This is a genomic window from Alteromonas sp. MmMcT2-5, assembly GCF_022348315.1.
In the GTDB taxonomy this organism is placed as follows: Bacteria; Pseudomonadota; Gammaproteobacteria; order Enterobacterales; family Alteromonadaceae; genus Alteromonas; species Alteromonas macleodii.
Window position 1 is genome coordinate 1 of record NZ_JAKRFB010000038.1, and the last position, 42399, is coordinate 42399.

Sequence of the window (42399 nt, forward strand, 5' to 3'; positions counted from 1 at the left end):
GTAATCACAGACAAACAGGAGCGCCAGCAGGTGATCATTGATGTACTTGGCACATTATACCAAGAGATTTATTCCTGAATTTGATGCGGAATGTCGGTTTCAAAAGCCGCTGACATGCGTTCAAACTCTAATTCTCTTTGGTCGTAGGCAGGATCTTTCGAGTACTTGGCGGGACTGAGTGTTTTAGCAATATTAAGTGCCCATTTAATAAAAAATAAGACAATGGCGAGTAAGCCAACCCATTCAAGAAAATTCATAATCCCATCCTTTGTTTTTGTACTTAATTCATTATCAGGACAAGGCTATTGAGATATGAACCCTATCCTAGTAAATGCACCAAATTCAGATTTTAACAGGCTACATAAACTCTAGTTTCAGAGTTTACTGCAATTGCTTTTTAACAAAACCTACCATGCCACCTGCCAAAATATGCTTACCCATTAAAGAAAAAGCGAGAGTTAAACGTAAATAACTTAATCTTTTTCTTTAGCGCGATGAACATGATCGACAAACTTTTCGAAATCATATAAGTGAGGTATTTCTACCCACCCACCCGGTGCTATTAGTCTAATCGAAGCATGGTTATAAATTCTGCCGAAGATCGTTTTCGTTACTTCAATATTGTCTACAGTTGGAAATTCTAAAGTATCAGTAACCTTAGTGAGCAAACCTCTGGTAACGGAAATTTCAGTCTTATACAACTCGACACTTACGGTGTATGGCTCAATAATTTTATAACTATCTTTTAAAATGTATAAAACGGGTAAAATTAAGAGGCTTACCATCAAATCATTTTGGCTATCCAATAAGCCAAAAAAAATCAAAACGGTGTTTAAGAATACATAAACCAATATTATCCCGAGTAATCTCGCTAAAACCTCAAAAACAGCTTCAACACACCTATTTAACTTAGCTGTACGAAGGTAATCAACAAACGGAGAATTTTGAACTTTCAAGGACTCATCCTTTAATTAACAGTAATAAAGTACAGTGGATAAATAATATTAACCTAAATACTATGGCAGACGAAAAGTAACCCGAGGGATTACTTCCACAGGTGCGGTGGACGTTAAAACGACTTGCGTACTGGGGGATTAGACGGAGAGTGCCCCCTACCTATTGTAACCCCGTCATCCTGCAGCTTGAGATTAGTATCTAACTAAAGATGCGTGGCAGGAGGCCATAATAATTTGAATCAAAGAGGAATAAAGAGTAACTTTGAGTGAAGACTCACACTTAATCTTGACAAGGACTTCACCATGAAGAAAGTATTCTTAATTCTAGCGATTACCTCAATATCCACATTAGCCAGCGCTAATTGCACAAAAACAGGTTCAATAACTAGTTGCTATGATTCTGAGAGCGGAAACTCCTATACAACTTATGATTTTGGTACATCATCAATAACTAATGGCAGCAACGCAAATACTGGCACAACTTGGAGTCAGAACACTACTCGATTAGGCAATTCAAGTTTTTCCAATGGCACTAGCAGCACAGGTACTACGTGGAATCAAAGCACTACGCGTATGGGGGATATGTCTATTACAAACGGTAGTAGTAGTTCAGGAAAATCTTGGAACAGCACGACTTTTGGGAATGGCACGACAATCCACAACTCTAGTGACGGAATTAAGTCTAAGTCAACAACATGCGATGCCTTTGGCAACTGCTATTAATTATCTACTGAAAAGGGGGCGAACTAAAGCCCCCTTTCCTATTAAGACAGCTTTTTAAATCACTAAACACATGTTTACAAAGCAATTACCAACCAACCTGACATTATTGATAGCCACTTTGTAGCCAAAAAAGAAAAATATAATAGGTCAGAGAGCAACGATTAAACACACGGGTACAAGGAGGCATGTGAGCAATGTTTAAGAAGAACAACGTCTTTTTCGATGTTCATTTAAAAGTAAGATTCGCAAATGACAAAGTAAGGAGTATCTGCAAAGAGTTTGACAACTCTAAACAACCACCAGCAATTCAGCTAGCTAACACTTTAGATAAAACCAACGACAACATTCAGATTGCAGAAGTTACTTCATTAAGAGCCACCCCACTAAATTCACAGTTATGGTTTCACCACGGTGATAACTCGCTAGCCAAGTCTCCTGAGATGCTGATTCAAGTAGATGGTATTGATGAGCAACTTCAATTGAAAATTCATGAACAATGGATTTATGTAGAAACATTTTCTTCTGGGTTATGTTTGTTCTATGCACCAGTAAAGGCTCTAAACACAATCAGAGAACAAGGAAATTTTGGTTATTCTGGGTATGAAGACATCGAAAAAAAAGTAGGTCTCATTGAGGGATTACCATGGATAAAGGGCATCGTCGAAAATGTTTCTGGGAGTTTCGTTAACGACGAACGAAAATCAACTCGTGTAACTTATACTAACGAGGCTATTCAATTGGTGATTCAAACGATATATGACGGGGGGGAGCATCCTGTTAGATATGAAACATAGTAAGCAATAATGCAACCGTATAGAGATAGATTGAATGAAACTGGTATATACAATAGTTATGGTGTTACATGCTCATGCAGGCTCTGACAGAGTTGCTGTTATGACACCCAATATATACGGGAGTCTAGAGCAATGTAATGACGCAATTGAAATAATTGAGAATGCCGATGATAACCGCAATGCAGGTATTTTGAATATGCGTTGTGTTGCTCTACCAAAGGATGAAACGTAGTTACATGGCTACTAAGTGGCTATTAAGATTAAGTGTCTAATATCATCTGAGAGAAATTAAAAGACAACTGCGTGCAAGGGGCTGAATTTAAAGGAGAAGTTGGTCGGTGTGAGAGGATTTGAACCTCCGACCCCTGACACCCCATGACAGTGCGCTACCAGGCTGCGCTACACACCGACCGAAAGAGCCGACAAGTCTACTCAATTTCAACGACTTTGCAATGTAAAAAAACCAAATAACCGCCTAAACGATTATTTGGTAATCAAAACCCAACTAAAACGAAGCTTATTACAAGTCGTCTGCACTTACATCTTTGATTTCTGGCCATTCTTCATTCGCCTCATTTATATGAGTAGGAATGTTCTTAGCCCATGCTTTGTATACACTTTCGTCTTTATTCACATAAAGTACGCCATCAACAATTTCAAACGCTTTGCCGTTTATTTCGAATTTCTTACCAAACGTTGCGCCGTAGGCACAAAAGCCGCCGTACGCTGGTGCGTATTTGTCTGGGTTGCTTACAAACATGTCTCTATTTTTCTGCGATGAAAATCGGTAAATAGCGTCGTTGTGGACAGCCGTTATAGTCGCTTTACCCAGCACTGGCTTACCTTCAGTAAAATAAGCTACAGCGTCGTGCCCGGCTAAAATAATTCCGTTTTCGTCGGTCTCAGTATCAACGCCAGCGAATACCGCGCCACTAGCAATTAGTGAAACTGCAAATAAACTACCTTTTAAGAATACTCTCATGCTATTTCTTCTCCACATTGGTGTTTCGAGTGTTTTCACACTATCTCTGTATAAGTTCGAAGAATATGGTACGTACTTCGGTCTTATACAAACATGCTCCAAACGCTTAAATACTTGTCCAAAACACCATGAAAAATTTAGAAAGCCTTTTTGACAAACTTCAAATAACCACCAATGTATTTCACAACGGACAATATTGCGGTAACTGGCAAATTGACACTTCTGGCACCGGCTTTATTAATTTTCACGCCGTAACTCACGGTCAATGCTACTTACACCGTAACGACGACGGCCCAGTTCTGTTAGAAAAAGGCGACATGGTTTTACTGCCTGTTGATAGCCCACACCTTTTAAGCCCTACAAAAACTCACACTCACAAAAATGTTAGCGCAAGTTCTATTCCTGTTAGCGAGAAACTAGGAGCTGAAGGCCCGGTGCTACTTTGCGGTTACTTCGAGTATCAGCACCCTTTAATGAGAGTAATAACAAAAGAACTGCCAGAATTTTGGATAATTAAAAAAGCATCAAAAGAAAGTAGAGTGCTACATGAAAGTCTGCAGTTACTTATCAGCGCGTCGTTAGAAGTGTCGGACTCAACCTTCACTTCGTCGGTTCTGCTAAACAAAATCGCTGAGGTTGTATTCCTTTTGATTGTGAAGCATTTAATGAGCAAGTACTCATCAACCTTAGGGGCTCTACTGCATCCGGCCATAGCAAATAGCCTTCAAGCGCTGCATAACGCGCCTGAACAACATTGGAACGTAGAGATGCTGGCGAGTATTGCGAATATGTCTAAATCTAACTACGCAGCAAAGTTCAAAGCCTGTGCAGGCGTAACTCCAATTAAATACCTAACGCAATGGCGCCTGCGTTGTGCCTGCACAGAAATAATCCAAAGCAACAAGCCGTTAATTACCATTGCAAACCAATATGGTTACGAAACGGAAGCTTCTTTTTCAAAGGCTTTTAAAAGAGAGATTGGCGTATCTCCTTCACAAAAGCGCGTTCAAGCTAGGCCAGCGTAACGTAACACACCCCAGTGACTACCAGTGCAACTAACACGTTTAGCACCACACCCTCTCTGGCCATAGTTTTTATGTCGAACTTTTCCGTTGAGTATGCAATGGCGTTAGGCGCTGTAGCTACTGGCAGCATAAAAGCGCAACTTGCGCTAATTGCCGCGGGGATCATCAACAACTTAGGATCTACGCCCACAGCCATCCCCGCGGCCGCTAGAATTGGCATTAATAGTGTAGATGTTGCTGTGTTGGAGGTAATTTCCGTCAAGAAGGTAACGAACAAGCAAATTCCAAGTACCAAGAGAAGAACAGGAAGCGTAGAAAGTCCCGTTAGCCATGTTCCCATAAGAACACTTAAGCCCGATGACATAAATGCTTTGGCAATACAAATACCGCCAGCAAACAATAACAACATGCCCCACGGAATATCGTTTGCGGTTTTCCAATCAAGCAGTTTGTCGTTGTTTCCTTTTTCGTCTACTTCACCATTATCGTTTCCGCTGTTTGTAAAGAACATAGCCGCAACACCCGCTACGGCAATAGTACTGTCACTTATTGTGCTTATGCCTATCCAAGCAGTCCAAAAAGGTCTGAAAATCCAAGCTAAAGCGACAGTGCCAAAAATAGCAAGAACACGCTTCTCGGCTTTTGTCCATGTGCCTGGGACAGGTAAATCGATGTTCCCCACTTGTTTAATACCGCGCGCTAACCATAAGGCCATAATAGGTACGCCTAGTATTACGATTGGTACGCCTGTTTTCATCCAGTCGATAAAGCTGTATTCAATACCTTGGGTTTCTTCATACACGCTCATAAAGATAATATTAGGTGGCGTCCCAATCGGTGTCCCTACCCCACCTAAGCTTGCCGAATAAGCGATACCAAGTATAAGCGCCACGCCAAATCGCGGATTGTCTACTGCGTTGATAATAGCGATAGCCATTGGCAACATCATTAGGATTGTTGCCGTATTACTAATCCACATACTGAGTACTGCGGTTGTTAACATGAAGCCCAGTACCAGCTTGAGCGGGCTGCCGCTGCCCGTTATACGCAACATGTAAATGGCGAAACGCTTGTGTAAGTTAGCACGCTCCAACCCTTTTGAAAGCATGAAAGCAGCCATTAATAGAATGATAACGTGGCTTCCGAGAGCAGAGGCAGCTTCGCTGTGAGACAACACACCAAATAGCGGAAATAGCGCGAAGGGTAAAAGTGAGGTAGCGGGAATGGGGAGCGCTTCAGTCACCCAGAGCACAGCGACAAATAGCGTAATTGCTGCGGTAAAAATGATCTCGCTGGGCTGAGCAATAGCCCACAATCCCAAGCCACATAGTACTGAAGCGATAAAGGCAAATAGAATTATACTGTTTTTACGTGTTGGCTTTCGTTGTAGAGTTTCTGAAGAAGGTTCAGAGTTTGTGTTCATTGCGCTTCCCGTTACTAATAGCTTTATTATAAGTGCTAGTTATTGCTCTTATATTTTCTATCAGTAATTAGCGGGAAACGCACTACGCTTTTGCGAAAAAAACGTGTTTTTAAGACGGTTTCTTTTATTTACTCTCGTCGTCTGACGAGATTCGGCTTGCAACTGCACCTGCTTGGCCTTTGTATTTAGCGTCCACTCGTGCGTTGTACGGTTTTTCAGCGGGCGCCGATAGCACCTCAAAGCTAAGTGCCCCTATTTTCATTTTAGGGCGAAGCGCCAGCGGTAACTTACCACTGTTGTAAAACTCAAGAACGATGTTGCCCGACCAGCCTGGATCTATTCGATGCGCGGTCACGTGAACCATTAAGCCCAAACGCGCAAGCGAAGAACGCCCGTCTAACCAACCTACGATGTTGTCAGGCAAGGTTACTGACTCGTGGGTAATGGCAAGCGCTAGCTCCCCAGGGTGTAGAAAGAAGGCTTTACCCTCTTCTAGTTCAATTTCATCGCTCATAACATGGTCGAGCGCTTCTTGAACCTGTGCTTTCGGCCCACTTAAATCGATAAACGGCGCTTGGTGATCTTCAAACACGCGAAATTTATTACCTAGGCGGATATCTACCGTTACACCACTTATTTGATCGTAGCTGGGTGTAGGGTCAATTTTAATTTTTCCATCTTGCAGATGTTGGTAGATATCGCGGTCGCACAAGCGCATGGTGTATTCCTCATTTCGTTAGGCCGCTATTATGCGTATGTCGCCGCATGCATTCAACTGCTCAAAGGCTTGTTTTATCTGCTTTTGCGCAATTTTCGTATAGTTTTATCAAATTTTAAATTTAAGCAATCGAACCTGGCTATAATTCACCTTTACTACACCTGTCTGAATTTACCTATCCGTCGGGCATTCCTGATATTTGTTACCTAGGTATTTCAAGCTAGTTACTCTTTACCAACAATGCCAATAGGGTTGCCCTTAATGTGTTTTACTGCCCCTTTGCGTGGCGCAACAGTAAGGGCCAGTTGCATAGACAGAGCGCGAGCAGCCTCGCGATAACTTTCACTCAATGCACTTTCGGGCGAGGTAATTAACAAAGGCGTGCCGGCATCGCCATGCTCGCGAATATGAATATCAAGCGGTAGCTGTCCCAAAAGCGGCAGTCCGTGGCGTTCGGCAAGCGCCTCGCCCCCGTCTTTTGCAAATACATAATCTTTAGTGCCACAGGCTCTGCATTGGTAATAGCTCATGTTTTCAATAAGCCCTAATACAGGTACGTTCACTTTTTCAAACATGCTTATGCCTTTTTGGGCGTCGGCTAGCGCTAAGTCCTGTGGCGTTGTAACTACAACAGAAGCGGTTAGTGGAACTTGTTGCGCCATTGTCAGTTGGATATCGCCGGTACCCGGTGGCATATCTACAATTAAGTAGTCCAGCACGGGCCACAAGGTTTCATCTAATAATTGTTTTAACGCCCTGCTTGCCATCGGCCCACGCCATACGGCGGCGTCTTCTTGAGGCACTAGGTAACCAATGGAGTTCGCCACTATTCCATGTGACATAAGGGGCTGCATGTGCTTATTATCTTCGCTTTCAGGATGTGCATCGGGATTACCTAACATAATGGGAATTGATGGCCCATAAATATCGGCATCTAAAATCCCAACTTTCGCGCCTTCCTGCATAAGTGCAAACGCTAAATTAATGCTGGTTGTCGATTTACCTACGCCCCCCTTGCCTGAAGCCACTGCTATGATGTTTTTAATGTTGGTGACCGGCGCTACTTCTGTTTCTCCACTTGCTACGTTATGTTTAAACGTAAGCTGGTCATCGTCAAGCTTCCCTTTAAGTTGGTTAAGCACTTCTTGTTTAAGCGGGTCTAGCTGTGTAGCAATACAGAACGGCAAGGTAACTGTTACACCGGCATCTTCATTTTCTGGCTGGCTAAAAGCACACCATGGCAAGGTATCTTCAACATCTAACGAAAAATACTTGGCCAAAATTACAGCAACTTTTTGAGTTGCCGGCTCTGCTTTGCGAGAAAAGAACATAAAATGCCTTACTAGTAGTAGAATTGTGTGAATTACGTAATGCAAAAAACGCGGTTTTCCGCTAGTATTTGCAGCCATTTTGAAACGCAAAGAATCAATAACGTCATTATGTCAGAAAAACGCCGAATTCTGGTAACCAGTGCGTTGCCATACGCAAATGGCTCTATTCACTTAGGTCATTTGCTAGAACACATTCAAACCGACATCTGGACTCGTTTTCAGCGCCTTCGCGGAAACGAATGTTACAGTGTTTGCGCCGACGATGCACACGGTACGCCGGTTATGCTTAAAGCCCAAGAGCTTGGCATTACACCAGAAGAAATGGTGGCAAGAACGCGTGCTGAACATCACCAAGACCTTGTTGATTTTCACGTTGATTACGACAACTACTATGTAACCCATTCGCCAGAAAACAAGGCGCTGTGTGAAGAAATTTACACCCGTTTAGATAATGCGGGCTACATCAGTAAACGCACTATTAATCAACTGTTCGACCCTGAAAAAGAAATGTTCTTGCCGGATCGTTTCGTTAAGGGTACCTGCCCTAGCTGTGGCGCAGAAGATCAAAACGGCGACAGCTGTGACGTATGTGGCGCAACGTATAGCCCAACAGAAGTAAAGAACCCGCGCAGCGTTGTATCGGGTGCTACACCAGTACTGCGTGAGTCTGAGCACTTCTTCTTTGACCTGCCAAAATTTGAAGGCATGTTAAAAGAGTGGATCCGCTCAGGTGCCCTGCAGGAAGAAATGGCGAACAAACTACAGGAGTGGTTCACTGAAGGTCTTCAACAGTGGGACATTAGCCGTGATGCGCCTTACTTCGGCTTTGAAATTCCAGGTGCGCCGAACAAGTTCTTCTACGTGTGGGTAGATGCACCTGTTGGCTACATGGCTAGTTTCAAAAACTTCTGCGATCAAAATAACTTGGAGTTCGATGACTTCTGGAAAGCAGACTCAGAGGCTGAGCTTTATCACTTTATTGGTAAAGATATTACCTACTTCCACTGCCTGTTCTGGCCTGCGATGCTAGAAGGTGCGGGATACCGTAAGCCTACTGGCGTAAATATTCACGGTTTCGTAACGGTGAACGGCGCGAAAATGTCAAAGTCGCGCGGTACGTTTATTAAAGGCCGTACTTACCTTGACCATCTGAACCCAGAATATCTGCGTTACTACTTTGCGTCTAAGTTAGGCGACGGTGTTACCGACATCGACCTTAACTTTACTGACTTCGCACAAAAAGTGAATTCAGACCTGGTAGGTAAAGTGGTTAACATTGCAAGCCGCTGTGCAAGCTTTATCACCAAGCGTTTCGACGGAAAGCTGTCTGACAATGTGATTGAGCCAGAGCTTATTGCAGAGTTCCAAAACGCGTCAGAGAGCATTGCTGCACTTTTCGAGAAGCGTAAGTACCACCAAGCCGTGCGCGAAATCATGGCCCTTGCTGACAAAGCAAACCAGTTCATTGATAACAATGCACCTTGGGTAACCATTAAAGACGAGACTAAGCAGCAGTTCACACACGATGTATGCTCGCTAGGTATTAACATGTTCCGTCTGTTGGTGATTTACTTGAAGCCTGTGCTTCCTGTACTTGCAGAAAAAGCAGAAGAATTCTTAAACGATAAGTTCGACTGGAATTCACTGCAAACCCTATTGAAAGGCCACGCCATCAACAAATTCAAGCCGATGATGCAGCGTGTAGAAATGGAGAAAATCGACGCCATGGTTGAAGATTCAAAAGAAAGCCTAGCGCCAGCAGCACCGGCAATCGACCCAGACAGCCCGCTTGCTAAAGACCCTATTAGCGACACTATCTCGTTTGATGAGTTCGCCAAGGTAGATTTACGTATTGCGCGTATCGCTAAAGCTGAACACGTAGAAAAAGCCGATAAGCTTCTGCGCTTAGAGCTAGATTTAGGCGGCGAAACCAAGCAAGTTTTTGCAGGTATTAAGTCGGCCTACTCGCCTGAAGCCCTAATTGGTAAGCACACGGTAATGGTGGCGAATCTCGCTCCTCGTAAAATGCGTTTTGGCATGAGTGAAGGCATGGTATTAGCAGCGGGCCCTGGTGGCGACGAGCTATACATTCTTGAGCCGCACGAAGGTGCAAAGCCGGGTATGCGTGTTAAGTAAGCTGTAAAGCGCCCCCTTAAAAGTAAGGTGACATTCAGCGCTATAACGCGACGGGATGTCACCTTTTTTATTGGGCGGTCAAAGCAGCGCTTAGATTTATAAAGCAAAAATCATATAACCAGAATCAAGGTGCAAGCACGTAACTTGGTATGCTAATAAGCCTTATCATCCTACACTCCTCACTCACTAATTACTTACCCACTCACTAACCTTATCTGCATAAGGCAAATCGGCTAGAAAATTCTTGTCAAAAAACAGCGCAGTTCCGTTCGGTTTGAATCAAGGCGATCTAACCCTCTTTTTTTAACGTAATCAACGTGGTTAATTAATAAAAGAGGTATTTATGGAAGATTTCTTCGGGACTAATATCGATTTATCGGAATTAACCGAAAAAGCTATTTCACTGGTGATGACTTACACCCCCAAATTATTATTGGCTATTCTTACTTTGGTGGTGGGTCTCTGGTTAGTGAATCGTTTTGTAAACCTATTAGATCATCGGCTAGGTAAAAAGGACCCCACGTTAAATAAGTTTCTGTGCGGACTTATTAGTGCGGTGCTAAAAGTAATGCTGTTGATTTCAGTTGCCTCAATGATAGGTATTGAAACCACCTCATTTATTGCCGTCGTGGGTGCTGCAGGTTTGGCCATTGGTCTGGCACTTCAAGGCAGCCTGGCGAACTTTGCTGGCGGTGTACTAATACTGATTTTTAAACCCTTTAAAGTGGGTGACACCATTGAAGCAGAGGGTCATTTAGGCTCAGTGTCAGAGATACAAATTCTCTATACTGTACTTAACACTTTTGACAATAAGCGCATTGTTATTCCCAATGGCAGCCTGTCTAATGCTACGTTAATTAACGTTAGCGTATATGATAAACGCCGTTGCGACATGACATTTGGTATAGGTTACGATGACGATATCGATAAAGCCAAGAAGGTGTTGCAGCGTCTGTTTGAAGAAGATGAGCGCTCGTTAACCGACCCTGCACCAAGAATTTGTGTAGGCGGATTAGGCGATAACTCAGTCGATTTGATGTTTAGACCGTGGGTCGCCACAGATGACTTGTGGCCTTACTATTGGGATATGCAGGAAAAAGTTAAAAAAGCTTTTGATGAAGAAGGCATTAGCATCCCATATCCACAGCGAGATGTGCACCTCTATAAAACGAGTAACGACTAACGTCTCAGTTAGGAGATAGCAGTCTATGCTATCTCCTATTCCCCTTTCAAACTTGCTTAAAAACGCGAAAGCCATCCGTTTTAGTTACAACATCTTGGTAAATATAGAAGATGGTTAGCGTCTGTCGCTGCTTTCAAGTTAAGAGCTTGGCGTGCTCTCTTTGCACATGGCATACTCATTAACAATACTAGCGCAGCGTGCGATTCATCGTAGAGGTCCTTACAGTGGCGCCCACCGCCGAAAAACGCGGCTTCAAATTGCGTTTGGGTTTTATTGCGGTCATGGGTATAACCCGCTTTTTCGCGAGTATTACGTACACCGCACTGCACCATGGCAAATAAGATGCTAAATAGTCTTGAAGCTTAACCGCCCCTTTCCATTTTTGTTGAAAAAAGAGCGTTGAAAACATCACTTGACGTTGTTCAACAATTTCAAATCCCAGCAGCTGAAGCCAATCTTTAATGCGATAGGACGTAAAAAAGCGTGCATCGTGTAGGATATTTCCGCGCTTAACAGGTAGAAATTTGGCAATGCCGGCGAGGCTTAAGGGGTTAAAGCCACTTATGATCACATAACCGTTTTGTGTAATAACGCGGTCTACTTCTCTTAATATTTCGTGAGGGTCTTGCGCAAAATCTAATTCATTAGCAAGTAGAAAGCCATCAATGCTGTTTTCGGCGAAGGGTAAGCAGTGCGACTGCCCCACTACCGTGTTTTCTCTACTTATTTTCGGTTCGCGTTTATCACCGCCTAACGATATACCCGATGCATTGTGATTGGGAAAGCCCTCTTTCGCTTCATTGTGGTGTGGCTGCTCGCTAGCTAGGTCATTAAACGGAACGTGATTGATGTGGTGTCGAATTGGGCTGGTATCGAGATTTAAATCGGCACTTAGCGAGCCTAGTTTGGCAAAGTGATACCCAAAAATTCGCTCAGCATAATCGCTACAAACTGCATTGACCGCATGTCGAATGTGCTCTCCGGCGGGGAAATCATTCCAATTTGTAGGGTAGCGTGGCGGTTTGGCTTTAAACGCCGATCTCATTAACACTGCGCGCTCTTAGGTTGCTCTGCTCTTCACAAGTCCCTATAGTAACGCATAATTCTACCTACACAAGCAGGTACTCTTATGACGGCAGAAACACTTCCTTCAGGCGTAGCCATTCATCCTATTCCCGCTTTTACCGACAATTACATTTGGTGTATTTATAACGAGAGTAGCGCTATTGTTGTCGACCCAGGTGATGCTGAGCCAGTGTTGGCCTTTATTAAAGCCAAAGGCTTAACGCTGAGCGCAGTTCTCATCACTCATCACCACAGAGACCACACAGGTGGTATTGCTAAATTAGTATCTGCAGTACCAGATTTGCCAGTTATTGGCCCAAGAGGCAATCACATAAGAGGAATAACTAAATCTGTTTCTCAAGGCGATACTGTCTCGCTACCTGTTTTTAAAATGGCGCTGCAAGTAATGGAAGTGCCAGGTCATACCCTTGATCACATTGCTTTCTTCGGGCATGGCGCATTGTTTTGCGGCGACACGTTATTTTCAGCAGGTTGCGGACGATTGTTTGAAGGTTCGCCAGAGCAAATGCATCATTCACTGAATAAGTTAAAGCGACTGCCCGACACCACGAAAGTGTTCTGTACACATGAGTATACTCAGGCTAACGTCCAGTTTGCTTTAGCCGTAGAGCCAGACAATAAAGCGCTGTGTGACTACGCACAGTGGGTGGCAGAAAAACGCGCTCAAGGTCAGCCTACACTACCAAGTAATCTCAAAGAGCAAAAAAACATAAACCCATTTTTACGGGCTCATGAACTTTCTGTGAAAACTGCTGCCGAAGCCTATTGCGAAAATAACCTGGCTGACGATGTAGCGGTATTTGCTGCAGTTCGCCGCTGGAAAGATGAGTTTTGATGCAAAAGTAAGCCGATTATCGTAACATAGTCGGTTTGCAGTGCTCCACGAGGTTTCTTCATATATGCAGTTGAAGTTTTTCCCACTGTCGCCACTGATATTGGCGCTAGGTTTAACGGGTTGTCAGTTAACCGATAATAATAACGACAATGCACAATTAGAAAGTAACGAAACCGCTTCACTAGAAGCGTGCAGTGAAATTCATAACAACGAAGAAGCCATTTCTGATTGTGAAATTGCAAGAGACGGCGTTATTGATGTTGTTCACCCCAATGATGATACGCTAGAAGAAGGCGCTGAGCTTACCGATACACCGGATATGCATACGCAGGCGGTCGTTACTGACGTATGGGAACGTGCAAGTGCGAATTTCGCCTTACCTATCCCTGACGACAAACGCATTAGCGCACAGCGTAAATGGTACCTGAAGCACCCAGAGTATATGGCTCGCGTTGTAAAACGCGCCAAGCCTTTTCTTTATTACATTACCGAAGAAATTGAAAAGCGCCACATGCCGATGGAGCTTGTGCTTTTACCAATAGTAGAAAGTGCTTTTGATCCCTTTGCTTATTCCCATGGCCGAGCGGCTGGTATGTGGCAGTTTATTCCTGGCACAGGCAAGCGCTTTGGTATGCAACAGAATTGGTGGTATGACGGACGTCGAGATGTTGTTGCGTCTACTCAAGGTGCACTTGACTATCTAACCTATCTAAACGAAATGTTCGATGGTAATTGGCTGCACGCACTTGCCGCCTATAATAGTGGCGAAGGCCGCGTTCAAAGGGCTATTAAAGCTAACAAACGCGCGGGTAAACCTACCGACTTTTGGAACTTAAATTTACCCAAAGAGACACGTGCTTACGTGCCTAAATTGCTTGCGCTGGCTGATATTCTAAAAAATAAAGATGAATATGCGTATGCGTGGCCTGAAGTTGAGAATGTAGCGGTTATCGAAGTGGTTGATATCGGCTCACAGGTCGATTTAGCGTTTGCCGCCGAACTTGCTGGTATGTCTTTAAAAGAACTACACGGGTTAAACCCAGGGTTCAACCGTTGGGCAACATCGCCAGAAGGGCCCCATAGGTTGATACTTCCTTTAGACAAAGCGGCCGCTTTTTCCCAAGCACTGGCCAAAATTGATCAAAAAGAGCGATTGAACTGGGTACGCCACTCGGTGAAGCCCGGCGACAGCTTAGGTAAAATCGCTAAGCAGTATCACACCACCGTGAAAGTTCTTAAAAAAGTGAATGAGCTAGACTCGTCCATGATCCGCGTGGGTCAAGCGATAATGGTACCAGTAGCACTTCAAGAACTGGACAGCTACACATTATCTCAGGAACAGCGTCTAGCCAGCTTGCAGAACGGCAACACGTCTAAGCAAAAAGTACGTCATACCGTACAATCTGGTGATACGCTTTGGGATATTGCCCGTAAGTACAATATAGGCACTAAACAGTTAGCTAAATGGAACGGTATGGCCCCTGGCGATATGCTTCACCCTGGCAAAACCTTAGTTATCTGGCAGGAAGGTAAAGCGCAAGACGGTGTTACCAAAAAAGTGACCTACACAGTAAGAAATGGCGATTCGTTGTCTCGTATCGCCAGCAAGTTCAATGTTAGAGTAAGCGACATAGGCAAGTGGAATTCACTTAATACTAAGCGCTATCTACAACCTGGTCAGAAGCTAAAACTTTATGTAGACGTAACAAGGTTGAACGCATCAAGCTAACCTTTAATACTTAAAGTTCAATACTGTTCATGCCTAACTGCATTTACGTTACGCTTTAAGTCAGAATACAGGATAAGGAAATGCTAAGAATTAACCGAGAAAATTTGCGAAACAGTCATGAAACGCCTTGGTTAATCTTAGATTTAGTCATGTTAGGTATACTTTTTGTGAACCTAACATGGCTCATTTTCGACGCCTTATACGCCACCGACTTTGTCTATGGTCTATTGGGCACGTATTTTCCCGCTTTTCTTAGTGCTTACGATCCCGTTCACAACAACTTTCTGTTGGTCGACTTGGTGTTTATCGCCATTTTCTTCAGCGAATTTTGCTTCCGGTGGGTTGTAGCTATTGTGCGTAAAGAACACTTACGCTGGTATTTTTTTCCGTTTTTGCATTGGTACGATATCATAGGTCTAATCCCTACTGGACCTACCCGCCTATTTCGTTTCTTGCGCATATTTTCTATTTTGCACCGCCTGCACAAATTCGAAATCATCGACTTAAATCAAACCGCGGTCTTTCGCTTTTTTGCGTTTTACTACGATGTATTTGTTGAAGAGTTAAGCGACCGGATTGTTGTAAAAGTGCTCAGCGATGCGCAAAAAGACATCTCAGCAGGTTCGCCTTTATTAGACGATATCAACGCACAGGTACTGGCCCCCCGCCGTCCTGTCATTACCCAATGGATGGCTGGCGTTATCAACCATTTAGGCCAGTCAATTCAAAGCGAAGAGCACGGCGAGGTGATACGGGAGCACGTGCGCAAGAGCGTGGGTAAAGCGGTGAGAAGTAATGCACAAGTTTCTTCCCTGCATTACCTACCTGTTATCGGCAAAACCATTGAAAATACGTTGGAAGAGTCAGTCACCGATATCGTGACCACATCGCTAGTTAATCTGTTAAGCGACTTAGACGCAGAGCGCATCGACCATTTCATTTCAGTCGGCATGCACGACTATACCCCTACCGCCGATGCACTTGATAAAGAAGTACTTAACGTTGTAAACGAATGCTTAGAACTGGTGAAAGCGCACGTTGCACAGCAGCGTTGGAAGTCACATCTCACCGAAAAAGAATCAGCAATCCCCACTGGCAAGCCCGAAATTTAATTAATTTGCAAAGCGGTAGAGTCAAGGTGAACGCTAGCCAGTATTCTGTTCAGCCACTGTTCATACAAATAAGCTAATATAAAGTCCTTACAAATATAATTATAACGATTAGAAGGGCTTATGATGAAAAGTAAACGCTGCCGAATGTTCAGCCGCTCATTTAACCACGCAATACTAGTAATTTGTATAGCGGCATTTGCTTCAGGCTGTATGGTGATCTTGCCAACCTCTTCTATTTCCACCAACCAAGAACCTGAAAAAATAGTTGAGCGCATTGAATACAATGCAAACCGATGCTGGTCCACACTGCATCAGCCAATCCATAGCGATATAGTCGTAAACACGTATACAATACAAAACGGCTACAAACTCACGGCCAGTCGTAAAGAAGGGAGCACCCCGCAATATCCTTTTTTACACGTCACCGTTACCCACTCAACCTACGGCAGCGAGGTATCTGTTCGAGAAGGTGAGTTTAACTTGGGCACAGACTTAAATTTAAGTGATGATGTAAATCGATGGATATATGGCGACAATAGCTGCTAAGACTGATTAGGCGTACACACTATTTTTCAGTAGTAGACAGAATAATACTCGTCTCACTATTAAGCACGCCTTTAACGCCGCGCACTTCTTTTAAAATGCCATCTAAGTGCGCGAGACTTTCGGCAGTTATAACAATAAGTAAATCCCAATTTCCGTTTGTAGTATGAAACCGCTCAACACCATTCACCTGCCTAAGCTTACTAATAAGCTGTGTTGTACTAAGCCCTTCAAGCTCGACTGACATAAGAGCTTTTATTTTGTCTGGTTGCAGCTGCTCGTTAACACGAATAGTAAAACCGTCGATCACCCCCGAATTTACTAACCTGTCGATTCGTTTTTGCACCGTATTTCGCGATAACGAGAGGACTTCAGCTAGCACGGTTACAGGTGTTCGCGCATCGCGCTTCAATATATCGAGAAGCTCGCGATCTTTCGCATCTAAATCTACATACATGGTCGTTTCCCCAATAGATAAACAAATCGTCGAGTCATTAACGCATTATCCAAGACTAATTAGCGAAAAGCATAATGATAAAACAATTGAGCATTATGCTTAAACTAAATAACAACTTGCAACACCTTGAGCATGGTTAAGTGAATTCGCCAGAGAATAAAATACACGCTCTTTTCAGTGGAAATATTTCAGCTAAGGGCTGTAGGACGTTATATGCAAGCCAGTCACATCAAAAACTCACGATTAACTACACCAAATTCCGTTTTAATGGTACGCCCCTGTGCCTTTCGCCCCAACGAACAAACAGCCAAAGACAATAGTTTTCAGAAGCCCGTTGTATCGACGGGAAAAAATAGAGCGGAAATATCAAAAAATGCGTGTGCGGAATTTGATGAGATGGTTCGCACTTTACGTATGAACCATATAACGGTAGAGGTGTTTGAAACAGAAGGGGAAAACACGCCCGATGCCGTATTTCCAAATAATTGGTTAAGTACACATCCCAACGGTTTGCTTGTCACCTACCCTATGTACTGTGAAAACCGCCGAGCGGAGCGTCGTGACGATATTGTCAGTTATCTGCAGCAACACTATATCGTACAGCAAGCTAAAGATTTATCTTTCCTTGAAGAAGACGGAGATATTGTTGAAGGTACAGGGGCTATGGTGATCGACCATGTAAACGCGCTAGCCTATGTTTGCCTATCCCAACGAGCCAATAAGAGAGCTGTAATGTCGGCGTGTAAAGCTATTGGTTTAACGCCTATATGTTTTAGCGCCTTTGATACTGCTGGTACGGCGATTTACCACACCAACGTAATGATGTGTGTGGGCAGTGATTTTGCCATTGTTGCTACTAGCATGATAGAAGAAAGCGACAAAAATGTGGTGCTTTCAACACTTAAGGAGACAGGTAAAAACGTCATTGAAATTAGCGAAGAACAAGTGAATAGTTTTGCCGGAAACTGCCTAGAGCTTTTGAATAGCAATGGAAAACGTTTATTACTTATATCAGACACTGCTTTTAGTTCAATGAACGAAGAGCAACTAGCTTTACTACCCAGCGATCTTACTTTACTTCCCATCGCAGTGCCTACTATTGAAATGGGAGGAGGCTCCGTCCGCTGCATGGTCGCGGGTATTCACCTTGAGTGTAAAACGATTGGCGCTAAACAAACTACGACTAATAACATCAGCTTTGACACCCGCGTGAGGCTAGCAAAAGGTGATGACTTGGAAGGCTTGCTTGCGTTAGCTGAAGCTGCATCGCCAGGTATGACAACCTTCCCACCGGATAGAGCAACGCTTGATAACAAATTAAAGCGTTCAATTAGAGAAGAACAAAAACTTATGCGTCAAGAGCGTCCAGACTACCTTTTGTTTGTATTGGAGGACCTTCGAACTGGCAAGCTTATTGGTACATCTGCAATTTTTGGTGAATTAGGAAAAGAGGACAGTTTTTATAGTTACAAGCGAGAAAAAGTCGCACAGCGAAATAAATCACTAGGCGCACACTACACCCACGACATACTGCACCTAAGTCACCATTTTGAGGGGTACGCGGAAGTGGCATCACTCTACTTACTGCCTGAATACAGAAAACACTTCAACGGAAAACTACTTTCAAAAGTACGCTACCTTTTTATGGGTTTACATCAGCATGTATTTCCAAAGCAAGTCATGGCCGATCTACGAGGCTATGTAAATAAGGATGGGGAATCGCCTTTCTGGAATGCCGTCGGACGTCACTTTTTTCCTATGACATACGCTGAAGCGGATTTATATGGTGCCGTAAACGGAAATCAATTTATTGCTGATTTAATGCCCAAACTTCCACTGTATGTAAATATGTTACCCAAAGAGGCTCAGTCGGCTATTGGTAAACCACATAACGACGGCCAACCCGCTATGGCAATGCTAGAAAAAGAAGGGTTTAAATTCACGAACTACATCGATATTTTTGATGGTGCGCCAAGTATGGAAGCTGAAGTTTTAAGCCTAAAAACTGTCAAATCAACAAAGCAAGTAAGAATAAAAGTTTGCGAAGGTACTAAGCGTGTCACCGAGAGTAAAATGACGCTTGTCGCCACGTTGAGCCAGCCTTTTTATGCAATGATGGCAGAAACCGAAGAACAAGACGAAATAGCTGTTATCTCTCGCAAAACAGCACAAGCATTAAACGTTAGCTCGGGAGATACCATTTTACTTTCAGATGTTTAGCCTCGTGCGTATATCCAAAAACCGCTGTTCAATGACGAAAGCTCGGTGTGCGCTTTGAGCTTAACTAAAAAGAAAGCCCGCAAATGCGGGCCTTCATTCTGTTAAAAAGTATTGGCTGCTAATTACGCTTTGCGCCAGGTAGTACCGCTTGGGCCGTCTTCTAACACTACGCCTTTTGCGTTTAACGCATCGCGCGCGGCATCTGCCGCTGCCCAGTCTTTGGAGGCACGGGCATCGTTACGCTGTTTAATTAACGCTTCAATTTCAGCCGCTTCGTCGTCATTGCCTTCACCGCCTTTCAAGAAGGTGTCTGGATCACTTTGAAGCATACCCAAAATTGCGCCTAGGCCTTTAAGAACAGCAGCCAGTTTACCTGCTTCTTCTACATTATCTTTTTGGCGGTTAAGCTCACGTGCCACATCGAACAACACCGAAAAGGCTTCAGGTACGTTTAAATCGTCGTTCATTGCCGCTTCAAAGCGCGTTAGGTAGCCACCGTGGTTAAGGTCAGTGCTTTCGTCTACTGTTACACCACGCAGCGCAGTGTACAAACGCTCTAGGGCGGCCTTCGCTTGAGTAATATTGTCTTGAGAGTAACTTAACTGGCTACGGTAATGCGCCGACATCAAGAAGAAACGCAATGTTTCTGAGTCGTGCTCTTTAAGCACATCGCGCAAGGTAAAAAAGTTACCCAATGACTTAGACATTTTTTCGTCATTAACCTGTACCATACCCGCGTGCATCCACACGTTTACGTAAGGTGTGTCATACGCACAGCACGACTGAGCCACTTCGTTTTCGTGATGTGGGAACGTTAAATCTGAGCCACCGCCGTGAATATCAAAGTGCGCACCAAGATGCTTATGATTCATTGCAGAACATTCAATGTGCCATCCCGGACGTCCCTCGCCCCATGGCGATTGCCACGCCGGCTCACCAGGCTTGGTGGTTTTCCACAGTACGAAGTCTAGCGGGTCGTCTTTTCCTGCCGCCACTTCAACACGAGCACCCGCTTTAAGCTGATCTAAGTCTTGTTTGCTTAACTTGCCATAATCTTCGTACTTGCTTACGTCGAATAGTACATCGCCGCTTTTAGCTTGATAGGCGTAACCTTTGTCCATTAGTCGCTGGATAATTTCAATGATCTCATCCATATGTCCACTTACTGTCGGCTCGACGTCTGGCTCTAGTAAGTTAATCGCCGCAAAGTCTTCGTGCATCATGTCAATAGTGCGTGCAGTTAGCGCCTCAAAGCTTTCGCCATTTTCATTGGCGCGAGCAATAATCTTATCGTCGATATCGGTGATATTGCGCACGTACTTCACATCTAAACCAAGGTGGCGCATGTAGCGTACTAAGACATCGAAACTCAGGTAAGTACGGGCATGACCCATATGACTTAGGTCATAAACGGTAATACCACAAACATACAAACCCACTTTCCCTTCTTGAAGCGGTACAAACTTCGCTTTTTCACGGGTTCGGGTGTTGTAAAGATGTAGCATGTCTATATTTCCTATTTGTCATAATTTTTCGGCCGCAAAGTTTAGCACTGTCACGATTTAAATGGTACAAGCCTTTTGCAAGGATATGGCTGGGTTTTGCGATAACCGTCTCTTTGCGCTAACTACTCGTTTTGCGCTAAAATGCCGCCACTTTATATGTATGCTAACACACAGGACAAACCACAATGGTTACGTTAAAAACAAATTTCGGTGACATCACCCTAGAGCTTTTTGAAGATAAAGCGCCTAAAACGGTAGCTAACTTCATTTCTTACGTTGAAGACGGTTTTTTTGATAACACTATTTTTCACCGTGTAATCAACAACTTTATGATCCAAGGTGGTGGTTTTACGCCAGATATGGATCAGAAAGACACAAAAGACCCTATTGAAAACGAAGCGGACAACGGCGTAGCAAACGAAGTGGGTACAATCGCGATGGCGCGTACCCAAGATCCACACTCTGCGACGGCTCAGTTTTTTATTAATGTAAATAACAACGACTTCCTTAACCACTCTAGCAAGTCTGTCAATGGTTGGGGCTACTGTGCATTCGGTAAAGTAACTGAAGGTATGGATGTTGTTGAAAAAATTAAGGCTGTTAAAACCGGTAACAACGGCTATCACCAGGATGTTCCTGTTGAGCCTGTTATCATTGAAAAAGCGACTATTTCTTAAATAGCCGCTGACATCTATGCTTGAATAGCTGTCTCAATAACGCCTTGGCCAATATGATTTTCAAGACATACTCAAGGCCTTGAGTTAAATACAAGCCGCGTTACTTTAACGCGGCTTTTTAAACCACAATAAGAAGATTTATGTCGTTCACCTACTTCATTGCCGACTTGCACCTAAGTGCCGACCGCCCTGACATTACAGAATGCTTAATGCGCTTTTTAAAAGAAGACGCGATTAATGCTGATGCACTTTACGTTCTTGGTGACTTGTTTGAAGTTTGGATTGGCGACGACAACGTTACTCCATTTAACACTGCCATAGCATCAGCTTTCAAGGCAGTGAGTCAGCATTGCCCTATTTACTTTATTCACGGTAATCGCGATTTCGCCATACGTGAAAAGTGGCTATCAAAAGCCGGCATGACGTTATTAAACGAACAAGAAGTTGTAGACTTGTACGGCACACCTACCCTGCTTACTCATGGTGACGAACTATGCACTCGCGATGTTGCTTATCAAAAGTTTCGCAAGAAATCCCGCGGTTGGTGGTGGCCACGTTTAATGCTTGCGCTTCCGTTATGGTATCGACAGCGTGTTGCCGATAACGGTCGCAAGGAAAGTAAGGCTAAGCAGCAAAATCTTAAGCCAGATATTATGGATGTCACGCCTGAAGAAGTGGTGAAAGTCATGGAAAAATGGGGCGTGCAGCGCATGATACATGGCCACACACACAGACCCAACATTCATAGCCTTACAGCAAACGGCAAGCCTGCAACTCGTATTGTACTTGGCGATTGGTATGATCAAGGCAGTGTGTTGAAGGTCACCCCTTCAAAAGCTATGTTACAACATCACAACTTTAAGTAAGAAAATCTGACACTTACAAGTGGTCCTACCAATTTTTTATTACTGTTAAAAAAGTTTCAATGTGTGCACTTCCTTACCCCTGACTCACTATAAAACGTAAGCTTTAATAATCTTCAATCGGCCGCAAAATGCCTCGGCAATACAGTTTTGTGACATTTGTGACAGTTTAGCAATATAAATGTCAAAGAATTGTCACCTTCTCTCCATACGCTCTCTGTGATTTAACGATTCACTCTCCATGCAAGAAATGATGATGGGCAGTGATGAGATGTCTAGACAACACCACAACCAATACAAACAATACGTTTAGGAAAAAATCATGAATCGTAACTGGAAAGTGGCATGCACCGCAGTTGCTCTAGCGGTTTCTGCTAGTCTTCAAGCGGCTGTGTTACCCGAGCACCAAACTAACAGCGCTTGGTTTACTGATGCCCAAACCAAACTAACTACAAAGCTACAAACCAACAATCAGTTCAAAGCAAAGAATGTTATTTTGTTTGTGGGCGATGGTATGGGTATTTCAACGCTCACCTCGGCAAGAATTCACAAAGGCCAACTGGCAGGTAACCCTGGTGAAGAAGGTTATTTGAGTTTCGAAAGCTTTCCTCATACGGCCCTAGTTAAAACCTACAATGTAGACGCTCAAACCCCAGATTCAGCAGGCACCATGACCGCAATGATGTCGGGTCTTAAGACTGACGTGGGTGTGATTGGTGTTGACGAAGATATTGAGCGCGGTGATTGCTCAACGGTCGCAGGCAACGAAGTTATTACCGCGCTGGAGCTTGCTGAAGTAAAAGGCTTGTCTACAGGTATTATTTCTACTGCTCGCATCACCCATGCGACTCCCGCGGCAACTTACGCCAAGTCTGCTGACCGTAATTGGGAAGATATTTCTGATATGCCAGAAGCCGCTTTAACTGCTGGCTGTAGTGACATTGCTGACCAGCTCGTCAATTTTGAAACTTACTTAGAAGCTCGCTACACCGGTGTTGATGTTGACGGCATTGATGTCGCTATGGGCGGTGGTCGCCGTCATTTCTTGCCAAAAGATGCTGCATTCAATAGCCCAGATGCAGTTAGTGACGTTGAGGGAGATAGAACCGACGGACGCGACCTTACGGCAGAATGGCAGACCATGTACGAAAATGGTGTATACGTTTATGACCAAGCAGGTTTTGACGCGATAGACACTGAAAGCGTTGAGCGTGTATTCGGCCTTTTCAACGAGTCGCATATGCAATACGAAGCAGACCGCGGAAATGACATCGCTGGCGAACCATCAGTTGCAGAGATGACAGAAACGGCAATCAATATTCTTAATAACAACGAGAACGGCTTTTTCTTAATGGTAGAATCAGGCCGTATTGACCACGCTCACCATGCGGGTAACGCGGCGGGTGCACTTACTGACACTCTAGCATTTGAAGAAGCAGTAATGACTGCGGTTGAAAATACCGATCCTTCCGAAACATTAATCCTCGTTACTGCTGATCACGGACATGTGTTCACAATTGCAGGCTACCCGAAGCGCGGTAATCCTATTCTAGGCAAAGTGGTTAACGTGGGGTCAGACGAACCTGCAACAGCGTCTGATGGCACTCCTTACACCACACTCGGTTACACCAACGGTCTAGGTTTTCGCAACCTAGGTGATGAAACGAATTCTGATGCCACGTACGCACTGGAAAACGCAGCCGGCCGTGTTGATATTACCAATATCGACACAACAACGCCTGGTTATCACCAAGAAGCACTTATTCCATTGAGTTCAGAAACACACTCTGGCGAAGACATTGCGCTACATGCAACAGGGCCTGGAAGCCAGCTTGCGCAAGGCGTAATAGAGCAGAACGTTGTTTTCCACTTGATTAATCAAGCGCTTGGCCTTGTAAACGAGTAAGTAGAGATAAGAATATGAACCTTTTTAAATTAAGTATAATTGCGGTAGCAGTAGCAGGTCTTTCAGCGTGTAGCTTAGAGGGCGACGATGGTAGCGATGGCGCACCTGGTGCTAATGGCTCTGATGGTCAAAACGGTTTAACAAGCCTTACCGTGCAAACAGAGTTAGCGGTTGGCGATGCTAACTGCCCTAACTCTGGTATTCGCATCGACTCTGGCTTAGACGCGGATGCCGACGGCACGCTTGGTGATTCTGAAATCACTTCTACCAGCTATGTTTGTGTTCCTGGTGTAAACAGCGTAAGCAATAGCGAACTACTGACTAGCCTCAATAACGAGTGGTTTGTGGCTGCTAAAAACGAAGTAGAAAACAATAAAGCGGTTTGGATGAACGCAACATCGGGTGAAAGTACAGCGTCATCGAACGCGTCTTTTACTGCGACTGTAAATTCGCAAGAAGAATTGAAAGCCATGGTAGCGAACCTGCGTGGTAAAGCGAAAAACGTTATCTTGTTTGTCGGTGACGGCATGGGCGTTTCTACCGTTACAGCGGCGCGTATTCTAGATGGTCAGATGAACGGCCTAGCGGGCGAAGAAAACCAGCTTAGCTTTGACAAATTCCCATTCTCTGGGCTTTCAAAAACTTATAACGTTGATGCCCAAACACCTGATTCTGCAGGTACCATGACCGCAATGATGAGCGGCATAAAAACTGACGTTGGTGTTATTGGCGTAGACGAAGATATTGAGCGCGGTGATTGCTCTACGGTTGTGGGTAACGAATTGGTTACGGCACTTGAGCTTGCTGAAATTGCAGGAAAATCGACAGGCATCATTTCTACTGCTCGCATTACGCACGCCACGCCGGCGGCAACCTATGCAAAATCAGCGGATCGCAACTGGGAAGACATTTCAGATATGCCAGAAGATGCAATTACTGCAGGTTGTTCTGACATTGCCGAGCAGCTAGTTAATTTCGAAGCTAACTTGGAAGCGAACTTTGAAGGATTAGACGTTGATGGCCTTGAAGTTGTGATGGGTGGCGGACGCCGTCACTTCTTACCGCGTGACGAAGCATTTAACAGCCCAGACGCTGCAAGCAGTGTAGAAGGTGATCGTACAGATGGACGTGATTTAACGGCCGAGTGGCAAGCCATGTACGAAAACGGCGTTTATATCTATGATAAGTCTGGATTCGACGGACTAGATACTGAAACCACTGAAAGAATCTTTGCACTTTTTAACGAATCACACATGCAATACGAAGCCGACCGCGGCAACGACATCGCCGGTGAACCATCTATCGCTGAAATGACTAGTGCGGCCATTAAAGTGCTAGATAACAATGAAGAAGGTTTCTTCCTGATGGTTGAATCCGGTCGTATCGACCACGCTCACCACGCGGGTAATGCTTACGGTGCACTTTACGACACTATCGCTTTTGCTGAAGCTGTTGATACTGCTGACAAGCTTACTGATGACGAAGAAACTCTCATTATAGTAACCGCCGACCACGGTCACGTCTTTACCATTGCTGGTTATCCTAAGCGCGGCAACCCCATTTTGGGCAAAGTGGTAAACGTGGGTTCAGATGAAGCCGCTACAGCCGCTGACGGTACCCCATACACCACGCTTGGCTATACCAATGGTTTAGGCTTTAGAAATCTGGGAGACGTCACTAACTCAGATGCATCTTATTTAGAAGGCCCTGATACAGGTCGTAAAGATATCACTGATGTCGATACTACAACACCAGGCTATCACCAAGAAGCTTTAATCCCATTAGGGTCGGAAACACACTCAGGTGAAGATGTAGGCATTTACGCCAAAGGCCCTGGCGCTTTCCTTGTAAACGGCACTAACGAGCAAAGCGTTATATTCCACGTTATCGATTTTGCTGGAGACTTTGTATCTCAAGCAGAAAATGCAATGGAATAAATTTTAAAAAAGTAATGCAAAGGCGGCCTTTGGTCGCCTTTCCGCTTCAGTTAATAACATCATTCTCGGTAGGATAAATGAATGAAATTATTCAATGCATTTGCGCTGATTTTTTTTACAAGTGCGAGTACGTGTAGCTTAGCTCAAGTCGCTGAGTCTTCGTCGGTAGTTAATGTATCTAGTGAGCAGACGTGTAAGAAAGACAGTGGCAGCCTATTTGCTAATTATGAAATAAGCACGACAAGCCCATCAAAAACCTCACGAACTACATCCCTTCATTTGTGGCGAAACGGCAACAAGGTTGCACATGAATACCCTGCAACCAATATTACTGAGTCATGGACGCTTGTTAGAAACAAATTTATAAAACCTACTCGCTTTTTCGATGCTCATCAGCGCGCTATTGAATACCAGCCTGGTGAAACCATTCACGGAAAAAAAGAGTCGGACTTTTCATACCGCTACCAACTTATTAGCGACAAACTTATTGATGTCATGACACTAGATACAGTAGGCGGTAAAGGCTGTAATACAGTGGAATACTATTCACTAGATAACAGTCAGGGCCACTTTAAATTGGCATGGCTTCCCCATCTAAAATTAATAGAATCTTTTAGCGTTGATAAAAGTGGGTATGTAAGAGAGTGGAAACTCAAAACCGCCGATTTCAATAAGAATACGAAAGACTTCTTTACAAAAAGACAAAACTATCAAAGTACAGATTACGCTGATATTGGCGATGACCACACCGATCCTTTTTTAACCAAAATGGTTACCCAAGGCTTTATTGAAGCAGGAGCCAGTGGCTACTACGATGAGCATGGTCACAGTATCGGTGAAGGTCACTCACACTAAACCTTAAAAGCCTCTTTCTAAATGGCTGTGCCTGCAGTACGGCCATTTATTCACTAGGAAAAGGTTTTGTTACAAACTAGCCGAAAGTACATGTGTCAGACGCTGGCTTAATTTTTGTTCTGTGGTATAAAGAATAAAAGCAAGTTAGTCATCATGGATGGTGTAAATGACAGATGTTCTTCTTTCCCCTACAAACTTCTGGTTTAGCATTTCGCTTATAGCCGTTTTCTTTATTTTCATACTAGAACTTGTTAGCACTATTTTTGGTATAAGCCTGTTGGGGTTAGGCGATGATTTTGCAGAGTTTGATGGCGATGGGTTTCTTAATACCTCGTTTGCCAACTGGCTTAATATCAATAAAGTTCCCTTTCTTATTTACCTGGTAGTACTTCTTACTCTATTCGGTTTAGTTGGCTTGATGGTTAACGGCTTAACAGCGAGTGCACTCGGCTATACCTTGCCAGCTTTCCTATCCGTTCCTCTTGCATTTGTTATTGGCGCATTCGTAACAGCTAAAACCGTAAAGGTAATTTCAGGCTTGTTGCCTAGTGTAGAGTCTAGCGCGGTTAACAGCGATGACTTCATTGGGTCTGTGGCCGAAATCACGATTGGAAAAGCAAGCCGAGGCAACCCAGCTGAAGCAAAGTTTACCGACCATTATTCACAGCCTCATTTTGTGTTAGTAGAACCTTTCGAAGATGAAGAGTTGTTCGCACAGGGAGAGCGCGTCATTTTAGTTCAGAAAAAACAACACAGCTGGTTAGCAACCCGCTACCTATAACCTAAAAGAGATAAAAGTATGGATACAATTCAACCATCTAGCTTGCCGTCAATACTCTTTATTGCCGGTGCTATTGTTGTAGGGCTTATCGTTATTGGCCTTATCTTTGCCAAACTTTACACCCGCGCGACGAAAGAAACAGCGTTCGTAAGAACCGGTTTAGGCGGTGAAAAAGTCATTAAGGACGGTGGCGCTATCGTGCTTCCTGTCGTTCACGAAATAATTCCAGTAAATATGAACACCCTTCGTATAGAAGTGGAAAAAATTCAAAAAGACGCGCTTATTACCAAAGATCGCATGCGTGTTGATGTTAAGGCAGACTTCTATTTACGCGTGGCCCCCAATGCCAATGGCATATCAATGGCTGCACAAACGCTAGGAACGCGCACCACTCGCGCTGAAGAAGTTAAAAAGCTAATGGAGTCTAAGTTTGTTGACGTACTACGTGCGGTAGCTGCTGAAATGAGCATGACCGAAATGCATGAGCAGCGTGCTGACTTTGTACAAAAAGTTCAGCAAAGCGTGGCTAACGACCTTGAAAAGAACGGTCTTGAGTTAGAATCGGTGAGCTTGACTGGTTTTGACCAAACCGACCTACAGTTTTTCAATGAAAACAACGCTTTCGATGCCGAGGGGCGTGCACGCTTAACGAAGATCATTGAAGAAAAACGCAAAGAAACCAACGATATTCAACAAGAAAACCGCATTTTCATTGAACAGCGTAATTTGGCTGCTGAGAAACAATCGCTAGAAGTGAAACGAGATGAAGAAGAAGCTCGCTTAGCCCAAGAGCAAATTCTTGCCTTTAAACGTCAGGAACAAAAAGCAGAAATTGCTAAGCAGCGCGAAATGAAAGAACGGGAAGAGCGCGAAGCAGAGATTGCTAAAAACCGTGCTATCGAGGCTGCGGAAATTGAAAAATCACGGGAAATTGAAACCCAAGAAATTGCTAAGCGTCAGGCATTAGAGCAAGCGCGCATTCGTCAGCAGCAAGAAGTTGAGGTTTCTGAGCAAATTAAACAAATTGCCGTTGCGACAAAATCTGAGGAAGAGTCGGCCGCGCGTGCTAAAGCTGCTGAAGCGGAAAAAGCTAAAGTGGAAAAAGTGGAAGCAGTAACCACAGCGAAAATGGTGGCAGAAGCTGAGCGTAAGAAACAAATTGAAGTTATAGACGCGCGTAAAGAGGCAGAGCGTGAGGCTGTGGGCATTACCGTAGAAGCACAAGCTAAGAAAGAAGCAGCTGAAAACTCTGCTGCCGCCATCCTTACGGAAGCTAAGGCTGCTGCCGATGCAAAAATGCTTCAGGCTGAAGCTGATGAGAAAGTGCTTGCTGTTGAAGCACAAGGTAAACAAGCGCTTTATGAGGCTGAAAATACGCTTAAGACCGAGCAAATTGAGCTGCAAAAAGCCCTTGCCATGCTCAAAATATTGCCTGAGCTTGTGGCACACGCCGTTAAACCACTTGAAAACATAGAAGGTATTAAAATTCTTCAAGGCTACGGCCAAGGGAGTGGCGTGAAAGGCGATCACACCGTTGCTACTGCTGGTAGTGGTTTAGCTGAACAAGTAACGCAAGCCGCACTAAGCTATCGTGCTAACGCCCCACTGGTAGACTCTATGTTGCGTGAAGTGGGCTTGGTCGATGCGGAAAAAGGCACATTAGATGATTTGGTAACAGGCAACAGCGACATACTGACCAAGGCCAATGCAGTAAAACCTAAACCTATTGTGGCAGCACCAGAAAACCTAAATGGTAATAAAGCGTCGGAAGAGCTTCCGGCTGATTAGTGCTCATTGAGCTAGTATTTAGCTAGCTAATGCGACACAACACCCAAAGCCCTGTAATTCAACAGGGCTTTTTGTTTTCACGTAATTTATCAACTAATACTTTTAACCGAAGTGGCAAGATTTTGCTTCCCGGGATACAGCGCCTACGGTATGGCTAAAGGAGCCATAGAGGTAATGAGTCGTTACCTGGCTGCAGAGTTAGGAGCCCGTAAAATTAGAGTAAACACCCTGGCTCCAGGTGCCATTGAGACTGACTTTAGCGGTGGCTATGTTCGCGATAATAGCGAAGTCAATAATGCTATAGCCTCTCAGACCGCTTTGGGCCGCGTTGGCCAACCCGAAGATATAGGTGGTGTTATTGCAGCGCTATTAAGTAACGATAGTTATTGGATTAACGGCCAAAGGGTTGAGGCATCTGGTGGTATGAAGTTGTAACACCATTAGCATGATGGCGTTGATGTCAGCTTTCACTTATTAACGAAGTTAGGTTAAACGCCTTTGTAACCTTTCAAGCTGCAAAGGCGTATCATAAGGAGTAACATACACAGGCAAAGTTGTATTCTCTGCGCTTAAACATTAGGTTTGGACGTGAGGATATTGTTAAGCCTTGAAAATATTATCTGAGATTTAGATATTTTTAAGGAAGAAAGTCGAGGATAAGTGCTATGAAGTCGCTACCCGAAGAACCAGAGAAACCATTAAGAGACGATTGTTGCGGCGGAGGTTCGTGTTGCCCATGTATTTGGGACGTATACTACGAGAAGCTTGCTAAGTGGAAAGAAGCAAAGCGAGAATTTGACGAGTTAGCGAATAATGAGTCATCAGACACAAGATCTCCAGACTAACGATTCGAACTCGTATTTAGAGTACCGTGTTCGCTATTTCCTACTATTGAACAGCCCTTGAACGAGCTACCCTGTCTTAGAACTTGCCTAATTGAAACCGCCGCATGAGCGTTTGACAGTTCCATTTTTTAAACTTCTCATTTACAAATTTCTATTCTACTGCTATTTTATCTTAATCGATTAAGATTTTGATTTTCTGTGAGTCTCAACCAAATTTGGTCAGTCAATAACAGAAGATTAAGAATTAAGCTAAACCCGTAACATGGTTAATTTTGAATCTGCCAGACTGGTAGTGCTTAATTCGTAGTAATGTGTGCTCGCGATACGTAAGAGAAGTACGAGCAAGCGCATGCTGAATTTTGGAGAGTTATCATGTCTATACGCAATGGCGTTCAACTAATCACCTATGCAGACCGACTAGGCGATGGCAACATCGAGAGTCTAACAAGCATACTTCAGGGCCCGTTAGGTGGCCTGTTTACGGGTGTTCACATCCTTCCTTTTTACTACCCTTACGATGGTGAAGACGCGGGTTTCGATCCTATCGATCATACCTTGGTCGATGAGCGCTTGGGCGATTGGGACAACGTTAAAAAGCTTGGCGAATCGGTAGATATCATGGCCGACCTCATTGTTAACCATATGTCGGGGCAAAGTGAAGCGTTCAAAGACGTGCTGAAAAACGGGCGCGAATCGAGTTATTGGCCGCTGTTCTTAACCAAGGAAGATATTTTTAAGGGCAACGATCAAACGCAAATTGACGAACGAATAGCACAAGTGTTCCGCCCTCGACCCACACCGTTTTTCAGCGATTACGAGGTGGGCACAGAGACTGGTAACCCTGAAACCGTGCCGTTCTGGACAACTTTTACCTCTAATCAAATTGATATTGATGTGGAGTCACAGTTAGGCAAAGACTACCTATCTTCTATTCTTCAGTCGTTTACTGAAAGTAATGTTGATCTTATTCGCTTAGATGCGGCGGGCTATGCAATTAAACGCGCGGGTTCGAACTGCTTTATGCTTGAAGAAACCTTCGAATTTATCGAAGAATTATCAAACCGCGCACGTGGTATGGGCATGCAGTGTTTGGTCGAAATACACAGTCACTATCAAACTCAAATTGATATTGCTGCGCGTTGCGACAGTGTTTACGACTTCGCTTTACCTCCACTTGTACTACACACCTTGTTCTCTAAAAATGCAGAGGCATTGGCATACTGGCTTTCAATTTCGCCACGTAACTGCTTTACCGTATTAGATACCCATGATGGCATCGGCATTGTTGACGTGGGCGCGAATGGTGACAAACCAGGCCTGCTTACCGCAGATGCGATTAATTCGCTCGTTGACCAAATACATGAAAATTCCAATGGCGAGTCTAAAAAAGCCACCGGTGCCGCTGCAAATAATGTAGACCTTTACCAGGTAAACTGCACATATTACGATGCGTTAGGTAAAGATGACTTCGCTTATTTGGTTGCGCGCGCCATTCAATTTTTTAGCCCGGGTATCCCTCAAGTTTATTACGGTGGCTTGCTTGCTGCGCACAATGACATGGCGTTACTTGCTAAAACCAATGTTGGCCGCGACATCAACCGCCCATACTTGTCTACTGCCATGGTAAAAGAAGCCGTTGAGAAGCCAGTGGTTAAAGGTTTAATGAAACTGATATCACTTAGAAACGAAAGCGATGCATTCAATGGCGAGTTTGACGTAAATTACAACAATGACGAACTGGTTCTTTCGTGGAAAAAAGATAGCGATACCGCTTCACTAAACGTTAACTTCAGCGCAATGGATGCGACCATCACCACAGTAACCAATGGTGAAGAAAGTGTATTGTCTATTGGCTCATTGCTAGCTTAACATCCGACTGTTTAAAATTTTAGGTTAAAGTCCTTACAGCAAGAAGTAGCGCTTGGCACGTGTTAAGCGCTACTTCAAATGAATATCGTCTCGACTACCTATAGTCGTCATTATATGCCCTGCCCCATTCACACAGTTGCCGTAAGGTGGGCTCTAACGTTCGGCCTAAATCAGTCAAAGAATATTCAACACGAGGTGGCACTTCAGCAAACACTTTCCGGTTAACTAACCCGTCGCGTTCTAACTCTCTCAACTGCTGTGTAAGCATTTTTTGGGTAACGCCTTGCAGCCTCCTACGCAATTGACTGAAGCGTAGCGTTTTATGACAGAGATGCCACAAAATAACGCCTTTCCATTTACCACCGATAATCTCAAGCGATACCGCTACACCGCAAATGTATTGTTTAGGGTCGTTTGAGCTTTCACTAGCGCACTGTTTTGCATTCGCGGCGTTACCTTCGACTTTAGTAATCATATCGCACGGCTCTGTTTCTACACTTTTCAAATTTGTACCCATTTCGCCCTCTCAGCTCAATCAAGCAAAAGATACTGCTTCAATATCAGCTCGCCTTTTGCAAAAGCACACAAGCAAAAAGCTAAATATAACTCCAATAGTATCTTTTAGGGTACTACCATACTAAAAAGTGCATACTTGCACAAAGTTTATATATAGTCACAATGAGCAGTGTAAATTTTCGACCAACGGAGACAGGTATGACATCGTTTAAGGCTTTGCTTGTAGAAAAACAGGAAGACAAATCATTTACTCGTTCCATCACGGAGCGTTCACTCGATGATTTGCCAGACGGCACGCTGCTCATCAAGGTTGAGTATTCATCACTTAACTATAAAGATGCCTTGTCTGCGACAGGTAACCCTGGTGTCAGCAGAAATTTTCCCCATACCCCTGGCATCGATGCAGCGGGCACTGTGGTGTCATGTGATGACGGCCAGTTCAAAGAAGGCGATGAGGTTATCATCACAGGTTATGACCTTGGCATGAATACCTCCGGTGGCTTTGGCGAGTACATCCGTATACCCAGTGAATGGGCGGTACCTAAGCCAGATGGCCTTACCTTAAGGGAATCTATGGTTATTGGCACTGCTGGCTTCACAGCTGGGCTATCAGTACAAGGGTTAGTTGAACACGGCATAACACCTGATAAAGGTGATATCTTGGTAACGGGTGCTACAGGTGGCGTGGGCTCTGTGGCAATTGCACTACTAGCCAAAGCTGGCTTTTCTGTAGTGGCATGTACCGGCAAAAAAGAACATGAGTCGTTCTTGAAAACCCTCGGCGCAAATAATGTAATAACTCGCGACGAGTTGTTAGAAAGTAAAGAGCGCCCTATGTTGAAAGAGCTATACGCTGGCGCCGTTGATACAGTAGGCGGAGAGTATCTAGCACAGGCAATCAAAGCTACGCAATATGGCGGCGCGGTGACGTGCTGCGGTCTTACGGCTGCTGCAGATCTTAACGTGAGTGTATTTCCATTTATCTTGCGAGGCGTTTCATTGCTTGGAATCGACTCTGTGCAGTGTCCAATGCCTCCCCGTTTGAGGTTGTGGGACAAGCTTGCTAGTGAATGGAAGCTAAACTGCCTTGATGACCTTACCGAGGAAGTGACCCTTGATGCGGTAAATGAAAAAATAGACGCAATCTTAAAAGGGCAGATTTCTGGCCGTACTTTGGTTAATGTTCGAGGCGAAGTACATAAAAAGAAGGCACCTTAATATGGTGCCTTCGGTTTATCTGACTCGCCCCGACGAGTGACTAGTTTCCGTCGTTACTGATTTTTTTAGACAAGTGAATGGTATTACGGAATATAACCTTAAGCACGCTTTCTTTAGAAGCCCTCTAGTACTAACTTACCTATAGCACGCCCTTCTTCTAAAATTTTGTGTGCGTCGATTAAGTTATCAGCGTTAATTTTACCTAAGTGTTTGCCAACGGTAGTTCTAATTTTGCCTTCGTCAATAAGCGATGCTACATGAGTAAGCAGACGGCTTTGCTCTGCCATATCGTCGGTCTCAAACATTGAACGCGTAAACATAAACTCCCAATGAAGTGACAAGCTCTTTTGCTTAAGCTTGGCCACATCAAGACTTTCTGGGTCGTCAATTAGCGCCAGTTTGCCCTTCGGCTTCATAACTTCAACAAAGCTATCAATGTACTGGTGTGTGTTATTTAAACTTGCGACATGCGTCACTTCACCAATGTTTAAGGCCTTGATTTGCTCAGCCATAGGCTTGCTGTGATCCACTACGTAGTCGGCACCTAACTCCTGAACCCAGCTTTTTGAGCTTTCACGCGAGGCAGTGGCGATCACGGTAGCCCCCGTTAGTACTTTAAGCAATTGCAGCATAATAGAACCCACGCCACCAGCTGCGCCTACCACAAGCACAACCTCATCGCTCTTTTCACTTTGTTGCCTTAGAGCAAGATGATCAAACAACAATTCGTATGCTGTGATTGTGGTTAGAGGAAGTGCCGCAGCATCGCTGTCTGACAGAGACTTAGGCGCTTTACCGACAATACGTTCATCAACTAATTGAAACTCTGCGTTTGAGCCGGCTCTGGTAAGGTCGCCAGCGTAGTAAACTCTGTCACCAACTGCGAACTCGGTAACATCAGCGCCTATATCAACGATTTCACCTACTGCATCCCACCCCAGAATTTTGGGATCACCTCCATTAGGATTAACGCGATGACGAATTTTATAATCCACAGGGTTAACTGCTATCGCACTTATTTTTACAAGTAAATCTCGACCCGACGCGCTGGGCTTTTCGATGTCAATATCCACCAGTGCATTAGGCTCATTAATACCAAGTGAGTGGGTATAACCAATAGCTTTCATCATTTGTTTCTCCTTTGAGTAATATCATCATCATACTCTTGATTAAATTTGGATAAACAGCACAATAAAAGAAACATTATCAAATAGTTTTTGAAAGCCATGTTACTCGACGACTTGAATGTAGTAATAAAAGTTGCTGAATTTAGAAACATTACTGCAGCAGCGACACATTTGAATATGCGTACAGCAACCGCAAGTGCTGCGGTCAAACGCGTAGAACAGGCCCTTGGTGCCGAATTGTTTGTTCGCACCACCCGCTCACTACGTCTGTCGTCTGCGGGTGAAAGGTTTTTGCCTACATGTGAACAGGCCATGTTGATGCTGACGAACGCTAAGCAAAACCTGAAAGGTGACACCGGTATTATTGAAGGCGAATTGCGGCTGGGTTTGTCGTCGGACTTGGGAAGAAACGTAGTTGCTCCATGGCTTGATGACTTCATGGATGAGCATGACAAAATAACCGTAAAGCTCAACCTGAGTGACAGCAACATTGACTTTTATCGCGATCCCGTCGATTTAGCGCTAAGGTACGGTACTCCAACCGATGCGAATGTATACGGTTTCAAAATTTGTGATGTACCAAGTTTACTTGTTGCCTCCCCATCTTATATCAGCTCTCATGGTGCCCCTGAAAAATTTGAAGACTTGCAAGCACACAACGGGCTTTTTTACCAACTACACGACAAGGTATATAACGAATGGGAGTTTTTTCACAAAGGGACACCGCTGAAGATAAAAATGCGAGGCAACAGAACCGCAAACGACGGAGAAATAGTAAAGCGTTGGGCCGTCGCGGGTAAAGGTATTGCTGTTAAATCTGGCTTAGATGCGTGCGACGACATTTTAAAGGGTAGACTTGTAACCTTGTTGCCCGAATATCAACCTAAACCGAAACAGCTTTGGCTGATTTGCCCTAGCCGCCAATCTATTACTCCAGCAGTAAGACTATTCAGAGATATGCTGAAAGAGCGCTGCGCTGAATGTTTAGCGCAGCTAGCCGCATTCAACGTGTCAAAATATCAAAAATAGACGAGTATCTGTGCATTTACTTTTGAATACTTTGATTTAGCTGTACGTAAGCTTCCTCAAAACCTGTCAATGATATGGGTAAGGTAACTTGCTGGTTTTCAGATTTTTGAAACGCTATTAGCATAGTCTGTCCATTGTGCATTTGTTTCAAAAGTTCATTGTCGATTTTCACTATACTTTGGCAAGACTTCTCGTCACAGCCTGAGAATGGCACTTGTATGGATGCAAAATCGTCTATTTTTACTCCTACACCATTTTTTGTGAGTGTATTTTTTGGAAGCTTTATTTTCAATACTGGAAAATCTTGCGAATAGGAGTAGTCAACGTTGACGCCCAATAGCACTTTTTTTGCTTCTTTGTCTTTGGCAACGAGCTGGCTGAGCGTACACACAGATGAATCATTACATAGCAAACTCCAACTACCAAAGTCACTTGTGGTTACAGCCCATGAAAAGAACGATGCAAATACTAAACTAACTGCTACTAAATATTTCACTTTCACCTCTTAGCAAAACGGGGAGCGCACGCTCCCCCTCTTTTATGACAACTTTATTGCTTCCGCTTTCTTATGACAAGCGTAGCAAACATTGCACTTAGCATTAGAAATAGAGTATTGGGTGTTGGCACAGATACAGGATCAGGTACAAACACAGTAACGGCATTCTGGTTCATATTAACAACGCCAGAACCATCGAAAGTGAGGCCGGTTACAAATGCGTCAGGCGTAGGCTCGAGCATATTCGAAACATCAATTCCCATAATTCTGAAGCGGTCAACTGGGGTATTGAAGTCGTACTCCTCACCACCAGTGATATCTGTGCCTGTATCGAACCAATCCATCAGAACATTGTCCCAAAGAAATAGGTCAAACATGTTGTCGTCGTAACCTTCAGGCAAAAGTACTGACGCGATGTTTGGACCACTATTTACAATATAGTCATAGCCTACTGCTACATCTGGGTCGATGAATACAAGTTCATCTGGATCATCGATAGAGAATTCAAATTCATAGTCTGTAGGTGTTTCTGGATTAACAATTGGCAATATAGGGTTTTCTGGAGTATCACCCGGTAGTACGCCATCGCGAATAGCAAACTTCCAAATACCAGGCGTGCCCGTGTTGCTGTTACTTTCGTCTATATCAGCGATAGCGGCGGTTTGAGACCCCGGCACAGTGAAAAAGTTTTCCCCATCTCCCGCGTCATAACCCGCTTGTGCTGGAACGCCGTCTGACGCACTACCTGAAGTCCAGCCGATATCTTCATATCTAAACTCAACGTCGAAATTTCCCGCACCTGTGTCTTCCCGATCAATTAACACTAATTGGAACGTGTTTGTGGGGTTACTGTTTTGACTGTAGTAACCAACATCGTTCCATGTCACTACCAGCGTGTTTTCATTCGGTGAACCGATAAACACGTCGCCACACTCTGCACAGCGCGTATCTACATCGCCCCAAAATGGCGCGATCATTGGCTGGTTGCTTATTGGGAAGGGTCTTGGCGTAAAAGAGCTCACAGTGCCATTGAAGGTAATATTACCGTTATTGTTAATGAAGAATCTATCGTATGAAGTACCAAAGAAATTTACGCCACTATCGAAGGCAAGCGATTCAAATGCGTCAAATACGATAGCGCCCGATGAACCGTCGTCGTTACCATTCATCGCTAAGTTACCAAATCCACTTTCAGTAGAGCCTTCCCAGCCGGAAAGGAGCACTGAAGCATTGGCTGTGGTGCTTGAGATTGAGAATGCTAGCGCTGCGCTCGCCAGCAGGGATAATGAAAAACGCGAAGACTTTTTCATGTATACGTCCTTGTAGTTTATGTTAATAAGAATTTCATTATTTAGCAGACCCGATTTAGCAAAGTGTAAGCCAAATCTAAAATAGCTTTTAAATACAGAAGCTTAAAAAATAAATAATGAATTAGTTTAATATAATGTAAAAAAACCTGACATCCTTGTCTTTAGATTTTCAGACGTACTATCGCTTGTATTCAGCAGGTATGCCTTTGCCTGGTGTGCTCATTTTAATAAACTCGCGTAGGTCTTGGTTGGACTGTTTTAAGTCGTCGCGACGCAGATACATCATGTGGCCACTGCGATATCCCTTAAAGCTCAAACGGTCTTTTAAATTGCCACTTTGATCGAGCTGCCACATCGTATACTTGGCATCAAAGTAGTTCGTTGCGCCGTCGTAATAGCCAGCTTGAATCATCACATTCAGATACGGGTTTTGCGCCATGGCCAATCGCAAGTTCTCACCCGTTTGATTATTGCTTCTATCCCATGGGTGCACGTTTCCAAACATGTTGTACTTAATATCAGTTTTGTAGTTTAACTCTTCACGCAAATAGTAATTAATAGCGGGCGTGAACGAATGAAGCCATGATGTTAGCTCAGCCCAATAGTCAGGGCGGTCGCCGCTTTGCTTAGCATCTATACCCAAATAGCGGCTGTCTAAACGACCTAGCGTCTTCCCTTCCTCGCGCAGTAAGTCTTTCCAGAAAAATGCAGTGCTCACGTCTAAGTTGTTTTGCGCAATAGACGCTTCACTTAACCCAGAATAGCGCGCCATTTGCTTTAACACATCGCGCTTTTCCGTTTCACCAATGAAGCCACCTTTGGCCAGAGCAGGAATAAGCGTATTGATGGTGAAGTCTTCAACTTCAGGCAATAGCTCAGTAAGATCTTTGTTTTGCAACGCGGGTTCAAGCTTATTGTGATACCACGCCGCGGCAGCAAAATAAGGCAGTCGATTAGCGGCTTTTACCGGCCCGTTGCGCTCTATACCAATATCGGTTGGCGATACAAGCACAACGCCGTTTAAGTACATCCATTGGCGATTTTGAAGCTCTAATGCTAATCCTGACACACGCGTCGTGCCGTAACTTTCACCGATAAGATATTTAGGTGAACGCCAGCGATTATTACGCGTTACAAAAGTATTCACCCAGTCTGCCAAATAGCTAATATCGGCGTTTACACCAAAGAACATTTTCTGCTGTTCATCTTGCGATGGCATGCTGCCGTCAGCTTTAGGCAGCACACGGCTGTACCCTGTATTCACTGGGTTAACAAACACAATGTCTGCCACATCCAAAATGGAGTAAGGATTGGTTTGAACACCATAGGGCTGAACTGGATAGCCCTCATCATCAATATTAAGAATACGAGGGCCTGTGTAGGCTACATGCATCCACACTGACGCAGAGCCTGGACCACCGTTAAAAGAAATAATAAGCGGGCGCTCAGTATTCTCTTTTACGTCAGTGCGCTGATAGTAAGTGTAAAACAAAGTGGCAACCGCTTCGTCTTTACTGTTCCAAACCGGTTGAGTACCCGTGGTGGCACTGTATTTTACACGCTTGCCTAGGATTTTAGTTTCGTGCTCTGTCACTACACTGCTATCAATTTTTATTGAACGAGCATGTGCAGATGCGCTTTCTTCTTGCGCTGAAGCACTGGTAGTTAAGCTTACAAAAGCAATTAAGGCTGCCGTTAACCATGCTAGGGTCGAGTGCGATTGCGCTTTGTGTTTATTTTTACCCAGACTTAATAATACGGGCGATGTATTTCTAACTAAGGATTGAATATTCATCATTATTATCTTTGAGTGTCGTTAATTTTATCTTTTTTGTGTTGTCTTTGTATTGCACGCTTTACTATATCGCTGTTCACATGACAGCTTAGCAATGAACGACAAAACGACCAATTTCTTCGATACATTTCTGTAACACGGTTAAGCCTTTCAAATATTCTCAGGGCCATTGATTTTTATGTGTGTAATGAGTTCAGGGAAAAACGTTAAGAATCTCGCTTCAATCTCGTCTCTGTTCGTATTAATATCATCCACAGCATGATGAAACGTGTTGGGGAAACGAATACGTTTAGCAACCACAGCAATCGCCTTAGCAATGCCCTCTTCTTTAGCATAATCTTCAAACCAGTCATGGGTTATCATATGCCCAACACTGTGCTGCATCGTTCTCGGCATAGTGGGCAATCGCTGTTCTAACAATGCGAAACTCTGTTCCCTGAAGTCGTCAAAACCCTGTGCTGTAAACGACGCCCAATGTTTAATTAGCAAGTGATCGAAGTAGATATCTAGCGCCACAGGTGCAAAGCGCCGACGACTTTTATGAAATAACGCCTTTGCTGCTAAGACGCTGGTATGACTGTCGGTGAACCTATCGACTTCATAGTGGTTTTTAAGACCTAGCTGTACCGCTTGTCCAAACTCTTTAATATCAACACCCCGCCTGAAATCACCGAGTAGGTTACCGAATTGAGAATCGGCAGTTGGTCGGGCTAAGAAAAGATGGGCAAGATAATTCATTTTGTAATTTATTGGCCTCTATTTTAAGTTGTAAGGGCTTGTAGGTATCAAGTAAAATTGCGGTTCAATTCAGATACGCTGAATTTTGTGCTTTTATAAACCGAAACTGCCGAAACTAGCGTTGGCAGCAGCCAAATTCAAATGTAACTGAAAAACCGTAGCACTTAAAATTGAGTTTCAACATGTCTGTAACCTCCACTTCTGAAGTCACGTCTCTACTTTCACCAATCAATGCCTTTTTACATTGCGAGACGCCTCAGTCGTGGATAGACGAAGCGCAGAAAGAGGAAAACCTTCGCGTTATCCTTACTGACCACCTAATTTGCGAGCTTAAAGCGGCTCAGTCGGCTATGTACCTACTTCGCCGCTATGTGGCCGATGAAGAAACCAGTAAGGTATTGCTGGGCTGGTTGAAACCTTACGAAGACTTCACTTACCGCCACGAAGGCGATTGGCAATCGCTTAATACTAAGCACCTTTCCAAAAATGTATTTAACACAGAAGGGCTAGACCCTTTTAAAAAAGACATGCTTGATAAAATGGTCATGCTAATTAAAGAAGAGCTTCATCATTTTTACCAAGTGCTAGAAATTATGCACGAGTTGGGGTTTGAATATAAGTCGGTAACATCCAGTCGTTACGCAAATGGCTTATTGCGTCACGTACGCACTTACGAACCTGAAAAGCTCATCGACAAGCTCATTTGTGGTGCCTACATTGAAGCGCGCTCCTGTGAACGCTTTGCCAAACTTGCGCCGTATGTTTCCGAAGATTTAGGCAAGTTCTATGTGTCGCTGTTGCGCTCTGAGGCCAGACACTTTGAAGACTACCTAACGCTGGCTGGGCAAATCGCTAAAACTGATATTTCAGAGCGCGTTGCCCACTTCGGAAACGTTGAAAGATCATTGATTGAAAGCGACGATGACGAATTGCGTTTCCACTCAGGCGCACCACGCTAAAGTTAACGCTTTGCATCCGTTTATAAATTAATCAATTTATGTTGACGGCTTAGTCATTCTGCTGCACACTCAATTTGTAAACATATTGTTAACGGCAGTGTTTAGCGCTTTGCGCTGTGTTTGTGTTTCCTTGGTTTTACGGTTAGTCCGTGTGTTCTCCCTGCCTCACAACAATATTTTTTAAAATAATAACGTTGGTGAACAAGGCAGGACTTTATGATTTTAAATCATTTAATTGGTATTTACACTCATCCAAAAGAAGAGTGGCAAACCATTGATACCAAACACGAAACCTATTTTTACGCGCTTACCCATATCGCTTTTATATCTCTCATTCCATCACTCGTGGCCTATTATTCCAGTGCCCATACTGGCTGGAGTATCGGCGCAGGTGACATAATTCGCCTTAGCGAAAATACCGCAATTATGATGGGTATAGGCATGTATTTTGGCTTAATTGCAGGCGTGGTCGCATTGGCCGTACTTATTCATGAGTTGGCTAAAGCGTTTGATGCGACGCCAACTTATACGCAGTCGCTGGAACTTGCGGCCTACACGGCTACACCGTTGTTTATGGTGGGCTTCGCAGGTCTTTACCCAGAACTCTGGGTAGTGATGACGGCGCTGTTAGTCGGTATTAGCTATTCGGTATACCTGCTCTACTCTGGCGTGCCAATTTTGATGCATATGCCAGAAGATAAAGGGTTCATTTACTCAAGCTCGGTAGTGACATGTGGGCTAGTATTGCTCGTTATTCTAATGACAGGTTCAGTTTTGGTGTGGGGTCTGTCCGGCGGACCAGTATTTGTTCACTAGCCTCTTTCATTGAAATAATGTGTCGTCCTAATATAGGTTGACAGTTATTAGGCCAGCTCTCGAAGCTGGCCTTTTCTATTATGCACTGCGTTAGGCGTTTCCATATCTAATGCTAA

General features: G+C 44.1%; 39 protein-coding genes, 1 tRNA gene and 1 pseudogene. 25 read left to right on the top strand and 16 right to left on the bottom strand.

Annotated elements, in window-relative coordinates; genetic code table 11:
* Nucleotides 1-68: 68 nt before the first annotated feature.
* Together MHN09_RS15085 and MHN09_RS15090 are read right to left on the bottom strand one after the other, a co-directional pair.
* Entirely contained in the window at nt 69-257 is a 189-nt protein-coding gene (locus MHN09_RS15085) for a hypothetical protein (RefSeq protein WP_239241298.1), read from the bottom strand.
* A gap of 216 nt (nt 258-473) precedes the next feature.
* Complete coding sequence (locus MHN09_RS15090; protein ID WP_239241300.1) at nt 474-956, bottom strand: PH domain-containing protein; 483 nt, start codon at nt 954-956, stop codon at nt 474-476.
* A gap of 303 nt (nt 957-1259) precedes the next feature.
* On the opposite strand from MHN09_RS15090, the gene MHN09_RS15095 reads away from it, so the two are divergent.
* The 3 genes from MHN09_RS15095 (at nt 1260) to MHN09_RS21475 (ending at nt 2705) form a co-directional block, all read left to right on the top strand.
* A complete protein-coding gene (locus tag MHN09_RS15095; RefSeq protein WP_239241302.1) occupies nt 1260-1679 on the top strand; it encodes a hypothetical protein in 420 nt (139 codons plus the stop codon).
* A 194-nt stretch (nt 1680-1873) separates the two neighbouring features.
* Nucleotides 1874-2473, top strand: coding sequence for a hypothetical protein (locus MHN09_RS15100; RefSeq protein ID WP_239241304.1), 600 nt, complete (start codon nt 1874-1876; stop codon nt 2471-2473).
* Between the two features lie 100 nt (nt 2474-2573).
* Complete coding sequence (locus MHN09_RS21475) at nt 2574-2705, top strand: hypothetical protein (protein WP_275446547.1); 132 nt, start codon at nt 2574-2576, stop codon at nt 2703-2705.
* A 100-nt stretch (nt 2706-2805) separates the two neighbouring features.
* Here the strand turns inward: MHN09_RS21475 and MHN09_RS15105 are convergent.
* A tRNA-Pro gene (locus MHN09_RS15105) sits at nt 2806-2882 on the bottom strand.
* A gap of 111 nt (nt 2883-2993) precedes the next feature.
* The gene (locus tag MHN09_RS15110; protein WP_101565029.1) at nt 2994-3455 is read right to left on the bottom strand and encodes a YHS domain-containing (seleno)protein; all 462 of its coding nucleotides are present in this window, start codon (nt 3453-3455) and stop codon (nt 2994-2996) included.
* 128 nt (nt 3456-3583) lie between these two features.
* Between MHN09_RS15110 and MHN09_RS15115 the strand changes: the two genes are divergently transcribed.
* Nucleotides 3584-4480: an AraC family transcriptional regulator gene (locus MHN09_RS15115; protein WP_239241306.1), complete on the top strand. Its 897-nt coding sequence runs from the start codon at nt 3584-3586 to the stop codon at nt 4478-4480.
* On the opposite strand, the gene MHN09_RS15120 is transcribed toward MHN09_RS15115, so the two are convergent.
* The 3 genes from MHN09_RS15120 to apbC all read right to left on the bottom strand — a co-directional run bounded on the left by MHN09_RS15120 (nt 4467) and on the right by apbC (nt 7952).
* Nucleotides 4467-5903: an SLC13 family permease gene (locus tag MHN09_RS15120; RefSeq protein ID WP_239241308.1), complete on the bottom strand. Its 1437-nt coding sequence runs from the start codon at nt 5901-5903 to the stop codon at nt 4467-4469. The two genes, MHN09_RS15115 and MHN09_RS15120, sit on opposite strands and share 14 nt — an antisense overlap.
* 124 nt (nt 5904-6027) lie before the next feature.
* A complete protein-coding gene (gene dcd, locus MHN09_RS15125) occupies nt 6028-6621 on the bottom strand; it encodes a dCTP deaminase (RefSeq protein ID WP_014976864.1) in 594 nt (197 codons plus the stop codon).
* A 224-nt stretch (nt 6622-6845) separates the two neighbouring features.
* A complete protein-coding gene (gene apbC / locus MHN09_RS15130; RefSeq protein WP_061486069.1) occupies nt 6846-7952 on the bottom strand; it encodes an iron-sulfur cluster carrier protein ApbC in 1107 nt (368 codons plus the stop codon).
* A gap of 108 nt (nt 7953-8060) precedes the next feature.
* Between apbC and metG the strand changes: the two genes are divergently transcribed.
* Nucleotides 8061-10088, top strand: a complete 2028-nt coding sequence (gene metG / locus MHN09_RS15135; RefSeq protein ID WP_014976866.1) for a methionine--tRNA ligase — start codon at nt 8061-8063, stop codon at nt 10086-10088.
* A gap of 343 nt (nt 10089-10431) precedes the next feature.
* Nucleotides 10432-11271 (top strand): mechanosensitive ion channel domain-containing protein, encoded by an 840-nt coding sequence (locus MHN09_RS15140; protein WP_039225292.1) that lies wholly within the window; start codon nt 10432-10434, stop codon nt 11269-11271.
* A 187-nt stretch (nt 11272-11458) separates the two neighbouring features.
* On the opposite strand, the gene MHN09_RS15145 is transcribed toward MHN09_RS15140, so the two are convergent.
* Nucleotides 11459-12316: a methyltransferase domain-containing protein gene (locus tag MHN09_RS15145; RefSeq protein ID WP_239241330.1), complete on the bottom strand. Its 858-nt coding sequence runs from the start codon at nt 12314-12316 to the stop codon at nt 11459-11461.
* Between the two features lie 84 nt (nt 12317-12400).
* Here MHN09_RS15145 and gloB point away from each other — a divergent pair, with 84 nt between their 5' ends.
* The 4 genes from gloB to MHN09_RS15165 all read left to right on the top strand — a co-directional run bounded on the left by gloB (nt 12401) and on the right by MHN09_RS15165 (nt 16579).
* Nucleotides 12401-13192: a hydroxyacylglutathione hydrolase gene (gloB, locus tag MHN09_RS15150; RefSeq protein ID WP_039225290.1), complete on the top strand. Its 792-nt coding sequence runs from the start codon at nt 12401-12403 to the stop codon at nt 13190-13192.
* 64 nt (nt 13193-13256) lie between these two features.
* Nucleotides 13257-14921 carry a LysM peptidoglycan-binding domain-containing protein gene (locus tag MHN09_RS15155; RefSeq protein WP_187446265.1) on the top strand — a complete coding sequence of 555 codons (1665 nt, stop codon included), beginning with the start codon at nt 13257-13259 and terminating at the stop codon, nt 14919-14921.
* Between the two features lie 80 nt (nt 14922-15001).
* A complete protein-coding gene (locus MHN09_RS15160) occupies nt 15002-16033 on the top strand; it encodes a hypothetical protein (RefSeq protein ID WP_014976870.1) in 1032 nt (343 codons plus the stop codon).
* 120 nt (nt 16034-16153) lie between these two features.
* Nucleotides 16154-16579, top strand: coding sequence for a halomucin (locus MHN09_RS15165; protein WP_239241310.1), 426 nt, complete (start codon nt 16154-16156; stop codon nt 16577-16579).
* 19 nt (nt 16580-16598) lie between these two features.
* Here the strand turns inward: MHN09_RS15165 and MHN09_RS15170 are convergent, their stop codons facing one another.
* Nucleotides 16599-17033 carry an Lrp/AsnC family transcriptional regulator gene (locus MHN09_RS15170; RefSeq protein WP_014949919.1) on the bottom strand — a complete coding sequence of 145 codons (435 nt, stop codon included), beginning with the start codon at nt 17031-17033 and terminating at the stop codon, nt 16599-16601.
* A 213-nt stretch (nt 17034-17246) separates the two neighbouring features.
* Between MHN09_RS15170 and MHN09_RS15175 the strand changes: the two genes are divergently transcribed.
* Nucleotides 17247-19253 (top strand): arginine N-succinyltransferase, encoded by a 2007-nt coding sequence (locus MHN09_RS15175; RefSeq protein ID WP_239241312.1) that lies wholly within the window; start codon nt 17247-17249, stop codon nt 19251-19253.
* Between the two features lie 122 nt (nt 19254-19375).
* Here MHN09_RS15175 and cysS read toward each other — a convergent pair whose 3' ends face one another.
* On the bottom strand, nt 19376-20758 hold the full coding sequence (cysS, locus tag MHN09_RS15180; RefSeq protein ID WP_239241314.1) for a cysteine--tRNA ligase: 1383 nt from the start codon (nt 20756-20758) through the stop codon (nt 19376-19378).
* 185 nt (nt 20759-20943) lie between these two features.
* On the opposite strand from cysS, the gene MHN09_RS15185 reads away from it, so the two are divergent.
* The 10 genes and pseudogenes from MHN09_RS15185 (at nt 20944) to gtfA (ending at nt 32279) form a co-directional block, all read left to right on the top strand.
* The gene (locus MHN09_RS15185; protein ID WP_239241316.1) at nt 20944-21435 is read left to right on the top strand and encodes a peptidylprolyl isomerase; all 492 of its coding nucleotides are present in this window, start codon (nt 20944-20946) and stop codon (nt 21433-21435) included.
* A gap of 140 nt (nt 21436-21575) precedes the next feature.
* Nucleotides 21576-22301 (top strand): UDP-2,3-diacylglucosamine diphosphatase, encoded by a 726-nt coding sequence (gene lpxH / locus MHN09_RS15190; RefSeq protein ID WP_239241318.1) that lies wholly within the window; start codon nt 21576-21578, stop codon nt 22299-22301.
* Between the two features lie 319 nt (nt 22302-22620).
* Nucleotides 22621-24204 (top strand): alkaline phosphatase, encoded by a 1584-nt coding sequence (locus MHN09_RS15195; RefSeq protein ID WP_239241320.1) that lies wholly within the window; start codon nt 22621-22623, stop codon nt 24202-24204.
* A gap of 14 nt (nt 24205-24218) precedes the next feature.
* Nucleotides 24219-26141 (top strand): alkaline phosphatase, encoded by a 1923-nt coding sequence (locus MHN09_RS15200; protein ID WP_239241322.1) that lies wholly within the window; start codon nt 24219-24221, stop codon nt 26139-26141.
* Between the two features lie 81 nt (nt 26142-26222).
* On the top strand, nt 26223-26996 hold the full coding sequence (locus MHN09_RS15205; RefSeq protein ID WP_230962121.1) for a hypothetical protein: 774 nt from the start codon (nt 26223-26225) through the stop codon (nt 26994-26996).
* A gap of 166 nt (nt 26997-27162) precedes the next feature.
* Nucleotides 27163-27777 (top strand): OB-fold-containig protein, encoded by a 615-nt coding sequence (locus MHN09_RS15210; protein ID WP_014949924.1) that lies wholly within the window; start codon nt 27163-27165, stop codon nt 27775-27777.
* A gap of 18 nt (nt 27778-27795) precedes the next feature.
* Complete coding sequence (locus tag MHN09_RS15215) at nt 27796-29565, top strand: flotillin domain-containing protein (RefSeq protein ID WP_039236487.1); 1770 nt, start codon at nt 27796-27798, stop codon at nt 29563-29565.
* Between the two features lie 95 nt (nt 29566-29660).
* A pseudogene (locus MHN09_RS15220) lies at nt 29661-30000 on the top strand (SDR family oxidoreductase); the annotation flags it as partial.
* A 230-nt stretch (nt 30001-30230) separates the two neighbouring features.
* A complete protein-coding gene (locus MHN09_RS15225) occupies nt 30231-30410 on the top strand; it encodes an oxidoreductase-like domain-containing protein (protein ID WP_014949928.1) in 180 nt (59 codons plus the stop codon).
* 372 nt (nt 30411-30782) lie between these two features.
* Nucleotides 30783-32279: a sucrose phosphorylase gene (gene gtfA / locus MHN09_RS15230; RefSeq protein WP_239241324.1), complete on the top strand. Its 1497-nt coding sequence runs from the start codon at nt 30783-30785 to the stop codon at nt 32277-32279.
* A 94-nt stretch (nt 32280-32373) separates the two neighbouring features.
* Here the strand turns inward: gtfA and MHN09_RS15235 are convergent, their stop codons facing one another.
* Nucleotides 32374-32754 (bottom strand): helix-turn-helix domain-containing protein, encoded by a 381-nt coding sequence (locus MHN09_RS15235; protein WP_231514360.1) that lies wholly within the window; start codon nt 32752-32754, stop codon nt 32374-32376.
* Nucleotides 32755-32993: 239 nt separating this feature from the next.
* Here MHN09_RS15235 and MHN09_RS15240 point away from each other — a divergent pair, with 239 nt between their 5' ends.
* Nucleotides 32994-34013 (top strand): YhdH/YhfP family quinone oxidoreductase, encoded by a 1020-nt coding sequence (locus MHN09_RS15240; RefSeq protein ID WP_239241326.1) that lies wholly within the window; start codon nt 32994-32996, stop codon nt 34011-34013.
* A gap of 113 nt (nt 34014-34126) precedes the next feature.
* Here the strand turns inward: MHN09_RS15240 and MHN09_RS15245 are convergent, their stop codons facing one another.
* On the bottom strand, nt 34127-35140 hold the full coding sequence (locus MHN09_RS15245; RefSeq protein WP_239241332.1) for a zinc-binding alcohol dehydrogenase family protein: 1014 nt from the start codon (nt 35138-35140) through the stop codon (nt 34127-34129).
* A gap of 99 nt (nt 35141-35239) precedes the next feature.
* Here MHN09_RS15245 and MHN09_RS15250 point away from each other — a divergent pair, with 99 nt between their 5' ends.
* Nucleotides 35240-36169 carry a LysR family transcriptional regulator gene (locus tag MHN09_RS15250; RefSeq protein WP_239241328.1) on the top strand — a complete coding sequence of 310 codons (930 nt, stop codon included), beginning with the start codon at nt 35240-35242 and terminating at the stop codon, nt 36167-36169.
* A 16-nt stretch (nt 36170-36185) separates the two neighbouring features.
* Here the strand turns inward: MHN09_RS15250 and MHN09_RS15255 are convergent, their stop codons facing one another.
* The 4 genes from MHN09_RS15255 to MHN09_RS15270 form a co-directional block, all read right to left on the bottom strand.
* Nucleotides 36186-36665, bottom strand: a complete 480-nt coding sequence (locus MHN09_RS15255) for an invasion associated locus B family protein (protein WP_049586867.1) — start codon at nt 36663-36665, stop codon at nt 36186-36188.
* Nucleotides 36666-36718: 53 nt separating this feature from the next.
* Nucleotides 36719-37975 carry a nidogen-like domain-containing protein gene (locus tag MHN09_RS15260; RefSeq protein WP_101565064.1) on the bottom strand — a complete coding sequence of 419 codons (1257 nt, stop codon included), beginning with the start codon at nt 37973-37975 and terminating at the stop codon, nt 36719-36721.
* A gap of 178 nt (nt 37976-38153) precedes the next feature.
* Nucleotides 38154-39770: a carboxypeptidase gene (locus MHN09_RS15265; RefSeq protein ID WP_080986399.1), complete on the bottom strand. Its 1617-nt coding sequence runs from the start codon at nt 39768-39770 to the stop codon at nt 38154-38156.
* 150 nt (nt 39771-39920) lie between these two features.
* Nucleotides 39921-40508, bottom strand: coding sequence for an ACP phosphodiesterase (locus MHN09_RS15270; protein WP_049586864.1), 588 nt, complete (start codon nt 40506-40508; stop codon nt 39921-39923).
* Between the two features lie 182 nt (nt 40509-40690).
* Between MHN09_RS15270 and miaE the strand changes: the two genes are divergently transcribed.
* Nucleotides 40691-41467 carry a tRNA isopentenyl-2-thiomethyl-A-37 hydroxylase MiaE gene (miaE, locus tag MHN09_RS15275; RefSeq protein ID WP_049586863.1) on the top strand — a complete coding sequence of 259 codons (777 nt, stop codon included), beginning with the start codon at nt 40691-40693 and terminating at the stop codon, nt 41465-41467.
* 216 nt (nt 41468-41683) lie between these two features.
* Nucleotides 41684-42283 carry a Yip1 family protein gene (locus tag MHN09_RS15280; protein WP_014949940.1) on the top strand — a complete coding sequence of 200 codons (600 nt, stop codon included), beginning with the start codon at nt 41684-41686 and terminating at the stop codon, nt 42281-42283.
* The last annotated feature ends 116 nt before the right edge of the window (nt 42284-42399 follow it).

Excerpts from the sequence above, each read along its gene's own strand:
- MHN09_RS15240 (WP_239241326.1), top strand. The coding sequence starts at position 32,994 with ATGACATCGTTTAAGGCTTTGCTTGTAGAAAAACAGGAAGACAAATCA.
- dcd (WP_014976864.1), bottom strand. The coding sequence starts at position 6,621 with ATGCGCTTGTGCGACCGCGATATCTACCAACATCTGCAAGATGGAAAA.
- MHN09_RS15215 (WP_039236487.1), top strand. The coding sequence starts at position 27,796 with ATGGATACAATTCAACCATCTAGCTTGCCGTCAATACTCTTTATTGCC.
- gloB (WP_039225290.1), top strand. The coding sequence starts at position 12,401 with ATGACGGCAGAAACACTTCCTTCAGGCGTAGCCATTCATCCTATTCCC.
- MHN09_RS15265 (WP_080986399.1), bottom strand. The coding sequence starts at position 39,770 with ATGAATATTCAATCCTTAGTTAGAAATACATCGCCCGTATTATTAAGT.
- MHN09_RS15110 (WP_101565029.1), bottom strand. The coding sequence starts at position 3,455 with ATGAGAGTATTCTTAAAAGGTAGTTTATTTGCAGTTTCACTAATTGCT.
- MHN09_RS15245 (WP_239241332.1), bottom strand. The coding sequence starts at position 35,140 with ATGAAAGCTATTGGTTATACCCACTCACTTGGTATTAATGAGCCTAAT.
- MHN09_RS15235 (WP_231514360.1), bottom strand. The coding sequence starts at position 32,754 with ATGATTACTAAAGTCGAAGGTAACGCCGCGAATGCAAAACAGTGCGCT.
- lpxH (WP_239241318.1), top strand. The coding sequence starts at position 21,576 with ATGTCGTTCACCTACTTCATTGCCGACTTGCACCTAAGTGCCGACCGC.
- MHN09_RS15280 (WP_014949940.1), top strand. The coding sequence starts at position 41,684 with ATGATTTTAAATCATTTAATTGGTATTTACACTCATCCAAAAGAAGAG.
- MHN09_RS15100 (WP_239241304.1), top strand. The coding sequence starts at position 1,874 with ATGTTTAAGAAGAACAACGTCTTTTTCGATGTTCATTTAAAAGTAAGA.
- MHN09_RS15140 (WP_039225292.1), top strand. The coding sequence starts at position 10,432 with ATGGAAGATTTCTTCGGGACTAATATCGATTTATCGGAATTAACCGAA.
- MHN09_RS15225 (WP_014949928.1), top strand. The coding sequence starts at position 30,231 with ATGAAGTCGCTACCCGAAGAACCAGAGAAACCATTAAGAGACGATTGT.
- MHN09_RS15260 (WP_101565064.1), bottom strand. The coding sequence starts at position 37,975 with ATGAAAAAGTCTTCGCGTTTTTCATTATCCCTGCTGGCGAGCGCAGCG.
- MHN09_RS15175 (WP_239241312.1), top strand. The coding sequence starts at position 17,247 with ATGCAAGCCAGTCACATCAAAAACTCACGATTAACTACACCAAATTCC.
- MHN09_RS15170 (WP_014949919.1), bottom strand. The coding sequence starts at position 17,033 with ATGTATGTAGATTTAGATGCGAAAGATCGCGAGCTTCTCGATATATTG.
- MHN09_RS15210 (WP_014949924.1), top strand. The coding sequence starts at position 27,163 with ATGACAGATGTTCTTCTTTCCCCTACAAACTTCTGGTTTAGCATTTCG.
- gtfA (WP_239241324.1), top strand. The coding sequence starts at position 30,783 with ATGTCTATACGCAATGGCGTTCAACTAATCACCTATGCAGACCGACTA.
- MHN09_RS15195 (WP_239241320.1), top strand. The coding sequence starts at position 22,621 with ATGAATCGTAACTGGAAAGTGGCATGCACCGCAGTTGCTCTAGCGGTT.
- MHN09_RS15205 (WP_230962121.1), top strand. The coding sequence starts at position 26,223 with ATGAAATTATTCAATGCATTTGCGCTGATTTTTTTTACAAGTGCGAGT.
- MHN09_RS15095 (WP_239241302.1), top strand. The coding sequence starts at position 1,260 with ATGAAGAAAGTATTCTTAATTCTAGCGATTACCTCAATATCCACATTA.
- MHN09_RS15250 (WP_239241328.1), top strand. The coding sequence starts at position 35,240 with ATGTTACTCGACGACTTGAATGTAGTAATAAAAGTTGCTGAATTTAGA.
- MHN09_RS15115 (WP_239241306.1), top strand. The coding sequence starts at position 3,584 with ATGAAAAATTTAGAAAGCCTTTTTGACAAACTTCAAATAACCACCAAT.
- MHN09_RS15155 (WP_187446265.1), top strand. The coding sequence starts at position 13,257 with ATGCAGTTGAAGTTTTTCCCACTGTCGCCACTGATATTGGCGCTAGGT.
- MHN09_RS21475 (WP_275446547.1), top strand. The coding sequence starts at position 2,574 with ATGACACCCAATATATACGGGAGTCTAGAGCAATGTAATGACGCAATT.
- MHN09_RS15185 (WP_239241316.1), top strand. The coding sequence starts at position 20,944 with ATGGTTACGTTAAAAACAAATTTCGGTGACATCACCCTAGAGCTTTTT.
- metG (WP_014976866.1), top strand. The coding sequence starts at position 8,061 with ATGTCAGAAAAACGCCGAATTCTGGTAACCAGTGCGTTGCCATACGCA.
- apbC (WP_061486069.1), bottom strand. The coding sequence starts at position 7,952 with ATGTTCTTTTCTCGCAAAGCAGAGCCGGCAACTCAAAAAGTTGCTGTA.
- MHN09_RS15270 (WP_049586864.1), bottom strand. The coding sequence starts at position 40,508 with ATGAATTATCTTGCCCATCTTTTCTTAGCCCGACCAACTGCCGATTCT.
- MHN09_RS15120 (WP_239241308.1), bottom strand. The coding sequence starts at position 5,903 with ATGAACACAAACTCTGAACCTTCTTCAGAAACTCTACAACGAAAGCCA.
- cysS (WP_239241314.1), bottom strand. The coding sequence starts at position 20,758 with ATGCTACATCTTTACAACACCCGAACCCGTGAAAAAGCGAAGTTTGTA.
- MHN09_RS15200 (WP_239241322.1), top strand. The coding sequence starts at position 24,219 with ATGAACCTTTTTAAATTAAGTATAATTGCGGTAGCAGTAGCAGGTCTT.
- MHN09_RS15165 (WP_239241310.1), top strand. The coding sequence starts at position 16,154 with ATGATGAAAAGTAAACGCTGCCGAATGTTCAGCCGCTCATTTAACCAC.
- MHN09_RS15160 (WP_014976870.1), top strand. The coding sequence starts at position 15,002 with ATGCTAAGAATTAACCGAGAAAATTTGCGAAACAGTCATGAAACGCCT.
- MHN09_RS15085 (WP_239241298.1), bottom strand. The coding sequence starts at position 257 with ATGAATTTTCTTGAATGGGTTGGCTTACTCGCCATTGTCTTATTTTTT.
- miaE (WP_049586863.1), top strand. The coding sequence starts at position 40,691 with ATGTCTGTAACCTCCACTTCTGAAGTCACGTCTCTACTTTCACCAATC.
- MHN09_RS15145 (WP_239241330.1), bottom strand. The coding sequence starts at position 12,316 with ATGAGATCGGCGTTTAAAGCCAAACCGCCACGCTACCCTACAAATTGG.